This window comes from Streptomyces sp. NPDC060366, assembly GCF_042725135.1.
Taxonomy (GTDB): domain Bacteria; phylum Actinomycetota; class Actinomycetes; order Streptomycetales; family Streptomycetaceae; genus Streptomyces.
In genome coordinates, this window is the sequence record NZ_JBHXDC010000025.1 from 1 (window position 1) to 56588 (window position 56588).

Below are 56588 nucleotides of genomic sequence, written 5' to 3' on the forward strand. Positions count from 1 at the left end.
ACATGATCCGTTCCTTCCCCTCGGGCACCCTCTGCGCCACGACTACGAAGCTACGGACGCCGCGCCACAACCACATTGGGCGTACGACCCGAGTCACCGGTGTCGCTGACTACACCCCCGCCCCCGGCCCACGACCACCGGCGGCGTGGCGTTGTTGACACACACTCCCCTCGCACCTACGTTCAATTCACTAAAGCAAACTTACGGGGTGGGGTTTGTGGCGTTCTGGATGGCTGCCGCGTCGCTGTGGTGCGTACTGCAACTGCTGTTGTTCTCGTGGCCCGCGCGGACGGTCGGCTGGCCGACCGTGCTGCTGGCCTTCGGAATCGGCGCGTACGGCTGCGGCGTCTTCTCGGTCCTGATCGAGACGGTCGTCACCCGCCAACTGGCCGCCGCCGACGAGACGTCGATGCGCACGGTCATGGACACCGCGATGTGGACGACGGCGCCGGCCGCCGAGGAACTGCTCAAGATCCTCCCGCTCGCGCTCGCCGCCTGGGCGCTGCGCGGCCGGGTCCAGTGGGGCCTGACGGACTTCGTGGTGCTGGGCGCCGCGGTGGGCGTGGGATTCGGGCTGCTTGAATCGGTACTGCAATTCGCATTCGCACCGGATGTCCACGTTCGCCCCATCGAGTCGGCGGGTGGCTGGTCGGTCGCGACACGGCTCTTCGAGGCGCCGTTCGTCTCGGGCTTTCCCGAGCTGCTGGGGCACTGGTTCCCGGCGGCCGTGGGCACCCTGGAGCTGGGCTCCGCCACCGCGACCGTGCCGGTGGACAACCATGTCGCGTGGTCGGCGCTCGGCGGCCTCGCCGTGGGGCTGGTCGTATGCGGACACCGCTGGTGGGTACGGGCGGCGGGGCTGCTGCCGCTGCTGGCGGCCATCGGTCTGCACACCGCGGTCAACTACATCGCCGCACTGCCCAGCGCCCACGGAGCACCGCGCGAGTGGTACGACCGGATCGTCGCGAGCGGGCTCTGGCTCGTGCTGGGCTGTCTGGTGGCGGCCGTGGTGTGGGACGTGCGTACGCGGCGGGCCGGGCGGTCGCGTGAGGCGGGGGTGCGGCTGCGGGGCGAGCGGGAAGGGGCGGCCGGGGGCGTCGAGGGTGAGGGCGGGGGCTCCGGCGGCGCGCTGCTGAACTACGCGCTGCTGCGGGCCCCGTGGACCACCCTGATCGCGCTGCGGTACGCACGCCGGCGCCGGGCTCTCTTCCATGTCACCACCCACCCCCGCGCCCGCCCGGAGCACGTCGCCGCGCTGCGGGACGAACTGACCGCCCGTACCGCCGAGTTGGACGCCACGGCGACCCCGGAGGCATGGCGCGGCACCTCGATACGCGAAGCCTGGCGACGGGTCCGGGCACGCGGCGCCGGCCGGCTGCCGTGGTGGGAGAAGGTAGTTCTGGTCCTCGGACTGGCCCTGCTGATCCCCTCCGCCCTCCTCGCCGCCACCTTCGCCTTCGAGGGAACGGAGGGGCTTGAGGAGTACTTCACCGAGGGTCAGGGCTGGCAACTCCTCATCGGCTGCGGTCTGGCGGGCCTGCTGCTGGCCGCGTTCCGCCTCGTCATGACGTGGCGCTCCCTCCCCCTGGTGCGCGCCCTGCCGACCGCCGAACCGCACGCGGCCGCCCTGCTGCGAATAGGGCTGGTCGCGGGGAGCCTCTGCGCGGGGGCGCTCCTGCTGTCGCGCGCGGGCACCATCGCCGAGAACGGCAAGGTCCTGCCCGACCACCTGATCGTCTCCTTCGTGCTGGAGAAGTTCCTGGACGTGGCCCCGGCCCTCATCCTCACCCTGCTGATGTTCGCCCTGCCGTTCGCGCTGCCGTTCGGCGTCGCCACCGGCGGACTCGGCTTCCTGCTCCCGGAGCTGCTGGCGATGGCGGCGGGCCGCGTACTGACCCCGATCGCCGCCCGCGCGGCGGCCTAGGTGGGCGCGCGGCTGGTGGGCCGGGGCGCGCTGGCGTGGGCGCGGAACGCGCTGCGGAGCGGCCGGGGCCGGTTCACCCGTCGTCCGGACGAGATCAGGCACGGCCGTACGGACCCGGTGGACATGGCGACCGGCCGGATGTTCCTGCCGGTGACGGACGTCGAACTGCCGGGCGTGCTCCCGCTGGTGTTCTCGCGGCGGGTCGACTCCGGTTACCGGGGCGGCCGTTGGTTCGGCCCGGCGTGGGCCTCGACGGCGGACCAGCGGCTGGAGTTCGACGAGCACGGCGCGGTGTTCTTCACGGAGGACGGCCTGCTGCTGGCCTACCCGCCCCCGCTGCCCGGCGGCCACGCGGTACTGCCGGAGGAGTCCGCCGGGCGCGCGCGGTGGCCGCTGGCGCGGGCCGCCGACGGCTCGTACACGGTCACCGACCCGGACGCCGGGCAGGTCCGCACGTTCACCGCGCACGGCGACAGCGGTGTGGCCCTGCTGCGTACGGTCACCGACCGGCACGGCAACCGGATCACGTTCACGTACGACGCGCAGGGCGCACCGGTCGAGATCGGGCACAGCGGCGGTTACACGCTGCGCCTGACGACGACGGGCGAGCGGATCACGGGCCTGTGGCTGGGCGAGGCGCGCGTGAAGGCGTACGGCTACGACGCCGAAGGCCGGCTGACGCAGACGTACAACTCGTCGGACCTGCCGCTGCGTTTCGCGTACGACGCGGCGGGCCGGGTGACGTCGTGGACGGACACCAACGACCGCTCGTACACGTACGAGTACGGCGGCGCCGACGACGACCGGGTGGTCTCGGAGGGTGGCGAGGGCGGTCACTACAGCTTCCGTCTCGCGTACGACGGATCCGAACCGTCCCTCCCCGGCCTCACGCTCACGACACTGACCGACCCCGACGGGGCCACCACCCGCTACCTGATCGACGAGCGCCATCTGGTGGTCGGCGAGATCGACGCGAACGGCGCCGTGTCACGTACCGCCTACGACACGGCCGGCCGCGTCACCGCCGAGACGGATCCGCTGGGCCGCACCACGGAGTTCACGTACGACGAGCACGGCCTTCCCACGGGCGTACGGCGTCCCGACGGCAGCACGGTCGTGGCCGACCTCGACGCGGACGGCAGGCCGGTACGGATCACCGACCCGGCCGGGCAGGTGTGGCACCAGACGTTCGACGCGTCCGGCAACCGCACGTCGGTCACCGACCCGACGGGTGCCACGACCCGCTGCCTGTACGACGGCCGGGGCGCCCCGCTCGCGATCACCGACCCGCTGGGCGCGACCACGCGTGTGCGGTGCGACGCGGCGGGACTGCCGGTCGAGACGACGGACCCGCTGGGCGCGACGACGCGGCTGGCACGTGACGCGTTCGGCCGGGTCGTGGCCGTCACCGACCCGCTGGGCGCGGTCACCCGCTTCGAGTGGTCAACGGAGGGCTCGCTCCTGCGCAGGACGGGGCCGGACGGCGCGGCGGAGTCGTGGACGTACGACGGCGAGGGCAACACCGTCACGCATACCGACGCCAACGGCGCTCTCACGCACCACGAGTACACCCACTTCGACCTGCTGACGGCCCGCACCGGCCCGGACGGCGCGCGCTACTCCTTCACACACGACGCGGCGACGCGGCTGACCGGGGTGACCAACCCGCAGGGCCTGACGTGGAGTTACGCCTACGACGCGGCCGGACATCTCATGTCCGAGACGGACTTCGACGGCCGCACGGTGCGGTACGGCCTGGACGCGGCGGCCCAACTCGTCTCGCGGGTCGACCCGTTGGGTGTCCGTACGGACCTCCGCCACGACCTGCTGGGCCGTCTCGTCGCGCAGGACGCGGGCGGCGAGGTCACCACGTTCGACTGGACGGCGGGCGACGACCTGGCGCGTGCGACGGGGCCGGACGCCGAACTGCTGCGGACGTACGACCCGGCCGGGCGCCTGCTGACGGAGACGGTGGACGGGCGCGAGTTGCGGCTGTCGTACGACGCGGCGGGGCGGCTGTCCGGCCGGCGGACCCCGGCGGGCGCGGTCACGACGTACGCGTACGCCGCGGCGGGCAACCGCACCGGACTCACGGCGTCGGGGCGGTCGTTGACGGTGGCGCGGGACGCGGCGGGCCGCGAGACCCGGCTCGGCTGGGGCGAGGCGCTGTCGCTGACGCAGACGTGGGACCCGGCGGGGCGGCCCCGGTCCCGCTCGTACGCGGGCGCGGCCGTCCCCGCGGCCGCGTACACCTGGCGCCCGGACGGCCACCTCCTCGCCGCGGGCGACGCGCGCTACACGCTCGACCCGGCGGGCCGGGTCACCGAGGTCCGGGCGGCGGCGGACTGGTCGGAGTCGTACGCCTACGACACGGCCGGCAACCAGACCGAAGCCGCCTGGCCGGCCGACCTCGCGTACCCCGAGGCGACGGGCCCGCGCACCCACACGGGCACCCGCGTGGGAACGGCGGGCACGGTCCGCTACGAGTACGACGCGGCGGGCCGCACCACCCTGCGCCAGAAGCCCCGCCTCTCGCGCAAGCCGGACAACTGGCGCTACACCTGGAACGCGCGCGACCAGCTGGCGGCGGTGACCACACCGGACGGCACGACGTGGCGCTACGCGTACGACGCGCTCGGCCGCCGCGTCTCCAAACAGCGCCTGTCGCCGGACGGTTCGGCCGCGGAGGAGACCCGCTTCACCTACCAGGGCACCACCCTGGTCGAGGAGACCTCGGCCTCCACGGACTGGACGGGCACGCAGACGCTGACCTGGGACCACGACGAATCAACCCTGACACCGCTGGCCCAGACGACCCGCTACGACGCCCCTCAGTCCGAGACGGACACCCGCTTCTACGCGATCATCACGGACCTGATCGGCACCCCGACCCACCTGATCGACGAGTCGGGCACAACGGCCTGGCACGCCCGCCGCACGCTCTGGGGCACGACGACCTGGCCCCCCGACGCCACGGCGTACACCCCCCTGCGCTTCCCGGGCCAGTACCACGACCTGGAAACGGGCCACCACTACAACCTCCACCGCCACTACGACCCGGAATCCACCCACTACCTGACCCCGGACCCCCTGGGCCTGTCCCCGTCCCCGAACCCGACGGCGTACGTCCACAATCCACTGACGTGGTGCGATCCACTGGGTCTGGCGCCCCGATGCGGTGTGGATCCGCCTCCCCTGGGGGCTCGAATTCCGGCCCGGCAAGGCGCATCAGTAGGGTCAGCCGCCTCTCACAGTTACAAAAAAACCTTCTTCGACGCCTACCCGGCAATGAAGGGAAAGGTCGTGGTACATCATGCGATAGAACAGCAGATGCTGAAGCGGCATCCGGGCCTTTTCAGTACCGCCGAGATTCATTCACTGGAGAACCTGCGCGGAATACCAAAGGGCCTGATAAACAACGCCGTCCACCTCAGCGAGATAAGAAAGCATTGGAACAACTTCTACCGAGGCCATCCGTCCCCCACAAGGCAGCAGGTTCTCGATCAAGCAACAATCATCGATGATATGCTGGGAAACTGGTTCACCCCCCGAATAAGGTAAGAGCGCAGGAATTTACCATTGGAGGACGCGGTGTGGCGGGAAATCATTGCCCCTTGGGCGGAAGGGCTAGATATTGGAGAGCCCGCCTCGGAGAGCGGCATACAGGCGGCGGAGGATCGCATCGGGCCTTTTCCGCAGAGCTTGCGAGAACTCCTGATGGAGTTCGACGGGGTGAGCGACGAATATGGGACGGATCTCATCTGGACCGCTGAAAAAATCGCGAATGACAACGAATATTTCAGGGCGGACAGGAGTTTCTCGACGCTCTACGCCCCATTTGATTCACTCCTTTTCTTCGGAGACAACGGAGGAGGGGACCAGTTCGCCTTCACGCACTCAAACACTGTTGTCGCCTGGGATCACGAAACGGACGACAGGAATCCCGTGACGAATTCCTTGCGCGAGTATGTGGTCAACTGCCTGGAATCTCAAGGCGGCGACTGGCACAGAGAATAGGCCTGCCGGCCGGCTGGGAAGTCTCCTCCCGAGCACATCCGCATGCGGTCCGCGGAAAGGTGCGGGATCACCCGGGCAGGTCGTGAAGCCTGAGTGCGCGAAGCAGGTCATGAGGGCTCCGCGAGGCGCCCGGCGGAACCCCGGCGGAGCCGCTCGCGGACGTAGTCCGTGAGCGACCGGCCTCCCAGCAGGCACCAGAGCGCGATCACCGGGTCGCAGATCGCGCAGCCCAGGGACGAGTGTTCCGCGAACGGGATGATCGGGTTGCCCTTCAGGTGGTGGAGCGCGTCCCAGGCCGTGTGGAGGAGCCAGGCGATGCCGATGAAGGTCCAGGAGTCGAGGCCGCGGTAGGCGCAGTACGTGATCACCGTCGTGAACACGAACTCCCAGGCGCCGAAACCCCCGCCGCTGAGATAGGCCGCGCCGGCGCCCGCGACCATGATCGCGTTGAACCGGCGGCGGTGCGGCTCGCGGATGAGGGACATGAGGGTCACGTAGACGATGCCGATCAGTATCGGCGCGATGATGATCATGGTCGCGAGGCATCCCTGGGCCGGTTCGTACGGAGGACAAGGCGGCAGGCAAGCCGCGCGCCGCTGTCGACAGTAGGCAGCGACACCGCACACCCCCAGTGGCGAGAATGCCAAGCTTCAACGGGATAGCGCCAATACCACCGATAGCTCTCTGACCTGCATCAACCTCCACGGGTGGGCCCGCTTCGCCGTTGGACACCGCACGGCGTGGCGGTACGTTACGGCCATGCACACCGTCGCCGTCCTGGCCCTGGAGGGAGTCATCCCCTTCGACCTGTCGACCCCCATCGAGGTCTTCACCCGCACGCGGCTGCCCGACGGCCGCCCCGGCTACCGCGTGCGCGTGTGCTCCGAGCGGCCCGATGTCGACGCGGGGCTGTTCACGCTCCGTACGTCATGGGATCTGGACGCGTTGAAGGACGCCGACACGGTCCTCGTACCCGGCACCGCCGACCCCTCGCGGCCCCTGCCGCCGGCCGTCCGGGACGCGCTCCGTGAGGCCGCCGCGGCCGGTACCCGTATCGCCTCCGTCTGCTCGGGGTCCTTCGTCCTCGCCGCCGCCGGTCTGCTCGACGGGCTGCGGGCGACCACGCACTGGATCGCGGCCGACCGCCTCGCCGCCGGTTATCCGGGCACCGACGTCGACCCGGACGTGCTGTACGTCGACAACGGCCAGATCCTCACCTCCGCGGGCGCCGCCGCGGGGCTCGATCTCTGTCTGCACATGATCCGCCGTGACTACGGCTCCGCCGTCGCCGCCGACGCCGCCCGGCTGTCGGTGATGCCGCTGGAACGCGAGGGCGGGCAGGCGCAGTTCATCGTGCGGGAGCAGCCGTCCACGCCTCGTGGCGCGACCCTCGAACCGCTCCTGCGGTGGCTGGAGGAGCACGCCGAACGCGACCTCAACATGGCGGACATCGCCGCCCGGTCGGGGACGAGCACCCGCACCCTGATGCGCCACTTCCGCGAACAGACCGGCACCACACCGCTGCGCTGGCTCCACCGGGCACGCGTCCGCCGGGCCCAGCACCTGCTGGAGACCACCCAGCACTCCGTTGAACGCGTCGCCGCCCAGGTCGGTTTCGGCTCGGCCACCGCCTTCCGTGACCGCTTCAAGCAGATCACCGGCGTGAGCCCGCACGCCTACCGGCGCTCGTTCCGCTCGGCCACGAGCGAGTCCTGGACAGCCGTATCGCAGGCCGGGCACATGGCCTCGTCCGCCACGGGGCGGAACAGCAGCGGCTGGACGTGGCGTTCGCTCTCGCACTCGCGCATCTGGGCGACCCGGGGCACGGGGGCGGGCGGAGGGACATGTACGGCCACCGGCTCGCGGAGGATGTAGCGGACCAGGCCGCCGGGGCTGTGGATGCACGTATCGGTGGCGGGCAGACTCCGGCGGATCTCGGTGCGTACGCCGTCGGCAGTGTGGCCGCGCGCCAGCCACTGCGAGGCGAGCGTGGCCAGTTGGGGCAGCATCCCGCGTGGGACGCGCAGGCGGCGGTCGAGGTGATGGAGGTCGGTCACCGCCTCCCGCGCCGCGTCCGGCTCCTGATGGTGGGAGGTGTTCCCCTTCGGGGTGTTTTCTGGATGACGACCGGCGGCCCGACCCGTCGGCCGACCGGCGGCCGGAGAATTGACCGCCGGAGCCACGACCGGGACTCCCCCGCCTCTCGCGGCCGCCGCCTCCGCCTCCGACAGGGGGACGCTCGACACGAGTTGGACGGTGGACCACAGGCCGCGAACGCCCTGCTGGCGCCACTCGTGGACGTAGCCCTCCGCCTTCAACTGCCCCTTGGCACGGAGGAACGCGCCCTTCTTGATCCCGGCGCGTGTCGCGGTCCGCGAGAGTGATTCCTTGGCGTCCAGCGGGAGCGAGAGCTGCCAGGTCAACAGCCGTACGGCGTCGGAGGACAGACGCGGATGGCGGATGATGTCGTTCGATACCTGCGAGAAGAAACGGGCAGGCGGGATAACATGCCGAAGCATTCCGGGTGCTCCTATCGCACTCGTCGTGTAGGCCCTCGTCGCTGGCTGCGAACCGGCGATGGGGGCCGCTTTGTGCTCACGGTACAGCAACACGCGTGCACACAGAGTCACTTCGCGCGATCACCCGAGGAGCCCGGCACATGACCCCCGACACCCGCGTAGACCCTCCTCACCTCGGCGACGAGCGCGACACCCTGCGGGCCTACCTCGACTACCACCGGGCGACCCTCGCCATGAAGTGCGCCGGCCTGAGCGACGACGAACTGCGGCAGCAGTCGATGGCGCCATCGACGCTCTCCCTCCTCGGCCTCGTACGCCACCTCGCCGAGGTCGAACGCGCCTGGTTCCGGCGGGTGTTCGATGACAACGGGGCGCCGATGCTGTGGTCACCCCCGGGCGAGATCGACTTCCAGGCGGCGTACGACGCGGGCGGCTCGACCCGGTCCGAGGCGTTCACCGCCTGGGAGGCCGAGGTCGAGAACTCCCGCAGTGTCGAACGGGCCGCCGTATCACTTGATGTGACGGGGCATCAGCCCCGATGGGGCGAGGACGTCTCGCTGCGGATGGTGATGGTCCACGTACTACTGGAGTACGCCCGCCACAACGGCCACGCGGACCTGCTGCGCGAGGGAGTCGACGGGACGGTGGGTGCGTAGCCGGGCCGGCCCGCCCCGGGAGCCCGGCCCCTCCCTGTCACACGTAACCCGTCACACGTGACCCGTCATACGTACCGCGCGTACTCGTCCAGCGCCCCCAGCACCTCCGTCTCGCCGCCCGAGGGCAGTTGCAGCACCACTTCGCTCACGCCCAGGTCCGCGTAGTGCGTCAGCTTGCCCGCTGAGGGACGGACCGCGTACGGGACGATCTGGAGTGCTTCGGGGGCGCGGCCCGCGCCCTCCCATGCCTTGCGCAGCGCCGGGATCGACTCGCCCAGGCCCCGGCCGCCGATCGGAAGCCAGCCGTCCGCCTGTTCGGCGATCCGGGCGAAGAGTCTGGGCCCCGCCGCGCCGCCGACCAGGGTGCGGGGGGCGCCGTTCGCAGGCTTGGGGTGGACCTCGCTGGGGCGTACGGAAGCGAACTCGCCCTCGTAAGGCGTCGGTTCGGGCGCCCACAGCGCGCGCATCATCGCCAGCCGGTCCCACCCGAGTTCGCGCCGTGTCGCCCAGTGGACGCCGTGGTCCGCCGCCTCCTCCTTGTTCCAGCCGAAGCCGAGCCCGAGGGTGAACCGGCCGCCCGACAGATGGTCCAGCGTCGCGATCTGCTTGGCGAGGTCGATCGGGTCGTGCTGGGCGATGAGGGTGATGCCGGTGGCGAGGCCGAGCCGGTCGGTGACCGCCGCCGCCTGGCCGAGCGCGACGAAGGGGTCGAGCGTACGGCCGTACTCACGCGGCAGATCGCCGCCCGCCGGGTACGGGGTGGCCCGCTCGACCGGGATGTGGGTGTGCTCGGGGAGGTAGAGCCCGGCGAAGCCACGCTCCTCCAGCTCCCGTGCGAGCCGCACGGGCGTGATCGTCTCGTCGGTGAGGAAGATGGTGGTCGCGATCCGCATGCGGGCCTTCTCTTTTCGGGTCGGGTGGCGGAGCTCGGTGGTGGGCGAGCGGCGTACAAACCTATGCCCGGCCCGGCGGGACTGATGCGGACCCGGGTCCCACCAGCCACTGGCAATGTGCGGACCACCTTCCAAACCCCTTCCCTTGCCCGCCCGTTCACGGCTCAATACCAGGGTTCGAGTGCACCACTCCTGTCCGTTCCTGTCCCTTCCTGTCCCTCTCGACACTCCTGGGGAGCCGCCGGCATGTGCAACGACCACACGGAACACGCGATGGGCAGACGCGGTCTGCTCGTGACCGGAGCGGCGGCGGCCCTTACGTTGGGCACCGTGAGCTTCGCGAACGCCGCGCCCAGCGGAAACGGCAGCGGAAACGGAATCGGCACCGGGAACGGAGACGGCACCGGCACCGGGACCGGAGACGGCACCGGCACCGAGACCAGGACCGTACGCGGCACCCTGCCCACCGGCTCCCCCGACTTCGTCTACCTCCCGGTCGACGTACCGCGCGGCGTCCGCGAGATCCGCGTCTCGTACAGCTACGAGCGGCCCACCGTCCCGGCCGGCACCCAGGGCAACGCCCTCGACATCGGGATCTTCGACGAGCGCGGCACCGAACTCGGCGGCAACGGCTTCCGGGGCTGGTCCGGCGGCGCGCGTACGGAGTTCTTCATCCGCGCCGATGAGGCGACCCCCGGCTATCTGCCGGGCCCGGTCCGGTCCGGGAAGTGGCACGTCGCGCTGGGCCCGTACACCGTCGCGCCCGAGGGTCTCCCGTACGAGGTCACGATCACCCTCACGTACGGCGCCCCCGGCAGCACCCCGCGCCCGGTCCACCCGCCCGAGCGGGCCAAGGGGCGCGGGCGCGCCTGGTACCGGGGCGACTGTCATCTGCACTCCGTGCACTCGGACGGCAGGCGCACCCCGGCGGAGATCGCGGCGGGCGCGCGGGCCGCCGGGCTGGACTTCATCAACACCAGCGAGCACAACACCTCGTCCGCGCACGGCGCGTGGGACGGGCTGTGGGGCGACGACCTGCTGATCCTCACGGGTGAGGAGATCACCACCCGTAACGGCCATGTCGTCGCCATCGGCATGGACGCGGGCACGTTCGTCGACTGGCGCTACCGGGCCCGTGACAACCGCTTCGGGCACTACGCGCGCGAGGTGCGGCGCGCGGGCGGGCTGGTCGTGCCCGCGCATCCGCACGCCACCTGCATCGGCTGCAACTGGAAGTTCGGCTTCGGGGACGCCGACGCGGTCGAGGTGTGGAACGGTCCCTTCACCCCGGAGGACGAGGTGGCCCTGGCCTCATGGGACAACACCCTTGTGTCGTCCGCGCGTTCGGGACGGCCGTGGACCCCGGCGATGGGCAGCAGCGACGCGCACCGCGACCCCGACCCGATCGGCACCCCGCAGACGGTCGTCCTCGCCGACGAGTTGTCCCGAGAGGCGATCCTGGCCGGCATTCGCGCGGGCCGCAGCTACATCGCGGAGTCGGCTGCGGTGTCCGTGACGTTCGGCGCCTCGGGCGGTCGCGGGCAGCACGCGGGCATCGGCGAGCGGCTGCGGGTGGCCGACGACGCCCCGGTGACGGTACGGCTGGAGGTCACCGGCGCCCCGGCGGGCAGTTCGGCGCGCATCGTCACCGAACAGGGGACGCTGCACACCGCCGCGCTGCCGGAGTCGGGCTCGGGCACGGTGGAGTGGCGTACGACCGCCGAGTACGCGACGTACGTACGCGCGGAGGTACGCCGCCCGCCGGCGGTCCCGGGTGTGCCCGGCCTGCCCGGTCCCTTCGTCGCGCTCACCAACCCGGTGTTCCTGGGCGGCAAGGGCGCCTAGGGCCTGTCGTTTGGATCAGGCCGGATCAGGGAGCGCCCGCCGCGCCAGCGGCTGATGTCCGCGTTGGTGCGTGGGAGCGCAAGGCGGAGGAGGGAGACAACGCGGAGCGTTGGCGACCGACGACAACGCGGCGGGCGTGCGTGCCAGGGACCGCGAGCCCGGCAAGATCCGAACGACAGGCCCTAGGTCGTGTCCGGCGGCTTGTCGACCGGGCCCCGCCCCCGTATCACCACGGGGCGGGGCACCCGGCTCACCGCCACGGATCGCTGAACGACCTTCCGGGTACCGGCTTGGCGATCAGCGCGATGGTGATGAAGAAGCTGACCTGCCCGATCGCGTTCACCAGCGTCGCGAGCGCCTTGGCGTCGTAGTGCTCGGCCGCCAGGGCGTACAGCTCGTCGGAGACCCGCTCACCCTCCGCGGACGGCTGGAGCACGGCGTCCACGAGCGCCAGCGCGGCGCGCTCGGCAGCGTCGAAGTACGGCGAGTCCTGCCAGGACACCACCGATGTGATCCGCTCCTGCGACACCCCGGCCTTACGAAGGAAGCCCGTGTGCAGAACGGTCAGATAGGTGCTGCCGACGAGCTGGCCCGCGCGCAGGTGGACCAGGCTGATCGTGGTGCGCGGTACGGAGCCGTTGCCGACGGCCTTGAACAGCGCCGCCGATACCTCCGCCAGCTCGGGGACGAGCTCGGACGGGTCCTCGGTCATCCGCGGGCCCTTCGGGACCACCGCGGCGATCGAACGTGTTTCCATGGCCGTGTCCTTCGTGTTGTCGCGTCGCCGCCACCGTCGCGTTCACTCACGCGCCGGCGGCACTCTCACCCTCCTGACGGATCCCGGCGCGGAGTTGTGACCGACGGGCTGTCCGCATCCGGATTTACCCGGAGGGGTCGCGTCCTTTACCGTGTCGAGGGCTTGTGCAGACCCCCGCCCGAGGCTGACGCCGCCACTCCGGACAAGGCAGACTGTCGGGGGCGATACCGGCAGTTCGGCGGGCAGGGGGAGCTATGGACCGTGACAGCGGGCCGCGCGTACCGGAGCAGCGGGCTCCGGCCACACCGAACAGCACGACGACCAGCACGAAGAGCGGCGCGGCCGACATCACGACGAACAGCGCGGCGAGCAGCGCGGTGAGCACCGGGAAGAACGCCGGGAAGAGCATCGCGGAGAGCGGCGCACCGGCCGGCACCCCGGTCCTGCTCGGCGAGCTGCGTTTCGCCGTACTCGGACCGGTGCGGGCCTGGCGTGGTGGCGAGTCGCTGTCGTCCGGTTCACCTCAGCAGCGCGCACTGCTCGCCGCTCTCCTCCTGCGGGACGGCCGGACCGCCACCGCCGGTGAGCTGATCGACGGCATCTGGGGCGAGACGCCGCCGCCGCAGGCGCTCGCCACCGTGCGTACGTACGCCTCCCGGCTGCGCAAGGTCCTGTCCCCCGGTGTCCTGGTCAGCGAGTCCGGCGGGTACGCCCTGCACACCCGGCCGGACGCCCTGGACCTCGGCGTGGCGCAGGAGTTGGCCGCCGCCGCCGAGAAGGAGCAGACGGCGGGGAACCGTCACCAGGCCCGTGTGCTGATCAACAAGGCGCTGGGTCTGTGGGACGGCGAACCGCTGGCGTCCGTGCCCGGTCCGTACGCGGAGACCGAGCGCGCGCGGCTCGTCGAGTGGCGCCTCCAGCTCGTCGAGGGCCGGCTGGACATCGATCTGGAGCTGGGCCGGCACGCGGAGGCCGTCTCCGAACTCACCGCGCTGACCGCCGCGCACCCGCTGCGCGAGCGCCTGCGCGAACTGCTGATGCTGGCCCTCTACCGCAGCGGCCGGCAGGCCGAGGCGCTGGCCGTGTACGCGGACACGCGCCGTCTCCTCGCCGACGAACTGGGTGTGGACCCGCGGCCCGAACTGGCCAGGCTCCAGCAGCGCATTCTCCGGGTGGACGCCGAACTGGCCCGCCCGACGGAGGAGACCCCGCCCGTCGTCACCTTCACCCGGCCCGCCCAACTTCCCGCCACGGTGCCGGACTTCACCGGACGGGACCTGTTCGTACGGGAGTTGGGCAACCGGCTCGCCAGAGCCGAGGGTTCGGTGATGGCGGTCTCCGCGCTCGCCGGTATCGGTGGCGTGGGCAAGACGACGCTCGCCGTGCACGTCGCGCACGCGGCCCGGCCGCGCTTCCCCGACGGCCAGTTGTACGTGGACCTCCAGGGCGCGGGTGCGCGGTTCGCCGAACCGGAGGCGGTGCTCGGCTCGTTCCTGCGGGCGCTCGGCACTCCCGACTCGGCGATCCCGGACTCGGTGGACGACCGCTCCGCGCTGTACCGCTCGACGCTGGACGGCCGCCGGGTGCTGATCCTGCTCGACAACGCGCGCGACGCCGCGCAGGTACGCCCGCTGCTGCCCGGTACGGAGGGATGTGCCGCGCTCGTCACGAGCCGCGTCCGGATGGTCGACCTGGAGGGCGCCCATCTGGTCGACCTGGACGTGATGTCGCCGGAGGAAGCTCTCCAGCTCTTCACCCGCATAGTCGGTCAGGAGCGCGTCACTTCGGAGCGCGAGGCGGCGCTGGACGTGGTCGCCGCCTGTGGTTTCCTGCCGCTCGCCATCCGGATCGCCGCCTCCCGGCTGGCCTCGCGCCGCACCTGGACGGTCTCGGTCCTGGCGGCGAAGCTCGCCGACGAGCGCCGACGGCTGGACGAACTCCAGGCGGGTGACCTGGCGGTGAAGGCGACCTTCGAACTCGGCTACGGCCAGTTGGAGCCCGCCCAGGCCCGCGCGTTCCGGCTGCTGGGGCTGGCCGACGGGCCGGACATCTCGCTGGCGGCGGCAGCCGCCGTACTCGATCTGCCGACGCACGTGACCGAGGATCTGCTGGAGTCCCTGGTGGACACCTCCCTCCTGGAGTCCGCCGCGCCCGGCCGCTACCGCTACCACGATCTCGTGCGGCTCTACGCGCGTGCCTGCGCCGACCGCGACGAACAGCCGCGCACCGGGATCGACGCGGCGCTCTTCCGGCTGCTGGACTTCTATCTGGCGACGGCGGCGCGCGTGTACACGATCGAGCGGCCGGGCGACCGCCTCAAGGACCATCTGGAGCCCACGGAGTACGAGGGTCTGGTCTTCACCGACCGGCACGAGGCGCAGGACTGGCTGTACGCGGAGGCCGACTGTCTGCTGGCGTGCGCCCGGCAGGCGGCGGGCGGGTCGCGGCTGCGGGGTGCGGTCGATCTTCTGTGGGCCGCGCAGGACCTGGCGGAGTCGGGCGCCAACTCCAAGTCGTACGAGACGGCGGCCCGTTCCGCGCTCGCTGCGGCACGCGCGGCGGGCGACGCCCGTACGGAGGGGCGTGCGCGGACCTCGATGACCAACGTCCATCTGGTGGCGGGCCGTTACGAGGAGGCGGACGACGAGGCCCGGCAGGCGGCGGCGCTGGCGGAGTCCGTGCAGGACCCGGTGCCGGTCTACTGGTCGGACAACGACCGGGGCATCATCGCCTTCAACCAAGGCCGCTTCCAGGACGCCGAGACGCATCTTTTCAGGGCGATGGAGGGCTCCCGCGCCGACGGCAACCGCCCCGGCGAGGCGAGCGCCCTGTGCAACCTCTCGCGCATCCAGCACTCCCTGGGCCGTACGTCCCAGGCCGTGGCGCTGGCCGAACAGGGTGTCCAGGTCTACGACAGCATCGGGCACACACTGCGGCTCTCCAACGCCCGCTTCGCGCTGGGGATCGCGCTCACGAACGCCGGGCGGCACACGGAGGCGCTGGAGCAACTGGGCGAGGCGCTGGAGGGGTTCGAGGCGAACCGGCAGCGACTGTGGGAGGGCACCACCCACTTCCGTATCTCACAGGCCCACTTCGCGGCCCACCGTGCCGGAGCCGCCGCGCAGCACGCCGAGCAGGCGCTCGCGATCGGCTGCATCGGCGGTGACCGGACGAGGGGCAACGTCCTGATCACGCTGGGCAAGGCGCTGGAGAGCCTGGGGCAGGCGGACCGGGCGCGGGTGTGCTGGCGCGAGGCGCTCGCGCTGCACGAGGGGTCGGGCGCGGTGGAGGCCGAGGAGGCACGGGAGTTGCTCGGCGTCCCGCTCAGCGCGGCATAGGGGACGCATGGGGCGAGTGCCGCCCGGTGGGGACGGTCGCTCCGCCGGGGCCGGTCGTCCTGCCGGGGTGTCCGATGACAGGCGGGGTGCCCGGCCTGGGCGTTCATCGAATGTTTATGCTCTTTCGGCATGCTCCAGTGCATATTCGATCCGTCGCCTCGGGGGGCAGACGGGTCGCTTGGGACCGTCCCATCCTCGGGGGGTGAGCGGTCCCCCAGGCCTTCTGCCCGGCGACCTCGGGGGAGTATCCGGGCAGAAGGCCGCCTTAGGTCCGACGTAGGGCAACCCCAAGGGGGACAAGATGAGCAGCACCGAGAAGAACCCGGAAGAGACCACGCAGGGCGACCACCACTCGCCCGCGCCGCCGAAGACCACCACGACGACGCAGGGCGACCACCACTCTCCGGCACCGCCGAAGAGCGGCGCCACGACGCAGGGCGACCACCACTCCCCCACACCGCCCAAGTAGTACCGGGCGGCGGTCGCGGCGGCGGGGGAGGGGAGCTGCCGGGACCGCGCTCCAGGGGGAAAGAGAGAGACGACGACAGTCGGGACCGTTCAGGGGGCCCCGCCTGTCGTCGTCTCTCTTTGCGTTCCTGCGGTTAAGGCTGTGTCTTGCCGGTCAGGCCGCGCGTTGCCGGTCGGGCCGCGTCCTGCCGACGGTCAGGCGGAGGTGCGCAGGACGTTCTCGACCGTGCACTCGCCGCCGGAGGCGCCTTCGTCACCCGATACGTCCGCCGCGGTGACCTCGACGGTCTCCGAGCCTCCCGCGGTGACGCTCGGAATGCTGCCGAAGCCGTTGCCGACGCTCGCGCCGGCCGCGTCGGTGAACTCGACCGAGAAGGTGTAGCTGTAGTCCACCGAGCCACTGTTGGTGGCGGTGACCTCAGCGACGAAGCCGCCGGCCACGGTGTCGTACTTGCAACTGTCGATGGTCAGATCCCGGCCGGCGTCGGCGGAGCTGCCACCCGTCACGGATCCCCCGGTGGTGGTGGAGCCCGACGATCCGTCGTAGTCGTAATCGTCGTCGTCGTAGTCGCTGTCCGAGTGGCTGCTGCCGCCACTGCCGGAACTGCTGCTGGAGCAGCCACCGCCGCCGGAGCCACGGGCGCCGGTCAGCGCGAAGACGGCGATACCGAAGACGGCTATGGCACGGACATGGCGAATTTTCATTTCAACCCCCGTTGAAAATAGTGCAGTTGGTCATTGTTGATGCCCTTTTGTCGAGCGCATGTCACCCTAGCAGTGCGCGAGGGGTGCTCGGTTACGGGACCAAATCTGGCGGCCCTTGGTTCCCGGGCGTAGCGTCGGATTTCGGAAGCTGTGCTCTGCACGCTCGTCCAAGGAGGCCGTCGATGGTCCGCAACATCATCGGGTCGGTCCTCGCCGTCATCGGGGCCGCCTCGGCGGTCGCGAGTCCGTTCCAGGCCTGGTACAACGGCCGGCACGGCCGGGACTACCGCGTCGAGGACCTGTTCAACGGCATCACCGGCACCGGTTCGGACCTGTGGGTCTCTCTTCTGCTCCCGTTCGTCTTCGCCGCCCTGGTCACGCTGGTCGGGCTGGTGCTGCGCTCGCGGCTGCTGGTCGCGCTGGCCGGGCTGGTCGTGCTCGGGTTCACGATTCTGTGGATGGTGCGCCAGGGGCAGGCCGCCGGGAGCCTCTCGCTGACCAGCGACGGCACGGGGCTCGGCCTCGGCGTCGCCGCCGCCCTGGGCGGCGGGGCGCTGCTGCTGATCGCGGCGGCGGTGATGAGCGGCCGGACGCGGCGCAGAGGCGGCGGAGGCGGCCATCGGTACGTCGGCGACCGGGATCGGGATCGGAACCGGGACGGGAATCAGGACGACTACCGGGACTACAGATACGACCCGGACGTGCGGGACCAGTGGTACGACGACGACCGGATGCCGCCCGTACAACCGCCGGTGAACGGTCCGCAGCAGCAGAACGACCAGGGGGCGGGGCCGCAGTCCTGGGATACCGAGGAGCAGCCGTGGGCACAGCCCCCGCCGGACGACACGACGCGCCGTCCGCACGGGAATTGACCGGCCGGGCCGGGCGCGGGCCGGCCGGGTGCGGAGGGGCGGTCAGCCTCCTCGGCTCCCCTCTCGTACGAGCGGGGAGCGTCAGCGGGCGCCCCGGCCCGTGGCCGTGCCCTTGATCGCGTCCAGCGCGTACACGCAGCGGTCCTTGCTGCACGCGTACACCACTCCTCCGCGCGCCACCGGTGAGCCCGTGATCTCGCCGCCCGTCGCCAGCTTCCAGCGGAGCTGTCCGCCGCCGGCGTCCAGCGTGTAGAGGACATGGTCGGCCGAGCCGAAGTGCAGTCGGCCGTCGGCCACGACGGGCGCGCCGACGACCTCGCCGCCCGCGGCGAAGCGCCACTTGGGTGTGCCGGCCACCGCGTCCAGCGTGTAGAGCGCGCTGCCGCTGCCCACGTGCACGTTCCCGGCGGTGACCAGGACCGGTTCGAGGGACTGGCGGGCCTCGGTGGCGATGCGCCAGCGGTCCTTGCCGGTGGTGGCGTCCAGCGCGTACACGGTGCCGAGGTAGTCGGCGAGGTAGACGCCGCCGCCGGTCACGGCGGGGCCGGGCGCGAAGGCGGGCGGCGAGAGGAAGACGGCGGGCGCCTCGAAGTGCCAGCGCACACGGCCGGTCGCGGCGTCGATGGACAGGACGCGGGTACCGGCCGAGACGTACACGTACCCGTCCGGGGCGGGGACCAGGCGAATCGGTACGCCGCCGCAGGACGCGCCGTCGCCGATGGGGTATGACCAGCGCTCGCTGCCGGTGCGCGCGTCGAGCGCCCGGAGCCGGGCGTTCTGCCACACGTACACCGTGCCGTCGAAGATGGCGGGTCCGGCCTCGGGCGTCTCGAAGTCGGTCTGGGCGCCGCTGACTTCCCACAGCTTCTCGCCGTTGGACGCCTCCCACGCCTGGACGCCGCCGCCGCGCGTACCGGTGACGACGGTGCCCCGGTCGGTCTTCAGCGAGTACACCCAGGCGTCGGTCTGGAGCCGCCAGCGCTCGGTGCCGTCCGAGCCGTCGAGCGCGTAGAGCGTGGGACCGTCGGATGCGTGGATACGGCCTCCGGAGACGGCCATCGCCCACGCCACGTCGCGTGTCTTGAACTGCCGGCGCCCGCTGCCCACGTCCAGCGCGTGCACCTCGAACGACGTGACGTAGAGCAGATCGCCGTCGACGACGGGGGTGCCCCAGACGTCGTTGGACATCCGGAAGCGCCAGGGCCGCCAGCGGCCCGGTGCCGCGCCGTCGGGTGCGGGCGAGGGCGCGGGCATCGGCGGCGCCGCGGGGGCCTGGACGGCGCCGGCGGGCAGGTCCGCGGTCAGCCCGGCGGGTGGCCGGATCCAGCCGGTGGCCGGTCCGGCGTCGGCGGAGGCGGCGACCCGGCCGTCGGGGACGCGGGGGCCGGGGCCGATCGGTACGGGGGAGCCGGAGAGCCTGACCGGGCCGCCGGGGGACGCGCCCAGCGGTGCGGGCACGGCGGGCGCCCCACCGCCGCCCCGGCCGCCCTGCTGTCCCTGTCCGGCCCGACCGCCCTGGCCGCCGCCCTGACCTCCCTGGCCTTCGCCGTCGCGGCGCCACGCGGCGTCCCAGTCGGGCGAGTGCGCGGGCGGCGGCGGATGGTGCGCGGGCGGCGGCGGGACCGGCGGGCGCGCCGCCGCGGCGGCGGCGGCCGCGTTGATCCGTCCGCCACCACGCCGTTCCTCGATCATCTCGGTGGCGGACGCGGGCAGCCAGGCCGAAGCCGTACCACTGTCGTCACTGCCCGAGGCGAACAGGTGCGGGGCGAGCTGCGACTGGAGGTCGGCGGGCGACGGGCGACGGGCGGCGTCCATCTGCATGCACGACTCGATGAGCGGGCGCAGGTCGTCGGGCATCCCCTCCAGATTCGGTCCCTCACGCAGCAGCATGAAGACCGTCTCGACGGGGTTGGCGCCGTGGAAGGGGGCGTGTCCGGTGGCGGCGAAGACGAGGGTGGAGCCGAGCGAGAAGATGTCGCTGGCGCCCGTGACGCTGCGGGAGTCGCGTGCCTGCTCGGGCGACATGTACGCGGGGGTGCCGACGGCCACGTTGGTCATGGTCAGCCGGGTGTTGGAGACGCCGGACGCGATGCCGAAGTCGATGACGCGCGGCCCGTCCTCCACCACCAGCACGTTCGACGGCTTGAGGTCACGGTGGACCAGACCCTCGCCGTGGATGGACTGGAGCGCCTCGGCGATGCCGGCGGCCAGCCAGCGCACGCCCTGGACCGGCAGCGGACCGCACCGGTTGACCATCTCTTCGAGCGAGGGCGCGGGCACGTAGGCGGTGGCCAGCCAGGGCACGGCGGCCCGGGGGTCGGCGTCCACCACGGCGGCCGTGTAGAAGCCGCTGACCGCGCGGGCGGCCTCCACCTCGCGCGTGAAACGGACGCGGAACAGCTGGTCCTCGGCGAGCTCGGTGCGCACCGTCTTGATCGCCACGCGCCGGCCCGAGGCCGAGCGCGCGAGATAGACGAGCCCCATACCGCCCGCTCCGAGGCGTCCGAGCACCTCGAAGGGCCCGATACGTCTCGGATCGTGCTGCGTCAGCTGCTCCACTTGCCTGCCACCTCCCCGTACGGGCCACAAAGGTACGGCCCCCTGCACCCTGATTCTTCCTGTCTGGCTCGATGGTTGCGAACCCGGGGGCGGATCGGGGTGTCTCACCCTGTTTCGGACAGGAAATGAGCGAACGACCTCGTACGGGGTGAGTATCACGCCCGTATGAGTGTTGACGCGTACGGGCCAACGCGGGTTGCGCCGCCCCCGGACTCCGGACGGACTACGCCGCCGCCGGCTCGGCGAGCAGCGCGAAAGCGGCGCCCTGGTTGTCCGCGACGACGGCGATCCGGCCGTACGGGGTGTCGGCGGCGGACTCCCTGACCCGGCCGCCCAGCCGTACGGCGTCGGCGACCGTCTCGTCGCAGTCGGCAACGGAGAAGTAAACGAGGAAATGCCCCGGCATCTCCTTGGGGAATGCGTCGGTGATGACACTTCGCCCGCCGATCGCGGTGTCACTCCCCGGCTCGGAGCCCTCCGGGGACCAGGTGCGGTAATCGGCCGGTTCGCCCGGCAGGTCCTTGCCGACGAAGCCGAATACCGACTCGTAGAAGAGGTCGACGCTCTCCTTGTCCCTCGTATAGACCTCTGTCCAGCAGAAAGATCCGGGCTCGCTCTGCTTTTCGAAGCCGGGGAACGCCCCCGGCTGCCAGAGGCCGAAGACCGCGCCGCCGGGATCGACGCCCTGCGCCATCGTGCCGTACGGACCCACGGGTGTCGGATCCATCACCATTCCGCCGCCGGCCTCCTTGATTCGCGCACTGAGTGCGGCGGCGTCAGATGTCGCGAAATAAACGCCCCAGGCGGTCGGCATACGCCCGTCCTGCTTCGCTGCGAGTGCGGCCACTCGCTTTCCGTCACTGAAAGCATTCGTGTAGTGCCCGTATGCCGCACCGCCGTCCGCGCCGAATGTCCAGCCGAACAGCTCGCCGTAGAAACGCTTGCCCGCCTGGACGTCGGGAAGCGACACATCCACCCAGCACGGTGTGCCTTCCGCGAATGCGGCCATGAGCCCGGATCCTTCCTTCGTGTGCGCACCGCCCGAGCGGCGCCCCTTCCGGCCACGCTAATGGCGCATTTCGCCCGGCGCAGGGCGGGGCAAATCGAACAATTGACTAATTGTCTCCTGGTGAGGGCCTGTGCGCACTGAGTTGTCCACCGAAGTTGTCCACAGGCTGTTGATAACACTTTTCCTGGTCACGGCCGTCCGGGGCGCGCCCCCTTACCGCCTCTTAACGGTCTCTTACGGCCCCGGTGATCAGCGGGCGGTTCCCCATTTGCAGTCGGCCGAATCGCGCTCCGATCCCCCCTCGGTAAGCTGACGGCATGACAGGACAAGTGCGTACCGTCGACGGCCGCGTGGCCGGTCGGCGCGGCCAGGCGACGCGGCAGAAGCTGCTCGACTGCCTCAGCGAGATGCTCAGCACCTCGCCGTATCGGGACGTCAAAGTCATCGACGTGGCCCGGAAGGCAGGCACTTCACCCGCGACCTTCTATCAGTACTTCCCGGACGTCGAAGGCGCCGTCCTTGAGATCGCCGAGGAAATGGCCAAGGAGGCCGCCGGATTGACCGAACTGGTCTCCGGCCGCTCCTGGGCGGGTAAAGCGGGACGCCAGACGGCGGAAGAACTCGTAGAGGGATTCATCGACTTCTGGCGCAAGAACGACGCGATCCTCAGGGTCATCGATCTCGGCGCCGCCGAGGGCGACAAGCGGTTCTACAAGATCCGTATGAAGATCCTGAGTTCGGTCACCAACTCCCTTACGGATTCCGTGAAGGAGCTCCAGTCCAAAGGCAGGGTCGACAAGGACGTCAACCCCGCCGCGATGGCCGGTTCGCTGGTCGTCATGCTCGCCGCGGTGGCCGGGCACCAGAAGGGCTTCCAGACCTGGGGCGTGAAGCAGGCCGAACTGAAGCCGAATCTGGCGCTGTTGGTCCACCTGGGCGTCACGGGCAAGAAGCCGGCGAAGTAGCCGCGCCCGCGGGGCACGGTACGGGCGTGCCCTTCCCTCCGTCCTGTCACGCCGGTGGCGGATCAGCGAACTGATCCGTCGCCGGCGCTCCCGTCTCACGGACCGGACGGCAGCACACGCTCCACCATGTCGCCGATCAGCCGCGCGGCCTCCTCCTCCGAGAAGACACCGGGCAGCGTGAGCCGCTCCACCACCAGCCAGTTGGCGGCCAGATAGAGCATCTTGACCGCGTCGGCGTCACCGGGCAGCCCGGACGCCAGATGCCCCTCGACGTTCGCCTCGACGTCCTCGACGACGCGCGCGGTCAGTACGGCGCGCAGCTCGGGGCGCCGGGTGGCCTCCAGGCGCAGTTCGAGCAGCGCGAGGAAACCGGTCCGGAACGCGGTGACGCGCTCCACCACCTGCCGCACCAACTCCGCCGTCCGCTCACGGGTGTTGGGCCCGGCGAACAGACCGGCGGCGGTGGCCTCGTCCGGGATGAGCCGTTCGTAGATCCGGTGGCCCACCTGGTTGAGCAGCTCGTCACGGCTGGTGAAGTAGTTGGACGCCGTGCCTTTGGGCACGGCCGCCTCGGCGTCGACGGCCCGGAAGGTCAGACCGCGGGCACCGTCCTTGGCGAGCACTTCGATGGCGGCGTCGACAAGTGCCGAGCGCCGGGCCAGGTTCTGTCGCATCGGGGCGGTCACACCTTTTCGCGTTGATACCACTTCATGTGTAGTACTACATCGTAAGTGGTGGTCGGTGCCCAGTGCGTCCGGGACCGGCGCGGTGGATGGGCCCTCGCGGTTGAATGGGCCCATGAGCAACGACGAGGCCGACGAACAGCAGGCGTTCCGCGCGGCCCTGCCGGAGCTGCGGGTATGGGACACCGATCTGCCCGCCTTCGATCCGGCCGCCGTGCCCGACGCACCGCTGACGCTGTTCCACCGGTGGTTCGTCGAGGCGGTGGCGGCCGGGCAGAGCGAGCCGCACGCCATGACGCTCGCGACCGCCGACGCCGACGGGCGGCCGGACGTACGCACCCTGCTGCTGCACGACGCCGACGAGCGCGGCTGGCACTTCGCCTCGCACGCGACCAGCGCGAAGGGCCGCCAGCTGGCCGCCCGGCCGTGGGCCGCGCTCGGCTTCTACTGGCCGGCGCGGGGGCGGCAGATCCGGGTACGCGGCGCGGTGAGCGCCGCCGGACCCGAGGAGAGCCGGGCCGATCTGGGCGTCCGGTCCACCGGCGCGCTCGCCTCGGCGCTCACCGGGCGGCAGAGTGAAGTGCTCGGCTCCACCGAGGAGTTGGCGCGTGCGTCCGAGGCGGCGTGGGAGCGGGCGCGGGCCGAGCCGCAGGCGCCGGTCCCCACCTGGACGCGGTATGTGCTGGAGGCGGACGAGGTCGAGTTCTTCCAGGGCGACGCGCACCGCCGCCATGTCCGGCTGCGCTACCGCCGTACGGCCCCGGGCCCGGCCACGAACGGCGGCGACTGGTCCCGCGAGCTGCTCTGGCCCTGAGAGGCGTCCTGCCGATCAGGCCGGAAGCGGTCGCGGGAGTTCTCGATGTGGCCCAGATGCCGCTGGGTCCAGTCGCACATCAGGTCGACCGTCTCGCGGAGACCGCGGCCCGGTTCGGTGAGGGTGTACTCGACCTTCGGCGGCACGGTGGGGTGCACGTTCCGCTCCACCAGGCCGTTGCGTTCCAGCATGCGCAGGTTCTGGGTCAGCATCTTGTGGCTGATGCCCTCGACCTCGTCCCGCACCTCCCCGAAGCGCAGGGTGCGCTCCCCCAGCGCCTCGATGATCAGCAGCGCCCACTTGTTGGCGACGTCGGAGAAGATCTCCCGCGCCAGCGAGTCCGCGCGCCTCAGGTCCGCGTCCTCGGGCAAGCCGCTGAACTGCTTGGTCACCATCAGGTTCCCCAGTCACCAAAAAGTGCGTTCTTCCATGTCAGCCCACACTCTCCTACGGTTCCTGGGTAACCACAAGAGACCGACCAAGAGACCTCAGAGCAAGGTGGGAACCATGGCCATCACCCTCGTCGACCCGACCGGACTTCCGAAGACCGACGTCTACCGGCAGGTGTCGATCGCAACCGGATCGAAGCTGGTCTTCATCGCCGGACAGGTCGCCTGGGACGCGGACGGCGCCACCGTCGGCGAAGGAGACCTCGCCGCCCAGGTCGAGCGGTGCTACCTCAACATCGGCACCGCCCTGGCCGGGATCGGCGCCTCCTTCGACGACGTCGCGAAACTGACCGTCTACGTCGTCGACTGGACGCCCGACAAGATGCCGCTGTTCCTGGACGGGCTCGCCCGCGCGACGGCGAAGCTGGGGGTGACCCCCGTACCGCCGGGCACGCTGCTGGGCGTCGCGGCACTGGACGTACCCGAGCATCTGGTCGAGATCGAGGCCACCGCGGTCATCGACTGATCCCCCGGCGGTGCGCCCACCCAGCTGCGCGCGGCGGGCGAGGGCGACCGCGCGCAGCGTCTGATTCACGCCGACTTTCACTGCGGATTCAGCCTCCGCGCGCAGGACTTACCCGTACGTAACCGATTCGCAATCGATTCCCATCTTGACCGAGACCCAACAAGTGCCCGCTCGATTACGCTCAGCTGTCATGCCCAGCGACATCGACCTCACCAACGACCGCCCCGTGTACGTCATCGGCGGCGGCCCTGGCGGTCTCGCCGTCGCCGCCGCCCTGCGCGCGCAGGGTGTACGAGCCGTGGTGCTGGAGAAGTCCGAGGCCGTCGGGGCCTCTTGGCGCGGTCACTACGACCGGCTCCATCTGCACACCACCCGCAAGCTGTCCGCGCTGCCGGGCCTGTCGATGCCGCGGTCCTTCGGCCGCTGGGTCTCGCGGGACCACATGGTCCGCTATCTGGAGAAGTACGCGGAGTTCCACGGCCTGGAGATCGTGACCGGCGTCGAGGTCACCGGCATCGACCGCTCGGCGGACGGCGAGAGCTGGCTGCTGCACGCGACCGGCGGCCGGGAGCTGACCGGGAGCGCCGTCGTCGTCGCCACCGGCTACAACCACACGCCGCGGCTGCCCTCCTGGCCGGGTACGGATTCGTACGAGGGTGAACTGCTGCACGCGGGTACGTACCGCAACCCCCGTCCGTACGCGGGCAAGGACGTCCTGGTCGTCGGCGCCGGCAACACGGGCGCGGAGATAGCGGTCGACCTGGTGGAGGGCGGCGCGGCGCGGGTGCGTCTCGCGATCCGTACCGTCCCGCACATCGTGCGCCGCTCCACGGCGGGCTGGCCGGCCCAGCGCACCGGCATCCTGGTCCGGCGGCTGCCGACGCGGCTGGTCGACCGGGCCGGCGAGATCATGTGCCGGATCGCGGTGCCCGATCTCGCGGCGCAGGGCCTGCCGCGTCCCGACACCGGGCTGTACTCGCGGGTGCGTGAGGGCGCGATCCCGGTGCAGGACGTGGGGCTGATCGCGGCGGTGCGCAAGGGGCGGGTCGAGCCGGTCGCGGCGGTCGAGTCGTTCGACGACAACAAGGTGGTGCTGGCGGACGGTTCGCGGATCACGCCCGACGTGGTGATCGCCGCGACCGGTTACAGCCGGGCCCTGGAGGGCCTGGTGGGGCACCTCGGCGTGCTGGACGAGCGGGGGCGCCCGGTGGTGCGCGGCGCGCGCACGTCCGACCGGGCGCCGGATCTGTACTTCACCGGCTTCACGAATCCGATCAGCGGGATGCTGCGCGAACTGTCGAGGGACGCGGAGCGGATCGCGAAGGCGGTCGGGACGAAGGCGCTCAAGGCCAAGGCGGTCAAGGCCAAGGCGGAAAAGGCGAAGGCCGTCAAGCCACGCTGACCGGGGCGGTCTTGGCCCGGTTCCTGATCAGCAGGGCCATCAGCGCCGCCGCGGCGCACAGCGCGCCCGAGCCGTACCAGACCATGTTGTACGAGCCGGTGACGTCCCGCACGATGCCGCCCGCGAACGCGACGACCCCGGCGCCGATCTGGTGCGAGGCGAGCACCCAGCCGAAGACGATCGCGCTGTCGGCGCCGTAGTACTCGCGGCACAGGGCGATCGTCGGCGGGACGGTCGCGACCCAGTCCAGGCCGTAGAAGACGATGAAGAACAGCATCGGCGGCCGGACGTCCGCGCCGCCCTGCACGAGCAGCATCGGCAGGAAGAGCAGCGAGACACCGCGCAGCGCGTAGTAGACGGCGAGCAGCCGGCGCGCGTCGAAGCGGTCGGTGAACCATCCCGAGGCGATCGTGCCGATGATGTCGAAGACACCGATGACGGCGAGGAGCGAGGCGGCGGTCGTGATCTGCATGCCGTGGTCGTGGGCGGCGGGGATGAAGTGGGTCTTGACCAGGCCGTTCGTGGAGGCGCCGCAGATCGCGAACGTCCCGGCGAGCAGCCAGAAGGGGCCCGTGCGGGCGGCCTTGAACAGGACGGTGACGGCCCGCCGCGCCGCGCCGGTGACCGGGGGCGGCTTGGGCTTGAACTCGTCGGAGCCGTACGCGGGGAGCCCCACGTCCGCCGGGTGGTCGCGCAGCAGCAGCCAGACGAACGGGACGACGACGAGCGCGGACAGCGCGACGGTGATGGAGGCGGGTCGCCAGCCGTGGTTCTCCACGAGCCAGGAGAGCAGCGGCAGGAAGACGAGCTGCCCGGAGGCGCCGGCCGCGGTGAGGATCCCGGTGACGAGACCGCGCCGGGCGACGAACCAGCGGTCGGTGACGGTGGCGGCGAAGGCCAGGGCCATCGAGCCGGTGCCGAGGCCGACGAGGACGCCCCAGTAGAGGACCATCTGCCAGGCGGCCGTCATGACGACGGTGAGCGCGGAGCCGGTCGCGATGACGGTCAGCGCGACGGCGACGACCCGGCGTATCCCGAACCGGTCCATGAGCGCGGCGGCGAACGGCGCGGTCAGCCCGTACAGCGCGAGATTGACGGAGACGGCGAACCCGATCTCGCCACGCGACCAGTCGAACTCCGTGTGCAGCGGGTCGATGAGCAGCCCGGGCAGCGAGGCGAAAGCCGCGGCCCCGATGATCGTCACGAAGGTCACGGCGGCGACGAACCAGGCCCGGTGAATACGGGGCCGGGGCCGGCCGCGCGGGCCGGGGGCCTCCGCGGGTATCTCTGCTGGGGTCTCGGCTGTCTGTGTCACGTCAAGAAGCATCGGCGCCGGAGGCACACGGGACGAGTGGCCCAAAGGTCAGCGGCCAATAGGATCGAGCCATGGGGGCTACGGCCTCTCCCCCTCGGTCGTCGGGCAGGCGCTGTCGGTCCGTGCGGGGGGTGGGGTCGGTGGGGTGGATCGAGGGTGGATCACGCGTCTGAGTTCGCGGATCGGGCGCGTCGCGAAGAGTGCCGCGCAGACCAGGACGTTCACCACCGCCCCGCCCACCAGCACCTCGCGCATCCCGACCGCCTCCGCCGCCGGGCCGGCCAGTGCGCGGCCGACGGCGAGCATGATGAGGGAGCCCGCCACGTCGTACGCGTGCAGCCGGTTCAGCGCCTCCGGCGGGATCATCGTCTGCACCGTCGTGGACCACATCACCAGCCAGAACGCGAAGCCCGTGCCGCCCGCGAAGAATCCGGCGGCGAGCAGCGGCAGCGGGACGTCGTAGGCCAGCACCAGCAGATTCGCGGCGACCGCGAACAGCGCGATCGTCCCCGCGAACAGCGGTCTGGCCGGGCGCAGTCGCAGCGCCAGCAGTCCGCCCGCCACGTTGCCCGCCCCGTGGACGGTCATCATCAGGCCGAACATGGCCGAGCTGTACCGCTCGGTGACCACCACCGCCTCCAGCGGGACCATCGGCCCGAGGACGGTGACGCCGTACACCGACCAGATCGCTATCACGCCCCACAGCCACGACCGGGCGCGGAACTCGCGCCAGCCGCCGACCAGTTCGGTGAGCATCGAGTCGCCGCGGACCGGTTTCATGGTCGGCATCCGGACCATGAACAGACAGATCCCGCTGATGCCGAACGTCGCCGCGTTGACCGCGAAGATCGTGCCGGGCCCGCCGAACCCGGCCAGCGCGCCGGCCGCCGCCGGACCCGCCATCGTCGCCAGGGACTCGGCGACCCGCAGCACCGCGTTGCCGCGCTGCACGTCGGGCGAGAGTGCGGGCAGCATGCTGGCCACGCCGGGCTGGAAGAGCGCGGCGCCGAGCCCGTTGAGGGCGCTCAGCACGTACACGAGCCAGAGCGGCGGCGCTCCCCCGGCGAAGATGACTGCGAGGCCCGCCGTGCCGAACAGCCGCATCACATCGGCGAGGACCATCATCCGGCGCGGGGTGAACCGGTCGGCGAGCACTCCGCCGAAGAGCACGAACCCGGCGAAGCAGACCATCCACGCGCCGAGCGCGAAGCTGACGGACGACGCGCCGTGTCCCGATTCGAGCAGTCCGGCCGCCAGCGCGACGGGCACCATGCCGTCGCCGAAGCGCGCCACGGTCCTGGCGAGGAAGAAGAGACGGAAGTTACGGTTCCAGAGAGGGGTTTCGTCGGATTTCGCGGATTTCCCGGCCGGGCCGGGAATGGCGGGGTCCTTCGGACGCTTAGCAGTCACGGAGTCGACAGATATCAAGTGCTGGTCTGGACCACCAGGGGATTCTCGTATGACGGACAGCACGGACAGCCCGGACCGGGAGCACGCACGGTCGCCGCGCGGCACCGCACGGCCGCGCCACCGCGTCGTGGTTCTCGCGCTCGACGGAGTCCTCCCCTTCGAACTGGGCATCCCCCAGCGGATCTTCGGCCGCGCCAAGAGCCCCGAGGGCGCCCCGCTGTACGACGTGATCACCTGCTCGGTCCGCCCGCCGGGCCCGGTCCGTACGGACGCGGATTTCGACATCCTCGTGGAGAACGGCCCCGAGGCCATCGCCACCGCCGACACGGTGCTGATCCCCGCCTCGTACGAACTCGGCCCGGTCTACGAGAAGGGCATCCTCACCGACGAGCTGACCGCCGCCCTCGCGCATCTGCGTCCCGGCACCCGGCTGGTCTCCATCTGCACCGGCGGCTACGTGCTCGCCGCCGCCGGGTTCCTCGACGGCCGGCCCGCCTCCACCCACTGGTCGTCGGCCGCCCACTTCCAGCGGACCTTTCCCCGGATCAGGGTCGACGCGGACGTGCTCTTCATCGACGACGGCGACGTCCTGACCTCGGCCGGGGTCGCCGCCGGGATCGATCTCTGTCTGCACATCGTGCGCCGTGACCACGGCACGGCGGTCGCCAACGACGTCGCGCGGCGCACGGTCGTCCCGCCGCACCGGGACGGCGGTCAGGCCCAGTACATCCAACGACCCGTTCCCGACGCCCAGTTGGCGACCACCACCGCGGCCAGGGCCTGGGCGCTCGCCCGGCTGCACGAGCCGATCCAGCTGCGGGACATGGCGGAACAGGAATCGATGTCCGTACGGACGTTCACGCGCCGCTTCCGTGAGGAGGCCGGGATCAGCCCCGGCCAGTGGCTGGTCCAGCAGCGGGTCGAACGGGCGCGCCATCTGCTGGAGGCGACGGACCTGTCCGTCGACCGGATCGCGCGGGACGCGGGATTCGGTACGGCGCAGTCCATGCGCCAGCATCTCCAGGCGGCGCTCGGTGTGGCGCCGACCGTCTACCGGCGGACGTTCCGCGCGGTCGACGGCGGGAGCGAGGACCTGTGCGACGACAGCGGCGGGACCGGCGGCTCTCAGGCCTTTGTGACGGCCTTCGACGAGCCGTCCGCCCCGGCGGGGGGCCGGTCCCGGTCCCGGACCGGCTCCACGGACCGGCCGGTCACCGACAGGTCGACCGCGTAGTGCCCGAGCCCGCCGTGCCGTACGGGCGCCGGCGGCTCGTACTGCGCCGCCGGCTCCGGCTCACACCGGTCCACCTCGCACCAGATCCGCTTGCCCGAGCCCTCAGGCTGCCAGCCCCACCGGTCGGCGAGCCCGTCGACGAGCTCCAGGCCCCGCCCGTTGGTGTCCTCGCCCTGCGCGTGGCGCGGACAGGGCGGACGCGCGCTGGTGTCGGCGACCTCGACCCGTACGGTCCCGGCCTCGGCGGCCCCCGAACCGAAGAGCATCCGCAGCACGGCCGGACAGCCGGTGTGCACCACGGCGTTCGTGACGAGCTCGGAGATCAGCAGGATCAGCGTCTCCGCCAGCGGCTCGTCGTCGTTCATTCCGGAGCCGATGAGCCGCGACCGCGCCCATCGACGGGCCCGGCCGACCTCCGCCGGATCCGCCCCGACCTCCAACTGCACCTGAAGAACCTGCACCGCTCACACCATCCGAACCGGCGGGCACATCGCCTCGCGCCTCGACAAGGTCCACGACAAGGTCACAGAACGTGATTCCCTTGTGGGACAGCATGGTTGACGTACAGTCACCGCAACAAGCGCTTCGGGCATATTCCAACGCGAAGGAGTACGCGTGAGGCATACTGTGCGACGCGCTCTGCGGGTAGTCGAACAACGACGCCCCCGGCGCCTTCGTACAGTGCGATCGGCGGGCATTCCCCGGTCCGGCGTCGCCGTCCTGGCCACACCGGATCCGTCACGCCTCACCACCGCTCGCACCCGAGCGAGCGTACCGGAGCCCGCCGCCGACTCCGGGCCGTGACGGGTCACCCGAAGGACACAACCCGGTATCGACATGTGTGAACGCCACGCCGTCACGCGCAGTAACGCTCTCCGGTAGGGCTCCGCCCGGCTCGGCCGGGCGGTCCCGGACCCCCGTCCACCTCGCGGTCTACGGCTCCGGCGTCACGTAGTAGGAGGCGAACGCCGTCAGGATCTCCTCCTCGGTGATCCGGCCGTCACCGTCCCCGTCCAGCCCCCCGGCGGCCCGCGCGGCCACTCCCGGCTCCGTGCCCAGCACGATCAGGACCCGCTCGGCCGCCGCCGGCGTCACACCGTCGCCGTCCTCGTCCGCGATGGCGATCACCGCGTGCAGGAAGGGCCTGGCGATCTCGGCGAAGCGCTTGGGGCTGTCACGCAGCCTCTTCGCGGCGCCGGTGATGAATTCCTGCCGGGTGACCCGCTGGTCGCCGTCGACGTCCGCGATGCCCGCCATGCCCTGCCAGAAGGCCTCGGCCCCGCTGTAGAGGGCCTGCCCCTTGTCGGATCGTGCGGTTACGCCGAACTCCGCGAGCAGTGCCGCTGCCGCTCCGCTGAAGTCCTCGCGATCGATGTAGCCGTTGCCGTCCTGGTCGAAGGCGGCGAATCGGGAGGCGATCTTGCCCTCGTACTCTGCGCTGTCCATGCCTGGGAGCGTACGACGCCATGGGGTCGCCATGTGAAGGCTTCAGGTCTGTCCGGCGGACGGACCTCAGGCGGAGAGGGGCTGTGCTTCCTCGTCGACGGCCTCGGAGACGTCCGAGTAGACCTCGAAGAGGCGGCGCACACCGAGAGCCGCGAGAACGCGGTTCACGTGCGAGCCCTCCTCGGCGCCGTGGGCGGGCAGGATCAGATGCAGCCGTCCCTGGCAGGAGCGCATCAGCTTGCGGGACGCGATCAGGACGCCGACACCGCTGGAGTCGCAGAAGAAGACGTCGGACAGGTCCAGCACCAGCTCACGGCGGCCGGCCGCGACGGCGTCGTGGACATGCTGGCGGACCACGGGCGAGGTCACGAGATCCAGTTCTCCGGTGATGCGCAGCACCGTCCACAGACCGTGCTCGTCCTTGTCCACCTTGAGCGTCACGCCTGGACCTTCCCTCGTACCGAACCGGGGACCCTGTACGGAGTTCCGGACTCCGGTTCCGCACCGGAGGTCGTTCCTCTTCCTGGCGGCTGCCCGACTGACCTCGTATGAAACACAACGCGCACGACCCGGCGGAATTCCTTATCATCGCGAGCGGCCTCCAGGGGCGCACTTGACGCAAAGGGGCGCACTTCGATGACACTGGCCAGTACATTCGGAACGGCGGGGTCAGGTCACGGAGCAGTCACAGGGCTGGGGGTCTCATGGCGAAGGACACACCGCCCCGCTGGGACCGCAGGATGCAGCAGCGGCTCGCACGGGGTGAGGCCGCAGCGCTCGGCGAGCTCTACGACCGCTTCGCCTCGCTCGTGCACAGCCTCGCGCACCGGGTGCTCGACGACGACGAGGCCGCCGACCGGATCACCCGGGAGGTCTTCGGCTACGTGTGGGAGAACCCGGACGTCTTCGACCCGAAGCAGGGCTCGATGCGGTCCTGGATCGCCAAGCTCGCCCGCGTGCAGGCCGTGAACCGGCTGCGGCAGCTGGAGACGGCCGCCCACCGGGCCAGCGGCGAGGGCAGCGCCGAGGAGCTGGAACAGAAGATCCGCGAGGCGTCGGCGGCCGCCCGCGCCGACTACATCGTCACGTCCATGCCCGCGCCCCTGCGCGCCGCGCTGGACCTGGCGTACTTCCAGCGGCGCGACTACCGGCAGACCGCCGCCGACCTCGGAGTCACCGAGGACGAGGCGCGGCGCCGGCTGCGGCTCGGTCTGCAACTGCTCTCGTCGGCGAACACCCGCCCCCTGGAGGGCTCCTCGCCGCCCGGAAACGGACGGTCGCTGTGAACGGGCCGCTCGACGGCGGCAGGGACGGCGGCCGCGGCGGTCCCGGCGAGCCCGACGACGTGCGCGGCATCCCGCGCATACCGGGCCAGCGCGCCGCCGCCGACGACCTCGATCCGCCCCCGACGGACGTACTGCGCCGGGCCGTCGAGAGGAACGCGCGCGCCGCGCCGGCGGCGGAGCGCAGCCGCGAACGGGAAGAACCGGATGAGCCGGATGCGACAGACGAGGCAGAGAAGGCGGACGGGACAGCGGACGTGGAGTCCGGCGCGGGCGGGGGCGTGGACGTGGCCCCCGGCGCACCGCCGGAGCCTGCCCATCCGCCTGAACCCGCCGGGGAGCGGGACATGACCGGCGGGCGGGATCCGTACGCTCCGCCGCCGCCCCGTCCGCCGGCGGAGCCCCTCGGCCCGCCGCCCTCGCACTCCGTACTGAAGTCCCTGCTCGGCGCCTGGGCCCTGGCGGCCTGCTCGCCCGAGGAGACGACGCACGTCGAGAACCCTCACCGAGTGCGCGCCGTGCGCCGACGAGGCCCTCAAACTGCGCGACGCGGTCGGTCTGTTGCAGGCCGACCGCAATCTCGATCTCCCTCCGCTGCTCCGCTCCCGCGTGCTGGAGAACTGCCTCGACCGCAGGGCCGCCCGTATCCCGGTGCCGGTGTGGGCCACCCCGTACGACGCCGAGACCGCCCGGCTCGACGCGCTGCTGCGCGACTTCGGCGACGCGGAGTGGCACGCGCCGCTCCAGCTCAAGTGGTTCGAGAAGGAGGAGCGCACCGCGCGGCGGGCCACGGTCGCCGGGGTCATCGGGCACCTCATGACCGTCGACGGCCTGGTGGCCTCGGCGCTGGGACTGGACGATCCGCTGGGCGAGCAGGCGGCGCGGTCGCCGACCGACCGGACCGAGGCGTTCTGGCGTACGGCGCATCCGCCGCCCACCCGCACGATCCGCGAACCGTGGCGCGACCAGAGCCACACGCTGATCAGGACGGTGTCCTTCGCGGGGCGCGGTGTGGCCGAACTCTCCGTCTCGTACGGCGAGTTCGCGCTGCCGCTGCGGGACGCGATGATCGACCGGGCCTTCGAGTGCTGGATCCACGGCGTGGACATCGCCGAGGCGGTGGACTACCCGTATCCGGCGCCGAGCGGCCCGCATCTGCACGTGATGATCGACCTCGCCGCGCAGCTCATCCCGTCCGCCCTCGCGGCCCGCCGCCGCGCGGGCCTGGCCTCGCCCGCCCGTCAGCTGGTCGTGCCGGGGGCGCCGGGGCGCTCGCTGCATCTGGAGGTCGAGGGCGCGGGCGGCGGGAACTGGTACATCGCGCTGGACTCACCGGCCGCGGTCGGCACGGCCGAGCGCGCGGTGGCCCAGGTCGCGCTGGACGGCGTCGAGTTCTGCCAGCTGGTCGCCGGGCACATCTCGCCGGAGGAGGCCGCGGCCGGCCAGGACGGCGACCGCGAGGCGATCCGGGACGTGCTGTTCGCGGCGGCCTCGCTGAGCCGCCTCTGACACGGCGGCACCGGACGGCTACCCGAAGATCACCGTGCGGCGGCCGTTCAGCAGGATCCGGTGCTCGGCGTGCCACTTCACCGCGCGGGCCAGCGCCTGGCACTCCACGTCGCGGCCGATCGCCACCAGTTGCTCCGGGGTGACCTCGTGGCCGACGCGCTCGACCTCCTGCTCGATGATCGGGCCCTCGTCGAGGTCGGCGGTCACGTAGTGCGCGGTCGCGCCGATCAGCTTCACACCCCTGGCGTGCGCCTGGTGGTACGGCTTCGCGCCCTTGAAGCTCGGCAGGAAGGAGTGGTGGATGTTGATGATCCGGCCGTTCAGCTGCTTGCACAGGTCGTCGGAGATGACCTGCATGTAGCGGGCCAGCACGACAAGTTCGACGTCCTGCGCGCGGACCAGCTCCAGCAGCTCGGCCTCGGCCGCCGCCTTGGTGTCCCTGGTGACGGGGATGTGGTGGAAGGGGATGTCGTACGAGGCGACCAGTTCGGCGAAGTCCGTGTGGTTGGAGACGACGGCGGCGATGTCCACGGGGAGCGCGCCGGTCCTCGACCGGAAGAGCAGATCGTTCAGGCAGTGGCCGAACTTGCTGACCATCAGGACGACCCGCATCCGGTCCTCGGCGCGGTGGAGCTGCCAGTCCATCCGGAAGGAGTCCCCCACGGCGGCGAAGCTCGCGCGCAGCTTCTCCACCGTCACCGGCGCCTCGGCCGAGAAGTGGACCCGCATGAAGAAGAGCCCGGTGTCGCGGTCGCCGAACTGCTGGCTGTCCTCGATGTTGCACCCGGTCATGAAGAGAAAGCTGGACACGGCGTGCACGATGCCCTTTTTGTCCGGGCAGGACAGTGTCAGGACGTACTGGTCGGACGGGGCGGGCCGGTCGGCCTGGGCGGCGGGCTGCTGCGGGGCACTCATGACCCCAGAGGATCCCACACGGGCCCCCTGCGGGCCGGTCGTGACCGTCAGGCGGACCGCGTCGGACACGGCGGCGGCGCCTGTCGGATCAGGCGGACCGCGTCAGGATCCGCAGCACGTCGAGCGAGCGCGGCACCGTGTCCGGGTCCTCGCCGTCGTTGACGGCCAGCCGTACATGCGCCTCACGCGCCGCGCGTACCGCCTCCGGCCAGCCGTGGTGCTCCAGATATACCGATATCGGGGCGTCCGGCCCCACCTGGTGCATGATCCGCAGCACCCGCAGGACGGCGACGTCGACCAGCGCGGCCTCGCCGGAGTCGCGGAAGATCGTCCCGACGTATTTCTCCGCCGACCAGTTGTCCAGCCAGGTGTCCTCGACCAGCCGGTACACGGCGTCGGTGACATCGCCGTACCCCTCTCGGCCGGCCAACCAGAACTCCTGGTGGAAGACGGGATCGGAAAGCATGTGCAGCGCCGAGCGCACATTGCTGCGCCAGCGCCACCAGGGAATGTCATTGAGCGGCATGTCGCCCATGGTGGAGGAGCGACGGCCGCGACGGGAAGAGTTCTCCGAACCTTGCTGCACAGGAGTCGATCGTACGGTCCTCCGGCAGGCGATCACGTGGCCCCCCGTAATTCACCTCGTGGTCACGTGCGGTTGGACAAGCTCCACCTGGCAGTTACCCATAGGCCGGAAGTGTGCGGATACATGACCGGTAGGCAGCAGCGCTCCTCCCCGCCCCGCCCGTTCCACCGGAATCCGGTGATCCGTGTCCTGTGTACGGTCACGGCCGGGGCATCGGTGGTCACCGGGTGCGGCGTACTCCCTGGGGGGCCGGGGGGCTCCAGGGAGCCCGTCACCGTCATGACGTGGGCACCCGAGGGCACCGCCGCGACGAACATGCCGGGCATGCCGGCCATGGCCAAGGCCTACGCGCGCTGGGTCAACGCGGCGGGCGGTATCGACGGTCACGAGCTGCGGGTGCTGACCTGCAACGAACGCAACACCTCGGCGGGCGCCGCCGACTGCGCGCGCCTGGCGGCCAAGAAGGACGTCACGGCCGTCGTCGGCTCGTACAGCCAGCACGGCGACGCCTTCATGGCGCCGCTGGAGGCGGCCGGGATCCCGTACCTCGGCGGCTACGGCATAGCCGAGCGGGAGTTCTCCAGCTTCGTCTCGTACCCGGTCAACGGCGGCCAGGCGGCGCTCCTGGCCGGCAACGGCATGCAGCTGGCCGGGGAGTGCGACCGGGTCTCCATCGTGCGGCCCGACACGATCACCGGCGACGCGATGCCGGAACTGCTCAACTCCGGTCTGAGCAGGGGCGGCAGGGGCGGCGGGGAGACGGGCCGGGGCGAGAGCGAGAAGGCGACGGACATCCGGGCGGCCGAGGACGCCACCGACTACACCGACTCGGCGGAGCGGGCGCGTGAGAACGCGTCCGACGGCTGTGTCACGGCGGTGCTCGGCGACCGTACGGAGACGTTCTTCGACTCCTACCGGCGGCTGTCCGACGACGGCGGGGACATTCGCATCTCCTCGGTGCTCGGCAGCGTCGGCCAGCCCCTGGTGGACCGCACGGGCGGTTCGAAGGGCCTCTTCGAGGGCGCGTACGTCACGGGCTGGTACCCGCAGGCGTCGGATCCGGCGTGGGGGCCGATGCGGGACGTGATCCGCGAGCACGCGTTCGGCGACGACAGCATCGACCCGGCGGAGCCGGGCGTGCAGACGACATGGATCGCCTACACCGCGCTCAAGTCGGTGGTGGAGTCGATCGACAGGGACAAGATCTCCTCGGCCACGTTCTCGCACGCGCTCGACAAGGGCGCGAAGGTCGAGACGGGCGGCCTCACGCCCACGCTGCGCTGGCGCTACGAGGACATGCTCGGCTCGCCCGGCTTCCCGCGCATCGTGAACAGCGAGGTGACCTTCCAGGTGGTACGCGAAGGCCAACTGGTCTCGCTGAAGGACGGCTTCGTCGACGTACGCGGAACACTGAGCGACGCGGGCCCCAGCGCGTAGCGCGGTGTCCTCGATCGCCGGACGGGCTCAAGAGAGCCCGCCCGTCCGGCGATTGAGGACAGAAGAGGCGTCACAGCTCCGTCGGGGCCCGCTCCGTGAGGCCGTACTTGGTCGCGATGCCGTTCCACAGGCCCGACGCCTTGCGCTTCGCCGCCGTCGCCTCGCCGCTCGCGACGTGGCCTTCGGAGGCCGCCTTCGTCGTACGGGCCTTGCCGCCCTTGCAGCCCTTCTTCGTCTTCGCCTCGCCCGCCCACGTCGCGTAGTGGTCGTCCGCCGAAGCGGACGCCTGCCACGCCTTGGTCAGCGAGGACGACAACTGGCCGTGCTGGGGCAGCTTGTCGAGGGTCAGTTCCTTGAGCCGGGCGACCAGGTCGCGGCGCTGGTCGGCCGCGCCCTGGAGGTCGCTGACGGCCTTGTCCAGGTTCTCGCAGGTCTTGATGGACTCGACCGCGCTGATCACCGCCGCCCGGCTGTCGTTGCTCTCGGCGAGGAGCTTGTCCAGCTCCTCGGCCTGGGGCTTGGCGGGGTCGGCCGGCTGCTCGTCCTCACCCGGACCGGAGGGTGAACTCTCCGACGACACCGTCTGGTTGTTGTCCTGCTTCTTGGAGTCGTCCCCGCTCATCAGCCAGCCCGCGCCGAGTCCGAGGACGGCGCAGCCGACGACGACCGCGGCGATCAGCGGGATCGGTGAGGACTTGCGGCGCCCGGCGGCCCGGCCCTGCGGGCCCGACGGCTCCTGCGGGCCGCGCGGCGGCTGCCCGTACGGGGGCGGTGCGCCGCCCTGTCCGTAGCCCTGCGCCGGCCCCTGCTGCGGGTTCCCCTGCCGGCCGCGGCCCTGCGGACCGCCCCTGCCCCGGCCCGGACCGGCGGCCGGACCGGCGCCCGGACCCGCGGCCGGGTCGAACTGCGGCAGTTGCTGCGTCTCGTCCGGCACCTGACCCGTGCCGGGGCCCTCGCTGCGGAAGAGGCTGTCGAACTCGGCGGGCGGCTGACGGTCGCCGGGGGCGCCGGGCCTGATGCCGTACGGCGCGCCCTGGGGCGCGGCCGGGATGTCGTTCGGGCCCTGCGCGGGGACGGGCGCGATGAACTGCGTCGCGTCCGCGTCCGACGTGCCCCGGGCGGGCGGGGCCGGCTGGACGGTGCCGAGGTACTGGGTGGACTCGGCGGGGCGCTCGGGCGGCAGCCCGCCGGGGTTCCGGCCCTGGTCGTACTGCGGCACCGGCGGTATGAACTGCGTGGCGTCCGCGGCCCCGGCGGCGGGCACCGGCGGTATGAACTGCGTGGCGTCCGCGCTGCCGAAGGGGCCGCCGGGGGCGGCCGGGGGCGGCGTCTCGGCCGGCAGGGGCTGCGCACCGTACGTGCCGCCGTGCGGCGCTCCGTACTGCTGCTGCGGCGGCTGCGCCTGCGGAAGGGGCTGTGCCTGCGGCTGCGCGGGCGGCAGAGGCTGCTGCGGGTGGTACTGCTGCTGTTGCTGCTGAGGGGGCTGGTACTGCTGCTGGGGCGCCTGCGGGTAGCCGTAACCCCCGCCTCCGTACGCTCCCGTGGCGTCATACGACCCGTGGGCGCCCGAATCCAGCTGCGGCGCCTGCGGCGGCGGCAGTTGATGCCCCTGCGGCTGCCCTGGTGGCTGTCCTTGCGGGTCCGGCTGAGGGGCCCCGGGCCCCCAGGGCTGCCCCCACGGCTGACCGCCCGCCGGGGCGGACTGGTCGGCGGCCGGGGCGCCGGGGATCAAGGGGGGACCGCCGTCGGCGGGCAGCACGATGCCTTCGTGCGCGGGCCGAGCGGCAGGCGACTGCGACTCGTCCCTTTGTCCGCTTTGCGTCACCGGGACTCCTAGTGTGGACCTACGGAATCGTCAGTTCACGCTACCGGGTGAATCAGGAGCCCTGCTACGCGCCCGGAAATCAGTCACAACCACCCGTGTTCAAGACACCCGCCGATGATGCGGATCAATCGGACCAACCGCGCCCGGCGCCCGCGACCGTCCGCGACCGCTCGGGCCGGCCCGTCCGCCCCGGTCACGGACCCGCCGCCCGAGCCGCGCGCCGCCTCATCGGCGCCTCACGGGCCTCGTGGTCAACACGGCGCAACACCCGCCCGGTGGCTGTACGACGTTCCTGCGACCGCCGTACAGCCGTGCTCCGGGCAGAAGTTGTAGCAAAGCCGTGTCACGCGGCCTGGATCTCCAGCCGGGCGCTGAACTCCCGCACCGCGGGCTCCTTGCCGTACGGCTCCAACCGCTGCTGGAGGTCGTCCAGATACTCCGCCCCCCTGCTGGAACGCAGGGAGCCGAGCAGCTCCACCGCGCGCGTGCCCGTACGGCACGCCTCCTCCACCTCGCGCTGCTGGACCTGCGCCGTCGCCAGCAGCACCAGGCCGATCGCGCGCCGTCTCGCCCGGGACTCCGGATGCCCCGCCAGCGAGTCGGACGCGTGGCGCGCCGCCGCCTCGGGCTGCCCCAGATCGCGGTAGCAGTGGGCCAGCTCGTCGGCCAGATAGGCGTGGTCGAAGTGCGCGATCCACACCGGATCGTCGCCGCCCTCCGGATCCGCCCGCTCCAGCGCGGTGACCGCCCGGCCCGCGACCGCGTGGCACTGGTTCACGTCGCCCATCAGGGCGTGCCCCCGCGCCTCGGCGGCCAGGAACATGGCCTGTGCCCTCGGGGTGACGTGCCCCCGCGCGCCTTCCTGCGCGGCCCGCGCCAACTGGGCGATCTCGCGCGGGTTTCCGAGCTGGGCCGCGAGATGGCTCATGGACGCGGCGAGCACATAGCCGCCGTATCCGCGGTCCCCGGCGGCCTGCGCGAGCCGCAGCGCCTGGATGTAGTACCGCTGGGCGAGCCCCGGCTGGCCGGTGTCCACCGCCATGTACCCCGCCAGCTCGGTGAGTCGGGCGACGGTGGCGAAGAGTCTGCGGCCGACCGCTTCGCGGTACGACCCCGAAAGCAGGCCCGACACCACGCTGTTCAGATAGTGCACGACGACCGGGCGGGCGTGGCCGCTGCCGAACCGGTGGTCCAGCTCGACCAGGGCGGACGTCATGGCGGCGACCGCCGCGACGTCCGAATCCCCCACCCGCGCACCGGTGTTGCGGGCCACCGACGCGTCCGCGCCGGTGATCAGCCAGTCCCTGCTCGGCTCGACGAGCGCCGACGACGCCACCGCCGATCCGGACAGGAAGTCACGCCGGCCCACGTCGCTGCGCCACAACTCGCAGACCTGCTCGATCGCGCCGACGACCGTCGGCGAGAACTGGAGTCCGATGCCCGAGGCGAGATTCTTGCCGTTGGCCATCCCCAGCTCGTCGATCGTGACCGTGCGCCCCAGCTTGCGGCCCAGCGCCTCGGCGATGATCCCCGGGGCCCGGCCGCGCGGCTGCTGGCCACGCAGCCAGCGCGCGACGGACGTCTTGTCGTAGCGGAGGTCGAGGCCGCGTTCATTTCCGACCATGTTCACCCTGCGGGCGAGGCCGGCGTTGGAACAGCCCGCTTCCTGGATGAGTGTTTGCAGCCGTTCGTTCGGCTGACGGGCGACGAGAGGTCTGGCTGCCAATGGATACCCCCTGTGGCCGCGGTGATCGACTGAGCGATCACTGCCCGGCGGAAACGCAGTAAATGCGTGCGATGGTCGAAATCAGCAATCTTCGGTAACTTTCGGGAAACGCCGCCCGCTTGGCACCGAGATATGTGTGATCCGCCTCACGCCTCGCGCCTCCCCGATGGCAACCCCCGGTCACCGGTTGTGGTTACCCATCGACACGCCGCAACCTCGCGCGCGCCCCCGCACATGCACCAGTGCGCCCCGTGTGCCGGATCGATGCGCCTTCGCGACGCTCCGCGGCGCCCGTAACCCGACGTGCGGGCGGGAGTTGTGTTCATCGTGGACAAGACCATCGGAGTGACGGGCGTCACGGACGCCGCGCAGATCCCCCAGCAGCGGGGCGAGCCGCTGCTGGACAGCGCCGTGCGATACGCGGAGGAGCGGCACTGGGACGTGTTCCCCGGCACGTGGCTGGAGGCGGTGGACGGCAAGGAGCGCTGCTCGTGCGAGCGTTCCGACTGCCCGGCCCCCGGGGCGCATCCGACGAGGCCGGACTGGGCGACGCAGGCGACGGGCAGCGGTGTCGCCGCGCGCAGGCTGTGGTCGAAGCAGCCGCGCTCCTCGGTCCTGCTGCCGACGGGCCGCACGTTCGACGCCATCGACGTGCCCGAGTCGGCGGGATTCCTGGCGCTCGCGCGGATGGAGCGGATGGAGATGACGCTCGGCCCCGTCACCTGCACCCCCGAGCGCCGGATGCTCTTCTTCGTACTGCCGGGCGGCTCGCTCAAGGCGGACGACCTGGTAAAGAAGTTGGGCTGGTCGGCCTCGGCGATCGATCTGGTGGCTCGCGGCGAGGGGCACTACGTCGCCGCCCCGCCCACGCGCGTCGGCGGTTACGGCGCCGTGCAGTGGGTCCGGCGGCCCACCCCTGCGAACCGCTGGCTGCCCGACACCGAGGAACTGATCAGCCCGCTGGCGTACGCCTGCGGCCGGGACGCGGCGGCGGCGCGGTCCCGGCGGACCTGAGGGGCTCGCTCGTGGCCGTCCTATGGTGGGTCCTCTCGACACCTCGAAAAGGAACACCGAAGGGCAGTGCGGCATGCCGGATCACGTACCGGACCTAGCAGCGGAGCAAGCAGGGCGACAGACGGCGGCCGGGCGGCCGGACGCCGAGCGGGAGGCGCGGGAAGCTGTGCCGGACGCGGCGGGCGGGGCGCGTACGGCGGGGCCGCCCGCCGTACGCGTGGAGGGGCTGTGGAAGCGCTTCGGCGATCAGGTCGCCGTCGCCGGGATCGATCTCGATCTGCCCGCCGGCCAGTTCGTGGGTCTCGTCGGCCCGAACGGCGCGGGCAAGACCACCACGCTCTCCATGGTGACCGGCCTGCTGCGGCCGGACATGGGCCGGGTCCAGGTCGCCGGGCACGACGTCTGGGGCGATCCGGTCGCGGTCAAGGCCAGGATCGGCGTACTGCCCGAGGGGCTGCGCCTCTTCGAGCGGCTCTCCGGACGCGAACTCCTCGGATACACCGGCCGGCTGCGGGGGCTGCCCGGTGACGAGGTCGACAAGCGCGCCACCCAACTCCTGGACGTACTGGACCTGGCGGGCTCGCAGCACAAGCTCGTCGTGGACTACTCGACCGGTATGCGGAAGAAGATCGGCCTGGCGTCGGCGCTGCTGCACAACCCCGAAGTCCTGTTCCTGGACGAGCCGTTCGAGGGCGTCGACCCGGTGTCGGCGCAGACGATCCGCGGTGTCCTGGAGCGCTACACCGAGTCCGGCGCGACCGTCGTGTTCTCCAGCCATGTGATGGAGCTGGTCGAGTCGCTGTGCGACTGGGTCGCGGTGATGGCCGCGGGCCGTATCCGCGCGCAGGGGACGCTCGCGGAAGTACGGGGCGACGCGCCGTCGCTCCAGAGCGCGTTCCTCGAACTGGTCGGCGCGCAGGGCCGCGACACCGGCGAGTCCCTGGACTGGCTGGGCGGTGCCCGATGAGCGCGGAGGCCCCGGCCGGCGGCACGGGTCTCTCCGGGACGCCGGGTGAGACCGCTCCCGCCGGTCCCTCCGGTCCTGCCGCATCCGCGGGCCCCGCCGGTCCTGTCGGCTCGGGTACGACGCCCGTCGCCACCCTCGGCACCCGCGCCCTCGCGCCGGTCTTCGTACGGCTGAAGCTGTCGCTGCTGCGCAACGGGCTCCGGCAGTCCTCCGGCCGTACCGCCGCCTATGTGGTCTCCGTCGTCTTCGCCCTGCTCATCGCCGCGGGCCAGCTCCTGGGCCTGATCCTGCTGCGCGGGAACGACGGCGCGGGCACCCTCGTCGTCGTGCTCACCGCGATCGTGGCCCTGGGCTGGGCGATGCTGCCGCTGTTCTTCCCCAGCGGCGACGAGACGCTCGACCCGAGCCGCCTCGTGATGCTGCCCCTGCGGCCCCACGCGCTGATCGGCGCGCTGCTCGCCGCGTCCCTGGTCGGTATCGGGCCGCTGTTCACGCTCTGTCTGGTGCTGGGATCCGCGATCGCCGTCGCGCACGGCGGCGCCGCGATCGCGCTGTCGGTCGTCGTCGTACCGCTGACCCTGCTGGTGTGCCTGGCGCTGTCGCGGGCCGTGGCCGCGGCGAACATCCGGCTGCTGACCTCGCGCAAGGGCCGGGACCTGGCCGTACTGAGCGGTCTGGTGATCGCCGTCGGTATCCAGTTCGTCAACTTCGGTGTGCAGAGGCTCAGCGAGGCGGGCGGGCTGTCGGCGCTCGACCCCGTGGCGGACGTCCTGCGCTGGCTGCCGCCCGCGTCGGCGATCGGCGCCGTGGACTCGGTGAGCGAGGGCGCGTACGGGCGGGCGGCCCTGCAACTGCTGCTGTCGCTGGCCGCGTTGGCCGCGCTCATGTACTCGTGGCAGCGGTCGCTCGTGAAGCTGATGACCGCCCCGGACGGTTCGACGATCGCCGCCGCCGGACCGGCCCGCAAGGAGTCGGCGTCCGGGCTGAGCCGGCTGCTGCCCGAGGGGCGTACGGGGACGGTGATGCAGCGGAGCCTGTGGTACGTGTGGCGCGACCCCAAGACCAAGGCGGCGTGGATCACTTCGCTGGCGATCGGGCTGATCGTGCCGCTGGTGAACGCCCTTCAGGGCAGCGGCTCGATCTATCTCGCGTGCTTCGCGGCGGGGATGCTCGGCATCCAGATGTACAACCAGTTCGGGCAGGACACCTCCGCGTTCTGGATGGTGGCCCTGACGATTTCCTCCACCCGTGACGCGTATCTGGAACTGCGCGCGCGGGCCTTCGCCCTGCTGGTGATCACCCTGCCGTACTCGGCCCTGGTGACGATCCTGACGGCCGCGCTGCTCGGCGACTGGCGGGCGCTGCCCGAGGCGCTCGGGCTGTCCTTCGCGCTGCTCGGCGCGATGATGGCGACGGGCGCCGTGGCCTCGGCCCGGTTCCCGTACTCGATCCCGCAGGACAGCGCGTACAAGAACGTCGCTCCGGGACAGGGCGGGCTCGCGTGGATCTCGATCCTCGGCGGCATGCTCGGCGGCGCGCTGCTGTGCGCGCCGGTGATCGGGCTGACGATCGGCCTGCACGTGTCGGGCGCGGACGGCCTGACGTGGCTCGTGCTGCCGGCGGGAACCGCGTACGGCGCGCTGATCGCGTGGGCCGGGGTGAAGGTGGCGGCGCCGCAGACGGCATCGAGGCTGCCGGAGATCCTGACGGCGGTGAGCAAGGGCTGATCGGTGCCGTCGGCGCGGGTCCGGGCCCGCGCCGTGGCGGAAGTGACCGCCGGGCAGAGGCCCGCTACCGGGGCGGCGACCTGCACGGGGCGGTCCGTCGGCTCGGGGCGTACCGCCCGGATGCCCATGACCGGCCGCCCCGGACCGATCCACCGAAACTGCGCCGTCTTAAGCTCACCCGTATGACTGTCTCCCTCAGCGCCGCCGCCCGGAAGATCCTCGACGGCCGCAATCCGGCCGTCCTGTGCACCATCAACCCGGACGGCAGTCCGCAGTCCTCGGTGGTCTGGGTCGGTACGGACGGCGACGACCTGGTCATCTCCTCGCAGGCGGGCCGCCGCAAGGTGACGAACCTGGCCGGTGAACCGAGGGTCAGCCTCAGCGTGTTCGACCTGGCCGACCCGGAGCGATACGTGGAGGTGCGCGGCACTGCGACCGCCGGTGAGGATGTCGGCCGGCGGACGGCCGTCGCGCTCGCCGAGAAGTACGAGGGCCCCGGCGCCGGGCAGGAGTACCTGAACCTGCCGCCCGACGTCGTACGCGTCACGATCCGGATCACCCCGGACCGGCTCACGGGCAACTCGGCGGCCTGACCCGGCAGACCGGGCGGCATTCGCGGGCCCTCCGGGAGCCGATGCTTTTCCCGCCGGCCCCCGCCCCGCTACGCGGTCAACGCGCCGTCCAGGAACGGCTCTATCGCGGCGTGCCAGGCGTCCGGCCGGTCGTAGTGCGCGAGATGGCCGGCGTCCGTCACCTCCGCGTACTGCCCGTGCGGCAGGACCCGGACCATCTCCTGCGCCTCCGCGCGGCCCAACTCGCCGTCCAGGCCCCGCACGACCAACGTGGGGCAGCGGACCTGCGCCAGCTCCTCCCAGTGCGCGTCGTGCACCCAGGTCTCGCGGGAGACGAGCATCTGACGGCGGGAGAAGACCGGCCGCCAGCCGTCGGCGCGCTCGGCCATCACCTCGGCGAAGTACTCGCCGCGGCCCGGACTCGGCCGCTCCAGCCATGGGTCGTCCTCGCCGAACCACTTCCGTACGTCGGCGAGCGTCGCGAACGGGACCGGCCAGGTGCGGAACCAGTCGACCCACTCCCGCTGCGACGCCGCCCCCAGCGCGGACGCCCGCATGTCGCAGATGATCAGCGCACCGACCAGGTCGGGACGCTTCGCCGCCAGCTGCCAGGCGGTGAGCGCCCCCATGGCGTGGCCGACGAGGGTGACGGGCGCGAGGCCGAGCTGCTCGATCGCCGCCTCGGCGTCCGACACGTACGCGTCGCGTGTGTACGGCGCTTCGGGCGGCTTCTCGCTGCGGCCGTGGCCCCGCTGGTCGAGCGCGACGGCCCGATGACGCCCTGACAGCCGGCGCGCGGTGGCCGCCCAGTGCGAGGCCCGGCCCATCAGGCCGTGGAGCAGCAGCACGCCGGGGGCGGGCCCGGTCCCGGCCGGCTCCTTGGGCGGATCGGCGAACTCCCAGGCAGCGAGCCGCAGCCCGTCGAATCCGGTCACATCCATGCGCTGCACCATGTGTCCTGGCACCCCCTTCGGTCCTGAGTGGTCGAGTCCGATGGCACCGGCCCGATGCTGTGCCGTTCGATGCTGTGCCGTTCGGTCGCGCGGCCCGCCCAGACTATCGAACTCCCATTCGAAAACTTGGCCTTGGCGCGCAACACCGCTCGTTCGAGTGACAGTGGTCAAGGATTGTCCGAAGCGCCGGAGGGGAGATCTTCTCCGGGAGGCGGACCACTCGGGGATGAGGGTCCGTGGGGACCGACCCTGGGAGCTCGGGGCTCCGGGTCGGAACAGGGGAGGACAGGCCCCGGCGCCGCAAAGCGCCGGGGCCCTTACCGTCCGCGGCGGGCCCAGCGAAAAGCTTCAGGCGCACAGCCCCGCTCCCTCCTCGGTCGCGGCACGGGGTCCGCGACCGCTGCCCTCAGGTCATATGCCCCTGAGCCAGCCTGGCACGCGAATCGCCCGCCCGCTGCCATTCCGCCGGGATATTTGTATTCTCCGTCGCGACGGGAACACTCTCCGCAGCCGTCACCGGGCATGACACAGCCGCTCCGTCAGCGGAGCGGTCCTGGTCCCGGAACCGAGGTCCGGGACCGGTCCGGGTCCCGGACCCGGTCCCCGGAAGGTCAGCGCTTGGCGACGAAGACGTGCGAGGCGACCTCGGAGTCCAGCTCGGCGGCCTCTCCGCTGCTGCCGACGAGCACTCCGCCGACCGGCGACTCCGTCACGCTCACCACGGAGCCGGGCTGCACGCCCGCCCGCCGCAGGTTGTACATCAGCTGGGCGTCGGTCTGGATCGGCTCGCCGATCCGCCGCACCACGACCGTCTTGCCCTCGGTGCCCGGGTCGAGATCGGCCAGGCTGACCATGCCCTCGTCGAGGAAGGGATCGGCCTCCTTCTTCTCGCCCAGCTCCTCCAGGCCCGGGATCGGGTTGCCGTACGGCGACTCCGTCGGGTGCCGCAGCAGCTCCAGCACCCGCCGCTCCACCGCCTCGCTCATCACGTGCTCCCAGCGGCAGGCCTCCGCGTGCACCTGCTCCCACTCCAGGCCGATCACGTCGACCAGCAGACACTCGGCGAGGCGGTGCTTGCGCATCACCCGGGTCGCGAGTCTGCGCCCTTCCTCCGTCAGCTCCAGATGCCGGTCGCCCGCGACCTGCACCAGTCCGTCGCGCTCCATGCGGGCCACGGTCTGGCTGACCGTCGGCCCGCTCTGATCCAGCCGCTCCGCGATCCGGGCGCGCATGGGGACCACACCTTCCTCTTCGAGTTCGAGGATGGTGCGGAGATACATCTCCGTCGTGTCGATCAGTCCGGACATACGTGCCCCTCGATGCTGTGACATGAAAACAACCGTGCGCTGGCCCCTGCTCAATTCTGACGCATCGCACCGACAACCGTGCCGTACGGGAAGCCGCCTATGACGAAGCCGTATTGACACGGTAAAGGTCCAGACCGCAACGTGATCCGCGGCACAGGCGTTCCCGCCCCTGTTCCACGTCTGTTCCGCCCTCTTCTCCGCCCCCTACGGAAGGTCTCTCGATGAGCGAGAGCACGCTGGCCGGTCAGTTCTTCGACGCCGCGATCGGTCTGCTGGAGCGTGTACGCGACGAGGAGGCCGCGAACATCGAAGCGGCCGGCAAGGCGATCGCCGAGGCGGTCGCCTCCGGCGGCCGTGTCTTCGCCTTCGGCGCCGGGCACTCCTCGCTCGCCGCGCAGGACGTCGTCTACCGGGCGGGCGGTCTCGCCCTGATGAACCTGCTCACCGTGCCGGGCGTGACGGGCGTCGACGTCATGCCCGCGACGCTCGGCTCCGCGCTGGAGCGGGTCGGCGGCCTCGCGAGCGCGGTGCTCGACTCCAGCCCCGCGAGGTCCGGCGACGTCCTGGTGATCATCTCGCTCTCCGGGCGCAACGCGCTCCCGGTGGAAATGGCCCTGAACGCGAAGGCGTTGGGCCTGAAGGTGATCGGCGTGACGTCGGTGGCGTACGGGACGGAGACGAAGTCCCGGCATGTGTCGGGCACCTACCTCAAGGACCACTGCGACATCGTCCTCGACAACAAGATCGCGGTGGGCGACGCGGAGCTGTCGGCGGACGGCATCGAGGCACCGTTCGCGCCCGCGTCGACCGTCGTGACGAGCGCGCTGATGCAGGCGATGGTGGCGACCGCGGCGGGCGGCCTGGTCGAGCGGGGCATCGACCCGCCGATGCTGCGGTCGGGGAACGTGGACGGCGGGCACGAGTGGAACAGTCGCGTGATGACGGAGTACGGGGACCGGATCTTCTACCGCCACTGACGCCGAAGCACCCGGCACCACGGGTACCAGCCGCGGCCGGCCGCGGCTCACGCCTCCGGCCGCGTCTCCTCCGTCCGCAGCAGGTCCAGCGACGCCGCCATGCGGGCCGTCACGTCCTCCGCGTACACCGCGTCCTGGCGCTCGAACGACGGGCGGCTGGCGCCCCGCAGGAAAGTGACCACGCCCAGGGTCCTGCCCCGGCTCCGCAGCACCGTGCAGAGCGCGTGCACCGAGTCGGGCGGCCACTGGCGGGAGACCGACCAGGTCGGGGTGGTCGAGGCCCCCGAGGGGGCGCTCGCGCGCACCGAGCCCGTGCGGGCCACCGCCTGGAGGGCCGGGTGCCCGTCCCGGTACCGCACGGGGATCCCGCCGGCCGCGACCGGCTGACAGGGGCCGACCGAACCGCCCGGCGTCGCCGCCACCCGTACGAGACGGGTCGGCGGCATGTCGCCGGTCGACGTACCACCGTGCGCGGTCACCGCGCCCGGGTCGCCGTGCACCAGATCGATCAGCGCGTGGTCGGCGAAGCCCACGAGCGCGAAGTCCAGGCAGACCGTCGCCGCCTCCATCGGGCTCTCGCACTCGCCCGCGGCCCGCCCGGCGCGGTGCAGCTGGCTGGAGCGGAAGCGCAGCCTGTCCGCCTCCTGCGCCGCGAGCTTCGCCTCCGTGACGTCCTGGAAGAGCCAGCCGACACCCAGCGGCACCGGCTCCTCGGCGAGCGGGGACGCCAGCCGGAGGAAGCCGCTGCGCCAGCAGCGCCGCCGCTCACCGCCGTCCGGCGTGCGCAGTGTCACCCACAGCTCGGCGAGCGCCCGCGGAGCGCCCTCCGCCAGTACGTGGTGGAGCGCGCCCTCCAGCTCCTCCACGCCCTGCGTGACTGTCTCGCCCAGGGGCCGCCCGAGCAGCGCCGTACGGCCCGAGCCGAGCGCACGCGCGGCGTGCCCGTTCACGACGGTCGGCCGCAGGTCCACGTCGACCAGGACGACGCCCCACAGCGCGTCGTCGAACAGTGCCTCGCTGAGCGCGATGGACCTCTCCAGGTCGATCTGCGCGTGCACCTCGCTGAACGCGCAGTACACCCCGGCGGGCCCGCCGTCCGCGCCGCGCACCCCGGCCGACTGCGTCCGTACGAGCACCCGGCCGCCGTCCTTGCGCAGCAGCGCGAACTCGTGGACCAGCCGTCCGGGCACCTCCATCGCCGACATCAGCCGCCCGTGCACCTCGTCGGCGTCGGCGCTGCGCACGGCCCAGCCGGCGAATCCGCTCCGGCCCACGGCCTCGTCGGCGGACCAGCCGAGTATCCGCTCGGCCTCGCGGTTCCAGTGCGTTATGACGCCGTCGGCGTCGAACGCGCACAGAGCCGCGTCCATCCCGTCGAGCAGCGCGGCGAGCAGATCGGCCCCGGGACCGCTGTCGGGGCCCGCCGCCTCGGCCGCGCCGGACTCCGGCCCGTCGGGGCCGGGCGGGCGAGCGGTCTCACTCCGGGAAGTACTCATCCTTGGCACCCCCTGCCGGCTGCTTGGTCACACCTACGATCATTCAACTCGAACGTGACCCAGCACACACCTTGTTCCCGGAAATCGTTGTGCGGTGGAAATCCAAAATAATCACTTGTGGCTCGCGGGACGGCTTCCTAGGCTGGTGAGCACACTAGAAGGGAGGTGGTTCGGAAGTGATTTCAATCCGGACAAGTGAGGTGACTGCGGGCTGACGCCCGTCGTCGCACTCGTGCGGTGCCGGTGAACCACCGGCCCAATCCAAGCAGTCACCCGACCCGCGTGCTCGCCGGTAAGTCCGGCCGGCTCCTCCCCGGAGGAACCAGAGCACGCGGGTCGTCTGCGTTGCCGGGTGTTCCGGTGTTCCGGCTGTTCCCGGTGCTCCCGTTGTTACGCGGTGATCCCCGGCGTCACGGGCAGAGCCGCTCCACCCGCCAGGCGGCGGACTCCGGCTCCCGGACGTAGCGCAGCCGGTCGTGCAGCCGGTTCTCGTGGCCCTGCCAGAACTCGACCGTCTCCGGGACGACCCGGACGCCGCCCCAGTGCGGGGGGACCGGGACCTGCTCGTCCGCCCCGTAGCGGCGGCCCAGCTCCTCGTACCGTTCGAGCAGTTCGGCGCGCGAGCCGATCGGCTCGGACTGGTCGCTGGCCCACGCGCCGAGCTGGGAGCCGTGCGGGCGGGTACGGAAGTACGCCGCCGTCTCCTCGCGGCTGACGCGGGACGCCGTACCGGTGACGACCACCTGAAGGGCCAGCGCGTGCCAGGGGAAGAGCAGGCCGACGTACCGGTTCGCCTCGATCTCCCGGCCCTTGCGGGATCCGTAGTTGGTGTAGAAGACGAAGCCCCGCTCGTCGTACGCCTTGAGCAGCACCGTGCGCGAGGACGGGCGGCCGTCGGGCGTCGCGGTGGAGACCACCATCGCGTTCGGCTCGTGCAGACCGCCGGCCACCGCGTCCTTGAACCAGTGCGCGAACTGTTCCATCGGCCCGGGGGCGAGGTCGCTCTCCAGGAACGCGGTGCCGCGGTACTGCTCGCGCATCACAGCGGGGTCCGGGGTCGCCGAGGGGTCGGTCGCGGCGGGGTCGGGGGTCGCGGAGGGCGGGGTGTGAGGCACGCGACCCATCCTCGCGCAATGCCGGGACCGTGTCATGGTTGATTCAATGTCCGGGTTGGGCAGGACGGTGAGTACGGATGACCGTTCCGGACCGCGAGTCGTACGACAACGACCGAGGATCCGTATCGGCGCCGACAACTTCTGACACCGGACCGCGGGCCGTAGGCCGTAAGCCGTCTCCCGGTCCAGCCGCACGCTTCCGCGTCCGTCACACCAGAGGAGCCGCCTGATGTCCGATTTCGTACCCGGACTCGAAGGAGTCGTCGCTTTCGAGACGGAGATCGCCGAACCCGACAAGGAGGGCGGCGCCCTCCGTTACCGGGGCGTCGACATCGAGGATCTGGTCGGCCACGTGTCCTACGGGAACGTGTGGGGCCTGCTCGTCGACGGCGCCTTCAATCCGGGGCTGCCGCCCGCCGAGCCCTTCCCCATCCCCGTCCACTCCGGCGACATCCGCGTCGACGTGCAGGCGGCGCTCGCGATGCTCGCCCCCGTCTGGGGCCTCAAACCGCTCCTCGACACCGACGAGGCGACGGCGCGCGACGAGCTGGCGCGGGCCGCCGTCATGGCCCTGTCGTACGTGGCGCAGTCGGCGCGCGGCCAGGGGGTGCCGATGGTGCCGCAGAGCGAGATCGACAAGGCCGAGTCCGTCGTCGAGCGCTTCATGATCCGCTGGCGCGGTGAGCCCGACCCCCGGCACGTCAAGGCGGTCGACGCGTACTGGACGTCGGCGGCCGAGCACGGCATGAACGCCTCGACGTTCACGGCCCGCGTCATCGCCTCCACCGGCGCGGACGTCGCCGCTGCCCTCTCGGGGGCCGTCGGCGCCATGTCCGGGCCGCTGCACGGCGGAGCCCCTTCGCGGGTCCTCGGCATGATCGAGGAGATCGAGCGGCTGGGCGACGCGACGGCGTATGTGAAGCAGGCGCTCGACAAGGGCGAGCGCCTGATGGGCTTCGGCCACCGGGTGTACCGGGCGGAGGACCCGCGCGCCCGAGTCCTGCGGCGTACGGCGAAGGAACTCGACGCGCCGCGTTACGAGGTCGCCGAGGCGCTGGAGAAGGCGGCGCTGGAGGAGCTGCACGCGCGCAGGCCGGACCGGGTACTGGCGACGAACGTGGAGTTCTGGGCGGCGATCATGCTGGACTTCGCGGAGGTGCCCGCGCACATGTTCACGTCGATGTTCACCTGCGCGCGTACGGCGGGCTGGTCGGCGCACATCCTGGAACAGAAGCGGACGGGGCGGCTGGTGCGGCCCTCGGCGCGGTATGTGGGACCGGGGTCGCGTGACCCGCGCGAGATCGAGGGGTACGGAGACATCGCGTCCTGACGAACAGCGTGTCCTGTCCTCGGTCGCCGGGCTTCACGAGCCCGCCCGGCGATCGAGGACAGGCGCGGCGCGATGCGTACGCCGTCCCCGTCAGACCAGCACCGTTTCCAGGATCCTCGCCCACTGCGCGACCACCCGGTTCCGCCGTTGCGTGTCGTCGGTCAGCAGCGTGGCGAGACCCAGCCCGCGCGCCATGTCCAGCAGGCCCTGGACCGTTTCGCGTACGCCGGGCACCGACTCGTCCGCGCCCAGCAGCTCCACCGTCATACGGTGCGCCTCGCGGCCGACCCGCGCTTCGAGTTCGGTGACGCGGGGCCGCAGTTGCTCCTCGTCGGACGCGGCGACCCACAGATGGAGCGCGGCCCGGAACAGCGGCCCGGTGTAGAGCGCGACGACCGCCTCGACCACCTCGCGGCGGTGGGTCGGCCCGCTCGGCGCCAGCGCGCGCAGGGCGGTGGAGCGTTCCTCGGCGACGTACTCGACGGCCGCGGTGAACAGGTCCTCGCGGGTGGGGAAGTGGTGCTGCGCCGCGCCGCGCGACACCCCGGCGCGTTCGGCGACGACGGAGACGGTGGAGCCCGCCCAGCCGTGTTCGGCGAGGCAGGCGACGGCGGCCTCCAGCAGCCGCCGGCGGGTGACGCGGCTCCGGTCCTGCTTGGGCTCCTTGGAAGTGGTCACCGCACCCATGCCGCGTCCCGCCGTTCGAGGAACGCCGACATCCCCTCGCGGGCCTCGGCCGTGGCGAAGAGGGACGCCGAGCGCTGGACGAGGTCCTCCGCGTACTGGTCGAAGGTCTCCAGCACCCGCGCGCTCAGCAGCTTCTTCGACTCGGCCAGACCCTGCGGGGAGCCCCGGCGCAGGGCGTCCAGGACCGGGGTGAGCGCGCTGTCGACGTCGTCGGCGGCCTCGGTGACGAGCCCGTCGACGACGGCCTCGGCCGCGTCGAAGGTCTCTCCGGTGAGGTAGTGGCGGGCGGCGGCGCGCGGCGTCATCCGGGGCAGCAGGGGCATCGAGATCACGGCGGGCGCGACTCCGATCCGTACCTCCGTGAAGGCGAAGTCCGAGTCGGTGGAGGCGATCACGATGTCGCAGGCCCCGAGCAGCCCGAGGCCGCCGGCCCGGACATGGCCGGTGACGCGGGCCACGACGGGCTTGGGGTGCTCCACGATCTGCCGCAGGAGGGCGACGAAGGTGTACGGGTTCGGCGGTTCCTTCAGATCGGCGCCGGCGCAGAAGGTGGTGCCGGTGTGACTGAGGACCACGGCGCGTACGGAGGGGTCCTTGGCGCACCCGGTGAACGCGTCGGCCAGCTCACCGACGAGCCGCGCCGACAGGGCGTTCCGCTTGGCCGGCGCGTCCAGGGTCAAGGTGGTGATGCCGCGCTCGTGCGCGGTCGCGACGAGCGTCACGTGGTCTCTCCGTCTCCCGTTCGCGGTCTGGTGTGCGAGGGTTCAGAGAGTGGCAGCGTGCGCCGGATCAATCAAGCGCGCATGCATGATTTCCGCGTCCCCGGCGGCCGGGACGAACGACGTCCGGCCCGGCGCGCCGAACGCGAGCACCGGGCCGTCCGCTTGGGGAAACCGTTCCGGTCCGCGGGACCACGGATACGGGCTCCGGGTTGCCGGTCACGGGCCGCCGGTCACGGGTGCAGCATCACCTTCGTGTAGCCCTCGATCCGCTTGTCGAACTTGTCGTACGCCGACGGCGCCTGGTCCAGGGGCAGTTCGTGCGAGACGACGAAGCTCGGCTTCGCCCTGCCTTCGATGATCATGTCTCGCAGGAACCGGTTGTAGTTCTTCACGTTGCACTGGCCCGTGCCCATCCGCAGGCCCTTCTCGAAGAGCTTGCCGATGGCGACGAGCAGCATGCCCTGCTTGGCCTGCTCGTCGGGGCCTCCCGGGTCGGCCGGGACATAGAGGCCCGGCACACCGAGCGCCCCGGTGGCCCGGACCGTTCCGACGAGGGAGTTGAGGACGGTCGCCGGCTCCTCGGTGTCCGTGCCGTGCGCCTTCGCCTGGTAGCCGACGGCGTCGATGCCCTTGTCCGTGCCGACGCCCTCGGTCTGTTCCTTGATCTGCTCGACCGGGTCGCCCTCGGCGAAGTTGATCGGAATCGCGCCTATCTCCTCGGCCTTCTGCAGCCGCTCGGGGACGCGGTCCACGACGAACACCTTCCTCGCGCCGCGCAGCAGCGCCGAGTAGGCGGCCATGAGTCCGACCGGCCCGCCGCCGTACACCGCGACGCTCTCGCCGGGGCGGACCTGGGCGAGTTCGCAGCCGTGATAGCCGGTGGGGAAGATGTCTGCGAGCAATATGAAATCGCTCTCGTGCTCCTGTCCCGGCGGCAGCTTCAGACAGTTGAAGTCGGCGTAGGGAACGCGCAGATATTCGGCCTGGCCTCCCTTCCAGGGGCCCATCGACACGTAGCCGTAAGCACCGCCGGCGAAACCGGGATTGACCGTCGTGCAGAACGCGGTGAATCCGTCGACGCAATTGGTGCAGAACCCGCACGCGACGTTGAAGGGCATGACCACGCGGTCGCCCTTCTTGAGGCCGGTGACGCCCTGGCCGATCTCCTCGATGATTCCCATGTTCTCGTGGCCGAATACGATGCCGGGCTCGGCAGCGGTGCGGCCCTCGTACATGTGCAGGTCCGAGCCGCATATCGCGCTGGTGCTGATCCGTACGATCACATCGTTCGGATGCTGGATGCTGGGCTTTTCGACGTCTTCCACCGCGACGCTGAAAGGTCCTTTGTAAACGACGGCCTTCATGCTGCCACCTCCGTCCGGCTACGCACGTGTGTGATTGCCCCACCCCGCCTCACCCACCCCGGCCGCTCTCCGGGCCGCGCTCCCCCGCGTGACCCATGTCTCATGGTTCTCCGCCCCGCCCGATGGGGCAAGTCGGTATTCTCCGGTGGATATCCGATTGGCGCCGTACCATGAAATGGAGAGGGTGGCGAAACGTGTCCGCACAGCGACTGGGAACTCTGCTCGTCCCCGCACCCGGGTTGTCCGGCACCGTCTATCCGCCCGGAACGACCGTGAGCATCCACGGCCGCGGTTCCGCCGTGGACGCCTTCGTCAACGGCGACTGGCTCGCTCTGTCGTGGTGGGAATTCTCCGACGGTCTTCGCGAGGACATCGCGGACCGCTGACACCTTCCGCTGTCAGGCGCCTACTTTGCGTCAGTGACGTTCTGTCTCCGGCTGCCTTTCGCGGTCCCTCAGTTCACGTCTGAGGATCTTGCCCGACGCGGCCCGTGGAACGCCCTCGATGAATTCGACCCGGCGGACCTTCTTGTGCGGGGCGACGTGTTCCGCGACGTAGGTCATGACGTCGGCCTCGGTCAGTGCGGGTTCCGTCGGCCGGCGGACGACGTACGCCTTCGGGATCTCGTTCCCGGCCTCGTCGTACACACCGATCACCGCGGCGTCGGCTATCGACTCGTGGGTCAGGAGCAGTGCCTCGAGGTCGGCGGGGGCGACCTGGAAGCCCTTGTACTTGATGAGTTCCTTCACTCGGTCGACCACGAACAGCCAGCCGTCGGCGTCGACCCGGCCGATGTCGCCGGTGTGCACCCAGCCGTCGGCGTCGATCATGTGGGCGGTCTCCTCGGGCCGTCCGAGGTAGCCCTTCATGACCTGCGGGCCACGGATGAGGACTTCGCCGTCGGTGCCGACGGGGACGTCCGTGCCGGGGTCGTCGAGCGAGACGATACGCATCTCGGTGCTGGGCAGAAGCCTGCCCACGGCGCCGGCGGGCGGGTCGACGGCGTCCAGCGGGACGACGTGCGTGCCCGGTGACAGCTCGGTCATGCCGTACGCCCGGCGGACGGGCGGCAGCCCCAGGCGGGCCGAACAGGCTTCGGCGAGGCGGGCGTCGAGGGGCGCGGCGGCGCTGACGACGTAGTCGAGCGAGGACAGGTCGTAGCGGGCGACGGCCGGATGCTTGGCGAGCGCGAGGACGATCGGCGGGGCGACGTACAGGCCGTTGATGCGGTGCGTCTCGATCGCGCCGAGGAACTGGTCGAGTTCGAAGCGCGGCAGTACGACGACGGTGGCGCCGGTCCGCAGCGGCGCGTTCATCAGGGCGGTGAGGC

48 protein-coding genes and 1 pseudogene (1 of these 49 running past the window's edge) are annotated in these 56588 nt (G+C 71.4%); 24 read left to right on the forward strand and 25 right to left on the reverse strand.

Features of this window, described 5'->3' with window-relative positions; all coding sequences use genetic code 11:
* The first annotated feature begins 208 nt into the window (after positions 1 to 208).
* From ACFWHU_RS34965 to ACFWHU_RS34975, 3 genes are read left to right on the forward strand one after another with little or no spacing between them, the layout of a single operon-like run.
* The gene (locus ACFWHU_RS34965) at positions 209 to 1924 is read left to right on the forward strand and encodes a PrsW family glutamic-type intramembrane protease (protein ID WP_387230064.1); all 1716 of its coding nucleotides are present in this window, start codon (positions 209 to 211) and stop codon (positions 1922 to 1924) included.
* On the forward strand, positions 1925 to 5485 hold the full coding sequence (locus tag ACFWHU_RS34970) for a DUF6531 domain-containing protein (RefSeq protein WP_387230066.1): 3561 nt from the start codon (positions 1925 to 1927) through the stop codon (positions 5483 to 5485).
* 18 nt (positions 5486 to 5503) lie between these two features.
* Positions 5504 to 5941, forward strand: a complete 438-nt coding sequence (locus ACFWHU_RS34975; protein ID WP_387230068.1) for an SMI1/KNR4 family protein — start codon at positions 5504 to 5506, stop codon at positions 5939 to 5941.
* A 107-nt stretch (positions 5942 to 6048) separates the two neighbouring features.
* Here ACFWHU_RS34975 and ACFWHU_RS34980 read toward each other — a convergent pair whose 3' ends face one another.
* Complete coding sequence (locus tag ACFWHU_RS34980) at positions 6049 to 6474, reverse strand: DUF6010 family protein (RefSeq protein ID WP_387230070.1); 426 nt, start codon at positions 6472 to 6474, stop codon at positions 6049 to 6051.
* A 226-nt stretch (positions 6475 to 6700) separates the two neighbouring features.
* On the opposite strand from ACFWHU_RS34980, the gene ACFWHU_RS34985 reads away from it, so the two are divergent.
* Both ACFWHU_RS34985 and ACFWHU_RS34990 read left to right on the forward strand, forming a co-directional pair.
* The gene (locus ACFWHU_RS34985) at positions 6701 to 7816 is read left to right on the forward strand and encodes a GlxA family transcriptional regulator (RefSeq protein WP_387230072.1); all 1116 of its coding nucleotides are present in this window, start codon (positions 6701 to 6703) and stop codon (positions 7814 to 7816) included.
* 784 nt (positions 7817 to 8600) lie between these two features.
* Complete coding sequence (locus ACFWHU_RS34990; protein WP_387230074.1) at positions 8601 to 9116, forward strand: DinB family protein; 516 nt, start codon at positions 8601 to 8603, stop codon at positions 9114 to 9116.
* 65 nt (positions 9117 to 9181) lie between these two features.
* On the opposite strand, the gene ACFWHU_RS34995 is transcribed toward ACFWHU_RS34990, so the two are convergent.
* On the reverse strand, positions 9182 to 10009 hold the full coding sequence (locus ACFWHU_RS34995; RefSeq protein WP_385804238.1) for an LLM class F420-dependent oxidoreductase: 828 nt from the start codon (positions 10007 to 10009) through the stop codon (positions 9182 to 9184).
* A 246-nt stretch (positions 10010 to 10255) separates the two neighbouring features.
* Between ACFWHU_RS34995 and ACFWHU_RS35000 the strand changes: the two genes are divergently transcribed.
* The gene (locus ACFWHU_RS35000) at positions 10256 to 11854 is read left to right on the forward strand and encodes a CehA/McbA family metallohydrolase (RefSeq protein WP_387230076.1); all 1599 of its coding nucleotides are present in this window, start codon (positions 10256 to 10258) and stop codon (positions 11852 to 11854) included.
* 250 nt (positions 11855 to 12104) lie between these two features.
* On the opposite strand, the gene ACFWHU_RS35005 is transcribed toward ACFWHU_RS35000, so the two are convergent.
* Positions 12105 to 12611 (reverse strand): carboxymuconolactone decarboxylase family protein, encoded by a 507-nt coding sequence (locus ACFWHU_RS35005; protein ID WP_387230078.1) that lies wholly within the window; start codon positions 12609 to 12611, stop codon positions 12105 to 12107.
* A gap of 254 nt (positions 12612 to 12865) precedes the next feature.
* Between ACFWHU_RS35005 and ACFWHU_RS35010 the strand changes: the two genes are divergently transcribed.
* Positions 12866 to 15949, forward strand: coding sequence for a BTAD domain-containing putative transcriptional regulator (locus tag ACFWHU_RS35010; protein WP_387230080.1), 3084 nt, complete (start codon positions 12866 to 12868; stop codon positions 15947 to 15949).
* Between the two features lie 301 nt (positions 15950 to 16250).
* Positions 16251 to 16418 carry a sigma-like protein gene (locus ACFWHU_RS35015; RefSeq protein WP_385804227.1) on the forward strand — a complete coding sequence of 56 codons (168 nt, stop codon included), beginning with the start codon at positions 16251 to 16253 and terminating at the stop codon, positions 16416 to 16418.
* A 194-nt stretch (positions 16419 to 16612) separates the two neighbouring features.
* Here the strand turns inward: ACFWHU_RS35015 and ACFWHU_RS35020 are convergent, their stop codons facing one another.
* A complete protein-coding gene (locus tag ACFWHU_RS35020; RefSeq protein WP_385804224.1) occupies positions 16613 to 17122 on the reverse strand; it encodes a hypothetical protein in 510 nt (169 codons plus the stop codon).
* Between the two features lie 182 nt (positions 17123 to 17304).
* Here ACFWHU_RS35020 and ACFWHU_RS35025 point away from each other — a divergent pair, with 182 nt between their 5' ends.
* Entirely contained in the window at positions 17305 to 17994 is a 690-nt protein-coding gene (locus tag ACFWHU_RS35025; RefSeq protein WP_387230083.1) for a hypothetical protein, read from the forward strand.
* Positions 17995 to 18075: 81 nt separating this feature from the next.
* Here the strand turns inward: ACFWHU_RS35025 and ACFWHU_RS35030 are convergent, their stop codons facing one another.
* Both ACFWHU_RS35030 and ACFWHU_RS35035 read right to left on the reverse strand, forming a co-directional pair.
* Positions 18076 to 20553 (reverse strand): PQQ-binding-like beta-propeller repeat protein, encoded by a 2478-nt coding sequence (locus ACFWHU_RS35030; protein WP_385804219.1) that lies wholly within the window; start codon positions 20551 to 20553, stop codon positions 18076 to 18078.
* Between the two features lie 223 nt (positions 20554 to 20776).
* Complete coding sequence (locus ACFWHU_RS35035; protein WP_387230085.1) at positions 20777 to 21562, reverse strand: VOC family protein; 786 nt, start codon at positions 21560 to 21562, stop codon at positions 20777 to 20779.
* A gap of 317 nt (positions 21563 to 21879) precedes the next feature.
* Between ACFWHU_RS35035 and ACFWHU_RS35040 the strand changes: the two genes are divergently transcribed.
* Positions 21880 to 22527: a TetR family transcriptional regulator gene (locus tag ACFWHU_RS35040; RefSeq protein ID WP_387230087.1), complete on the forward strand. Its 648-nt coding sequence runs from the start codon at positions 21880 to 21882 to the stop codon at positions 22525 to 22527.
* Between the two features lie 95 nt (positions 22528 to 22622).
* On the opposite strand, the gene ACFWHU_RS35045 is transcribed toward ACFWHU_RS35040, so the two are convergent.
* On the reverse strand, positions 22623 to 23201 hold the full coding sequence (locus tag ACFWHU_RS35045) for a TetR/AcrR family transcriptional regulator (protein WP_387230089.1): 579 nt from the start codon (positions 23199 to 23201) through the stop codon (positions 22623 to 22625).
* A gap of 124 nt (positions 23202 to 23325) precedes the next feature.
* Between ACFWHU_RS35045 and ACFWHU_RS35050 the strand changes: the two genes are divergently transcribed.
* A complete protein-coding gene (locus ACFWHU_RS35050) occupies positions 23326 to 24024 on the forward strand; it encodes a pyridoxal 5'-phosphate synthase (protein WP_387230091.1) in 699 nt (232 codons plus the stop codon).
* On the opposite strand, the gene ACFWHU_RS35055 is transcribed toward ACFWHU_RS35050, so the two are convergent.
* Positions 23955 to 24419, reverse strand: coding sequence for a winged helix-turn-helix transcriptional regulator (locus tag ACFWHU_RS35055; RefSeq protein WP_387230093.1), 465 nt, complete (start codon positions 24417 to 24419; stop codon positions 23955 to 23957). The two genes, ACFWHU_RS35050 and ACFWHU_RS35055, sit on opposite strands and share 70 nt — an antisense overlap.
* Before the next feature lie 112 nt (positions 24420 to 24531).
* Between ACFWHU_RS35055 and ACFWHU_RS35060 the strand changes: the two genes are divergently transcribed.
* Positions 24532 to 24939: a RidA family protein gene (locus tag ACFWHU_RS35060; protein ID WP_387230095.1), complete on the forward strand. Its 408-nt coding sequence runs from the start codon at positions 24532 to 24534 to the stop codon at positions 24937 to 24939.
* Between the two features lie 190 nt (positions 24940 to 25129).
* Positions 25130 to 26341, forward strand: coding sequence for a flavin-containing monooxygenase (locus ACFWHU_RS35065; RefSeq protein ID WP_385804199.1), 1212 nt, complete (start codon positions 25130 to 25132; stop codon positions 26339 to 26341).
* Here ACFWHU_RS35065 and ACFWHU_RS35070 read toward each other — a convergent pair.
* Together ACFWHU_RS35070 and ACFWHU_RS35075 are read right to left on the reverse strand one after the other, a co-directional pair.
* Positions 26328 to 27668 carry an MFS transporter gene (locus tag ACFWHU_RS35070; RefSeq protein WP_385804196.1) on the reverse strand — a complete coding sequence of 447 codons (1341 nt, stop codon included), beginning with the start codon at positions 27666 to 27668 and terminating at the stop codon, positions 26328 to 26330. The two genes, ACFWHU_RS35065 and ACFWHU_RS35070, sit on opposite strands and share 14 nt — an antisense overlap.
* 66 nt (positions 27669 to 27734) lie before the next feature.
* Positions 27735 to 29066, reverse strand: a complete 1332-nt coding sequence (locus ACFWHU_RS35075) for an MFS transporter (protein ID WP_385804193.1) — start codon at positions 29064 to 29066, stop codon at positions 27735 to 27737.
* A 49-nt stretch (positions 29067 to 29115) separates the two neighbouring features.
* Here ACFWHU_RS35075 and ACFWHU_RS35080 point away from each other — a divergent pair, with 49 nt between their 5' ends.
* Positions 29116 to 30300: a GlxA family transcriptional regulator gene (locus ACFWHU_RS35080; RefSeq protein ID WP_387230098.1), complete on the forward strand. Its 1185-nt coding sequence runs from the start codon at positions 29116 to 29118 to the stop codon at positions 30298 to 30300.
* Here the strand turns inward: ACFWHU_RS35080 and ACFWHU_RS35085 are convergent.
* From ACFWHU_RS35085 to ACFWHU_RS35095, 3 genes are all read right to left on the reverse strand, one after another.
* Positions 30192 to 30761, reverse strand: a complete 570-nt coding sequence (locus tag ACFWHU_RS35085) for an ATP-binding protein (RefSeq protein ID WP_387230100.1) — start codon at positions 30759 to 30761, stop codon at positions 30192 to 30194. The two genes, ACFWHU_RS35080 and ACFWHU_RS35085, sit on opposite strands and share 109 nt — an antisense overlap.
* Positions 30762 to 31233: 472 nt before the next feature.
* The gene (locus tag ACFWHU_RS35090) at positions 31234 to 31746 is read right to left on the reverse strand and encodes an EF-hand domain-containing protein (protein ID WP_385804185.1); all 513 of its coding nucleotides are present in this window, start codon (positions 31744 to 31746) and stop codon (positions 31234 to 31236) included.
* Positions 31747 to 31812: 66 nt separating this feature from the next.
* The gene (locus ACFWHU_RS35095; protein WP_385804182.1) at positions 31813 to 32187 is read right to left on the reverse strand and encodes an STAS domain-containing protein; all 375 of its coding nucleotides are present in this window, start codon (positions 32185 to 32187) and stop codon (positions 31813 to 31815) included.
* Between the two features lie 263 nt (positions 32188 to 32450).
* Here ACFWHU_RS35095 and ACFWHU_RS35100 point away from each other — a divergent pair, with 263 nt between their 5' ends.
* Both ACFWHU_RS35100 and ACFWHU_RS35105 read left to right on the forward strand, forming a co-directional pair.
* Positions 32451 to 33032: a sigma-70 family RNA polymerase sigma factor gene (locus tag ACFWHU_RS35100; RefSeq protein ID WP_387230102.1), complete on the forward strand. Its 582-nt coding sequence runs from the start codon at positions 32451 to 32453 to the stop codon at positions 33030 to 33032.
* A 254-nt stretch (positions 33033 to 33286) separates the two neighbouring features.
* A pseudogene (locus ACFWHU_RS35105) lies at positions 33287 to 34538 on the forward strand (maleylpyruvate isomerase N-terminal domain-containing protein).
* Between the two features lie 18 nt (positions 34539 to 34556).
* Here the strand turns inward: ACFWHU_RS35105 and purU are convergent.
* Positions 34557 to 35453, reverse strand: coding sequence for a formyltetrahydrofolate deformylase (purU, locus tag ACFWHU_RS35110; RefSeq protein WP_385804173.1), 897 nt, complete (start codon positions 35451 to 35453; stop codon positions 34557 to 34559).
* Positions 35454 to 35541: 88 nt separating this feature from the next.
* Complete coding sequence (locus ACFWHU_RS35115; RefSeq protein ID WP_239064903.1) at positions 35542 to 35979, reverse strand: hypothetical protein; 438 nt, start codon at positions 35977 to 35979, stop codon at positions 35542 to 35544.
* Positions 35980 to 36162: 183 nt separating this feature from the next.
* Between ACFWHU_RS35115 and ACFWHU_RS35120 the strand changes: the two genes are divergently transcribed.
* Positions 36163 to 37476, forward strand: coding sequence for an ABC transporter substrate-binding protein (locus tag ACFWHU_RS35120; protein ID WP_387230105.1), 1314 nt, complete (start codon positions 36163 to 36165; stop codon positions 37474 to 37476).
* 70 nt (positions 37477 to 37546) lie between these two features.
* Here the strand turns inward: ACFWHU_RS35120 and ACFWHU_RS35125 are convergent, their stop codons facing one another.
* Together ACFWHU_RS35125 and ACFWHU_RS35130 are read right to left on the reverse strand one after the other, a co-directional pair.
* A complete protein-coding gene (locus tag ACFWHU_RS35125; RefSeq protein ID WP_387230107.1) occupies positions 37547 to 39301 on the reverse strand; it encodes a hypothetical protein in 1755 nt (584 codons plus the stop codon).
* Between the two features lie 343 nt (positions 39302 to 39644).
* Positions 39645 to 41027, reverse strand: a complete 1383-nt coding sequence (locus ACFWHU_RS35130; protein ID WP_387230109.1) for a transcriptional regulator — start codon at positions 41025 to 41027, stop codon at positions 39645 to 39647.
* A 327-nt stretch (positions 41028 to 41354) separates the two neighbouring features.
* Here ACFWHU_RS35130 and ACFWHU_RS35135 point away from each other — a divergent pair, with 327 nt between their 5' ends.
* The 4 genes from ACFWHU_RS35135 (at position 41355) to ACFWHU_RS35150 (ending at position 45328) form a co-directional block, all read left to right on the forward strand.
* Positions 41355 to 42041 (forward strand): bifunctional DNA primase/polymerase, encoded by a 687-nt coding sequence (locus ACFWHU_RS35135; protein ID WP_385802692.1) that lies wholly within the window; start codon positions 41355 to 41357, stop codon positions 42039 to 42041.
* 73 nt (positions 42042 to 42114) lie between these two features.
* Complete coding sequence (locus tag ACFWHU_RS35140; RefSeq protein ID WP_385802693.1) at positions 42115 to 43008, forward strand: ABC transporter ATP-binding protein; 894 nt, start codon at positions 42115 to 42117, stop codon at positions 43006 to 43008.
* Entirely contained in the window at positions 43005 to 44735 is a 1731-nt protein-coding gene (locus ACFWHU_RS35145; RefSeq protein WP_387230111.1) for a transporter, read from the forward strand. Before ACFWHU_RS35140 ends, ACFWHU_RS35145 begins: the two co-directional genes overlap by 4 nt.
* Positions 44736 to 44917: 182 nt before the next feature.
* Entirely contained in the window at positions 44918 to 45328 is a 411-nt protein-coding gene (locus ACFWHU_RS35150) for a PPOX class F420-dependent oxidoreductase (RefSeq protein ID WP_385802697.1), read from the forward strand.
* Positions 45329 to 45396: 68 nt separating this feature from the next.
* On the opposite strand, the gene ACFWHU_RS35155 is transcribed toward ACFWHU_RS35150, so the two are convergent.
* Together ACFWHU_RS35155 and ACFWHU_RS35160 are read right to left on the reverse strand one after the other, a co-directional pair.
* Positions 45397 to 46260: an alpha/beta fold hydrolase gene (locus ACFWHU_RS35155; protein WP_385802699.1), complete on the reverse strand. Its 864-nt coding sequence runs from the start codon at positions 46258 to 46260 to the stop codon at positions 45397 to 45399.
* 611 nt (positions 46261 to 46871) lie between these two features.
* Positions 46872 to 47567: a metal-dependent transcriptional regulator gene (locus ACFWHU_RS35160; RefSeq protein WP_385802701.1), complete on the reverse strand. Its 696-nt coding sequence runs from the start codon at positions 47565 to 47567 to the stop codon at positions 46872 to 46874.
* Positions 47568 to 47788: 221 nt separating this feature from the next.
* Between ACFWHU_RS35160 and ACFWHU_RS35165 the strand changes: the two genes are divergently transcribed.
* Complete coding sequence (locus ACFWHU_RS35165; protein ID WP_387230113.1) at positions 47789 to 48544, forward strand: SIS domain-containing protein; 756 nt, start codon at positions 47789 to 47791, stop codon at positions 48542 to 48544.
* Between the two features lie 47 nt (positions 48545 to 48591).
* Here ACFWHU_RS35165 and ACFWHU_RS35170 read toward each other — a convergent pair whose 3' ends face one another.
* Both ACFWHU_RS35170 and pdxH read right to left on the reverse strand, forming a co-directional pair.
* Positions 48592 to 50040, reverse strand: a complete 1449-nt coding sequence (locus ACFWHU_RS35170) for a PAS domain-containing protein (protein ID WP_387230115.1) — start codon at positions 50038 to 50040, stop codon at positions 48592 to 48594.
* Between the two features lie 410 nt (positions 50041 to 50450).
* Positions 50451 to 51080, reverse strand: coding sequence for a pyridoxamine 5'-phosphate oxidase (gene pdxH / locus ACFWHU_RS35175; RefSeq protein WP_385802783.1), 630 nt, complete (start codon positions 51078 to 51080; stop codon positions 50451 to 50453).
* 304 nt (positions 51081 to 51384) lie between these two features.
* On the opposite strand from pdxH, the gene ACFWHU_RS35180 reads away from it, so the two are divergent.
* Complete coding sequence (locus ACFWHU_RS35180) at positions 51385 to 52485, forward strand: citrate synthase 2 (RefSeq protein WP_387230117.1); 1101 nt, start codon at positions 51385 to 51387, stop codon at positions 52483 to 52485.
* Between the two features lie 90 nt (positions 52486 to 52575).
* Here the strand turns inward: ACFWHU_RS35180 and ACFWHU_RS35185 are convergent, their stop codons facing one another.
* The 3 genes from ACFWHU_RS35185 to ACFWHU_RS35195 form a co-directional block, all read right to left on the reverse strand.
* On the reverse strand, positions 52576 to 53172 hold the full coding sequence (locus tag ACFWHU_RS35185; protein ID WP_385802708.1) for a TetR/AcrR family transcriptional regulator: 597 nt from the start codon (positions 53170 to 53172) through the stop codon (positions 52576 to 52578).
* Positions 53160 to 53894, reverse strand: coding sequence for an enoyl-CoA hydratase family protein (locus tag ACFWHU_RS35190; protein WP_385802710.1), 735 nt, complete (start codon positions 53892 to 53894; stop codon positions 53160 to 53162). The genes ACFWHU_RS35185 and ACFWHU_RS35190 overlap by 13 nt, the downstream gene beginning before the upstream one ends.
* 230 nt (positions 53895 to 54124) lie before the next feature.
* Complete coding sequence (locus tag ACFWHU_RS35195) at positions 54125 to 55258, reverse strand: glutathione-independent formaldehyde dehydrogenase (RefSeq protein ID WP_385802712.1); 1134 nt, start codon at positions 55256 to 55258, stop codon at positions 54125 to 54127.
* Positions 55259 to 55452: 194 nt separating this feature from the next.
* On the opposite strand from ACFWHU_RS35195, the gene ACFWHU_RS35200 reads away from it, so the two are divergent.
* A complete protein-coding gene (locus ACFWHU_RS35200) occupies positions 55453 to 55644 on the forward strand; it encodes a hypothetical protein (RefSeq protein ID WP_385802714.1) in 192 nt (63 codons plus the stop codon).
* A gap of 30 nt (positions 55645 to 55674) precedes the next feature.
* Here the strand turns inward: ACFWHU_RS35200 and ACFWHU_RS35205 are convergent, their stop codons facing one another.
* Positions 55675 to 56588 carry the 3' portion of a 4-coumarate--CoA ligase family protein gene (locus ACFWHU_RS35205; protein ID WP_387230120.1) on the reverse strand. The gene runs 688 nt beyond the window's last position, so the window shows 914 of its 1602 coding nt (coding positions 689-1602); its start codon lies beyond the right edge, outside the window; the stop codon is at positions 55675 to 55677.

Excerpts from the sequence above, each read along its gene's own strand:
- ACFWHU_RS34995 (WP_385804238.1), bottom strand. The coding sequence starts at position 10,009 with ATGCGGATCGCGACCACCATCTTCCTCACCGACGAGACGATCACGCCC.
- purU (WP_385804173.1), bottom strand. The coding sequence starts at position 35,453 with ATGAGTGCCCCGCAGCAGCCCGCCGCCCAGGCCGACCGGCCCGCCCCG.
- ACFWHU_RS35050 (WP_387230091.1), top strand. The coding sequence starts at position 23,326 with ATGAGCAACGACGAGGCCGACGAACAGCAGGCGTTCCGCGCGGCCCTG.
- ACFWHU_RS34980 (WP_387230070.1), bottom strand. The coding sequence starts at position 6,474 with ATGATCATCATCGCGCCGATACTGATCGGCATCGTCTACGTGACCCTC.
- ACFWHU_RS35020 (WP_385804224.1), bottom strand. The coding sequence starts at position 17,122 with ATGAAAATTCGCCATGTCCGTGCCATAGCCGTCTTCGGTATCGCCGTC.
- pdxH (WP_385802783.1), bottom strand. The coding sequence starts at position 51,080 with ATGCGCGAGCAGTACCGCGGCACCGCGTTCCTGGAGAGCGACCTCGCC.
- ACFWHU_RS35155 (WP_385802699.1), bottom strand. The coding sequence starts at position 46,260 with ATGGTGCAGCGCATGGATGTGACCGGATTCGACGGGCTGCGGCTCGCT.
- ACFWHU_RS35065 (WP_385804199.1), top strand. The coding sequence starts at position 25,130 with ATGCCCAGCGACATCGACCTCACCAACGACCGCCCCGTGTACGTCATC.
- ACFWHU_RS35195 (WP_385802712.1), bottom strand. The coding sequence starts at position 55,258 with ATGAAGGCCGTCGTTTACAAAGGACCTTTCAGCGTCGCGGTGGAAGAC.
- ACFWHU_RS35060 (WP_387230095.1), top strand. The coding sequence starts at position 24,532 with ATGGCCATCACCCTCGTCGACCCGACCGGACTTCCGAAGACCGACGTC.
- ACFWHU_RS34985 (WP_387230072.1), top strand. The coding sequence starts at position 6,701 with ATGCACACCGTCGCCGTCCTGGCCCTGGAGGGAGTCATCCCCTTCGAC.
- ACFWHU_RS35180 (WP_387230117.1), top strand. The coding sequence starts at position 51,385 with ATGTCCGATTTCGTACCCGGACTCGAAGGAGTCGTCGCTTTCGAGACG.
- ACFWHU_RS35070 (WP_385804196.1), bottom strand. The coding sequence starts at position 27,668 with ATGCTTCTTGACGTGACACAGACAGCCGAGACCCCAGCAGAGATACCC.
- ACFWHU_RS35080 (WP_387230098.1), top strand. The coding sequence starts at position 29,116 with ATGACGGACAGCACGGACAGCCCGGACCGGGAGCACGCACGGTCGCCG.
- ACFWHU_RS35170 (WP_387230115.1), bottom strand. The coding sequence starts at position 50,040 with ATGAGTACTTCCCGGAGTGAGACCGCTCGCCCGCCCGGCCCCGACGGG.
- ACFWHU_RS35100 (WP_387230102.1), top strand. The coding sequence starts at position 32,451 with ATGGCGAAGGACACACCGCCCCGCTGGGACCGCAGGATGCAGCAGCGG.
- ACFWHU_RS35055 (WP_387230093.1), bottom strand. The coding sequence starts at position 24,419 with ATGGTGACCAAGCAGTTCAGCGGCTTGCCCGAGGACGCGGACCTGAGG.
- ACFWHU_RS35035 (WP_387230085.1), bottom strand. The coding sequence starts at position 21,562 with ATGGCCGCATTCGCGGAAGGCACACCGTGCTGGGTGGATGTGTCGCTT.
- ACFWHU_RS35140 (WP_385802693.1), top strand. The coding sequence starts at position 42,115 with ATGCCGGATCACGTACCGGACCTAGCAGCGGAGCAAGCAGGGCGACAG.
- ACFWHU_RS35185 (WP_385802708.1), bottom strand. The coding sequence starts at position 53,172 with ATGGGTGCGGTGACCACTTCCAAGGAGCCCAAGCAGGACCGGAGCCGC.
- ACFWHU_RS35040 (WP_387230087.1), top strand. The coding sequence starts at position 21,880 with ATGACAGGACAAGTGCGTACCGTCGACGGCCGCGTGGCCGGTCGGCGC.
- ACFWHU_RS35025 (WP_387230083.1), top strand. The coding sequence starts at position 17,305 with ATGGTCCGCAACATCATCGGGTCGGTCCTCGCCGTCATCGGGGCCGCC.
- ACFWHU_RS35120 (WP_387230105.1), top strand. The coding sequence starts at position 36,163 with ATGACCGGTAGGCAGCAGCGCTCCTCCCCGCCCCGCCCGTTCCACCGG.
- ACFWHU_RS35165 (WP_387230113.1), top strand. The coding sequence starts at position 47,789 with ATGAGCGAGAGCACGCTGGCCGGTCAGTTCTTCGACGCCGCGATCGGT.
- ACFWHU_RS35160 (WP_385802701.1), bottom strand. The coding sequence starts at position 47,567 with ATGTCCGGACTGATCGACACGACGGAGATGTATCTCCGCACCATCCTC.
- ACFWHU_RS35010 (WP_387230080.1), top strand. The coding sequence starts at position 12,866 with ATGGACCGTGACAGCGGGCCGCGCGTACCGGAGCAGCGGGCTCCGGCC.
- ACFWHU_RS34990 (WP_387230074.1), top strand. The coding sequence starts at position 8,601 with ATGACCCCCGACACCCGCGTAGACCCTCCTCACCTCGGCGACGAGCGC.
- ACFWHU_RS35150 (WP_385802697.1), top strand. The coding sequence starts at position 44,918 with ATGACTGTCTCCCTCAGCGCCGCCGCCCGGAAGATCCTCGACGGCCGC.
- ACFWHU_RS35000 (WP_387230076.1), top strand. The coding sequence starts at position 10,256 with ATGTGCAACGACCACACGGAACACGCGATGGGCAGACGCGGTCTGCTC.
- ACFWHU_RS35005 (WP_387230078.1), bottom strand. The coding sequence starts at position 12,611 with ATGGAAACACGTTCGATCGCCGCGGTGGTCCCGAAGGGCCCGCGGATG.
- ACFWHU_RS35015 (WP_385804227.1), top strand. The coding sequence starts at position 16,251 with ATGAGCAGCACCGAGAAGAACCCGGAAGAGACCACGCAGGGCGACCAC.
- ACFWHU_RS35145 (WP_387230111.1), top strand. The coding sequence starts at position 43,005 with ATGAGCGCGGAGGCCCCGGCCGGCGGCACGGGTCTCTCCGGGACGCCG.
- ACFWHU_RS35090 (WP_385804185.1), bottom strand. The coding sequence starts at position 31,746 with ATGGACAGCGCAGAGTACGAGGGCAAGATCGCCTCCCGATTCGCCGCC.
- ACFWHU_RS35045 (WP_387230089.1), bottom strand. The coding sequence starts at position 23,201 with ATGCGACAGAACCTGGCCCGGCGCTCGGCACTTGTCGACGCCGCCATC.
- ACFWHU_RS35115 (WP_239064903.1), bottom strand. The coding sequence starts at position 35,979 with ATGCCGCTCAATGACATTCCCTGGTGGCGCTGGCGCAGCAATGTGCGC.